This window comes from Colwellia sp. D2M02, from assembly GCF_018860755.1.
GTDB lineage: Bacteria > Pseudomonadota > Gammaproteobacteria > Enterobacterales > Alteromonadaceae > Colwellia > Colwellia asteriadis.
Genome location: NZ_JAHKPW010000040.1, coordinates 1 through 50,898 on the forward strand (window position 1 = coordinate 1; position 50,898 = coordinate 50,898).

44 protein-coding genes and 1 pseudogene are annotated in these 50,898 nt (G+C 38.0%); 19 read left to right on the top strand and 26 right to left on the bottom strand.

Annotated elements, in window-relative coordinates; translation table 11 throughout:
• The first annotated feature begins 809 nt into the window (after nt 1-809).
• Entirely contained in the window at nt 810-3,956 is a 3,147-nt protein-coding gene (locus tag KO495_RS06035; protein WP_215979500.1) for a S8 family serine peptidase, read from the top strand.
• Between the two features lie 712 nt (nt 3,957-4,668).
• Here KO495_RS06035 and KO495_RS06040 read toward each other — a convergent pair.
• The 4 genes from KO495_RS06040 to rluD form a co-directional block, all read right to left on the bottom strand.
• The gene (locus KO495_RS06040; RefSeq protein WP_215979501.1) at nt 4,669-5,208 is read right to left on the bottom strand and encodes a hypothetical protein; all 540 of its coding nucleotides are present in this window, start codon (nt 5,206-5,208) and stop codon (nt 4,669-4,671) included.
• A 429-nt stretch (nt 5,209-5,637) separates the two neighbouring features.
• A complete protein-coding gene (clpB, locus tag KO495_RS06045) occupies nt 5,638-8,208 on the bottom strand; it encodes an ATP-dependent chaperone ClpB (protein WP_215979502.1) in 2,571 nt (856 codons plus the stop codon).
• A 165-nt stretch (nt 8,209-8,373) separates the two neighbouring features.
• Nucleotides 8,374-9,171 (bottom strand): peptidoglycan editing factor PgeF, encoded by a 798-nt coding sequence (pgeF, locus tag KO495_RS06050; protein WP_215979503.1) that lies wholly within the window; start codon nt 9,169-9,171, stop codon nt 8,374-8,376.
• Nucleotides 9,152-10,126 carry a 23S rRNA pseudouridine(1911/1915/1917) synthase RluD gene (gene rluD, locus KO495_RS06055; RefSeq protein ID WP_215979504.1) on the bottom strand — a complete coding sequence of 325 codons (975 nt, stop codon included), beginning with the start codon at nt 10,124-10,126 and terminating at the stop codon, nt 9,152-9,154. Before rluD ends, pgeF begins: the two co-directional genes overlap by 20 nt.
• A 185-nt stretch (nt 10,127-10,311) precedes the next feature.
• Between rluD and KO495_RS06060 the strand changes: the two genes are divergently transcribed.
• Nucleotides 10,312-11,070 (top strand): outer membrane protein assembly factor BamD, encoded by a 759-nt coding sequence (locus KO495_RS06060; protein WP_215979505.1) that lies wholly within the window; start codon nt 10,312-10,314, stop codon nt 11,068-11,070.
• 96 nt (nt 11,071-11,166) lie between these two features.
• Here the strand turns inward: KO495_RS06060 and glnB are convergent, their stop codons facing one another.
• On the bottom strand, nt 11,167-11,505 hold the full coding sequence (glnB, locus tag KO495_RS06065; protein WP_215979506.1) for a nitrogen regulatory protein P-II: 339 nt from the start codon (nt 11,503-11,505) through the stop codon (nt 11,167-11,169).
• Between the two features lie 137 nt (nt 11,506-11,642).
• On the opposite strand from glnB, the gene nadE reads away from it, so the two are divergent.
• The 3 genes from nadE (at nt 11,643) to KO495_RS06080 (ending at nt 14,043) form a co-directional block, all read left to right on the top strand.
• The gene (gene nadE, locus KO495_RS06070; protein ID WP_215979507.1) at nt 11,643-12,479 is read left to right on the top strand and encodes an ammonia-dependent NAD(+) synthetase; all 837 of its coding nucleotides are present in this window, start codon (nt 11,643-11,645) and stop codon (nt 12,477-12,479) included.
• A 223-nt stretch (nt 12,480-12,702) separates the two neighbouring features.
• On the top strand, nt 12,703-13,176 hold the full coding sequence (locus KO495_RS06075; RefSeq protein ID WP_252738834.1) for a GspH/FimT family protein: 474 nt from the start codon (nt 12,703-12,705) through the stop codon (nt 13,174-13,176).
• 291 nt (nt 13,177-13,467) lie between these two features.
• Nucleotides 13,468-14,043 carry a GspH/FimT family pseudopilin gene (locus tag KO495_RS06080; RefSeq protein WP_215979509.1) on the top strand — a complete coding sequence of 192 codons (576 nt, stop codon included), beginning with the start codon at nt 13,468-13,470 and terminating at the stop codon, nt 14,041-14,043.
• A 59-nt stretch (nt 14,044-14,102) separates the two neighbouring features.
• Here the strand turns inward: KO495_RS06080 and KO495_RS06085 are convergent, their stop codons facing one another.
• The 12 genes from KO495_RS06085 to murJ all read right to left on the bottom strand — a co-directional run bounded on the left by KO495_RS06085 (nt 14,103) and on the right by murJ (nt 28,769).
• Nucleotides 14,103-14,438 (bottom strand): TapY2 family type IVa secretion system protein, encoded by a 336-nt coding sequence (locus tag KO495_RS06085; RefSeq protein ID WP_215979510.1) that lies wholly within the window; start codon nt 14,436-14,438, stop codon nt 14,103-14,105.
• A gap of 1 nt (nt 14,439) precedes the next feature.
• Complete coding sequence (locus tag KO495_RS06090) at nt 14,440-14,871, bottom strand: type IV pilin protein (RefSeq protein WP_289847610.1); 432 nt, start codon at nt 14,869-14,871, stop codon at nt 14,440-14,442.
• A 15-nt stretch (nt 14,872-14,886) separates the two neighbouring features.
• Nucleotides 14,887-18,426 (bottom strand): PilC/PilY family type IV pilus protein, encoded by a 3,540-nt coding sequence (locus KO495_RS06095; RefSeq protein ID WP_215979511.1) that lies wholly within the window; start codon nt 18,424-18,426, stop codon nt 14,887-14,889.
• A 100-nt stretch (nt 18,427-18,526) separates the two neighbouring features.
• The gene (locus tag KO495_RS06100) at nt 18,527-19,021 is read right to left on the bottom strand and encodes a PilX N-terminal domain-containing pilus assembly protein (RefSeq protein WP_215979512.1); all 495 of its coding nucleotides are present in this window, start codon (nt 19,019-19,021) and stop codon (nt 18,527-18,529) included.
• A 26-nt stretch (nt 19,022-19,047) separates the two neighbouring features.
• The gene (locus tag KO495_RS06105) at nt 19,048-20,046 is read right to left on the bottom strand and encodes a PilW family protein (protein WP_215979513.1); all 999 of its coding nucleotides are present in this window, start codon (nt 20,044-20,046) and stop codon (nt 19,048-19,050) included.
• 20 nt (nt 20,047-20,066) lie between these two features.
• Nucleotides 20,067-20,624 carry a type IV pilus modification protein PilV gene (gene pilV, locus KO495_RS06110; protein ID WP_215979514.1) on the bottom strand — a complete coding sequence of 186 codons (558 nt, stop codon included), beginning with the start codon at nt 20,622-20,624 and terminating at the stop codon, nt 20,067-20,069.
• Nucleotides 20,625-21,141: 517 nt separating this feature from the next.
• On the bottom strand, nt 21,142-22,071 hold the full coding sequence (ispH, locus tag KO495_RS06115) for a 4-hydroxy-3-methylbut-2-enyl diphosphate reductase (RefSeq protein WP_215979515.1): 930 nt from the start codon (nt 22,069-22,071) through the stop codon (nt 21,142-21,144).
• A gap of 52 nt (nt 22,072-22,123) precedes the next feature.
• Complete coding sequence (fkpB, locus tag KO495_RS06120) at nt 22,124-22,567, bottom strand: FKBP-type peptidyl-prolyl cis-trans isomerase (protein WP_215979516.1); 444 nt, start codon at nt 22,565-22,567, stop codon at nt 22,124-22,126.
• Between the two features lie 5 nt (nt 22,568-22,572).
• Nucleotides 22,573-23,076, bottom strand: a complete 504-nt coding sequence (lspA, locus tag KO495_RS06125; RefSeq protein WP_215979517.1) for a signal peptidase II — start codon at nt 23,074-23,076, stop codon at nt 22,573-22,575.
• Between the two features lie 85 nt (nt 23,077-23,161).
• A complete protein-coding gene (gene ileS, locus KO495_RS06130; RefSeq protein WP_215979518.1) occupies nt 23,162-25,999 on the bottom strand; it encodes an isoleucine--tRNA ligase in 2,838 nt (945 codons plus the stop codon).
• A gap of 136 nt (nt 26,000-26,135) precedes the next feature.
• Nucleotides 26,136-27,056, bottom strand: coding sequence for a bifunctional riboflavin kinase/FAD synthetase (ribF, locus tag KO495_RS06135; RefSeq protein ID WP_215979519.1), 921 nt, complete (start codon nt 27,054-27,056; stop codon nt 26,136-26,138).
• 117 nt (nt 27,057-27,173) lie between these two features.
• Nucleotides 27,174-28,769 carry a murein biosynthesis integral membrane protein MurJ gene (gene murJ / locus KO495_RS06140; RefSeq protein ID WP_215979520.1) on the bottom strand — a complete coding sequence of 532 codons (1,596 nt, stop codon included), beginning with the start codon at nt 28,767-28,769 and terminating at the stop codon, nt 27,174-27,176.
• Between the two features lie 292 nt (nt 28,770-29,061).
• Here murJ and rpsT point away from each other — a divergent pair, with 292 nt between their 5' ends.
• The 4 genes from rpsT to KO495_RS06160 all read left to right on the top strand — a co-directional run bounded on the left by rpsT (nt 29,062) and on the right by KO495_RS06160 (nt 34,470).
• Nucleotides 29,062-29,322: a 30S ribosomal protein S20 gene (gene rpsT / locus KO495_RS06145; RefSeq protein WP_215979521.1), complete on the top strand. Its 261-nt coding sequence runs from the start codon at nt 29,062-29,064 to the stop codon at nt 29,320-29,322.
• Nucleotides 29,323-29,507: 185 nt separating this feature from the next.
• Nucleotides 29,508-31,193: a Zn-dependent hydrolase gene (locus KO495_RS06150; RefSeq protein WP_215979522.1), complete on the top strand. Its 1,686-nt coding sequence runs from the start codon at nt 29,508-29,510 to the stop codon at nt 31,191-31,193.
• 438 nt (nt 31,194-31,631) lie between these two features.
• Entirely contained in the window at nt 31,632-33,926 is a 2,295-nt protein-coding gene (locus tag KO495_RS06155; protein ID WP_215979523.1) for a S8 family serine peptidase, read from the top strand.
• 7 nt (nt 33,927-33,933) lie between these two features.
• Nucleotides 33,934-34,470 carry a hypothetical protein gene (locus KO495_RS06160; protein WP_215979524.1) on the top strand — a complete coding sequence of 179 codons (537 nt, stop codon included), beginning with the start codon at nt 33,934-33,936 and terminating at the stop codon, nt 34,468-34,470.
• Nucleotides 34,471-34,593: 123 nt separating this feature from the next.
• Here KO495_RS06160 and KO495_RS06165 read toward each other — a convergent pair whose 3' ends face one another.
• Entirely contained in the window at nt 34,594-35,781 is a 1,188-nt protein-coding gene (locus KO495_RS06165) for a hypothetical protein (RefSeq protein ID WP_215979525.1), read from the bottom strand.
• A 228-nt stretch (nt 35,782-36,009) separates the two neighbouring features.
• Nucleotides 36,010-36,435 carry a DUF3010 family protein gene (locus KO495_RS06170; protein WP_215979526.1) on the bottom strand — a complete coding sequence of 142 codons (426 nt, stop codon included), beginning with the start codon at nt 36,433-36,435 and terminating at the stop codon, nt 36,010-36,012.
• 130 nt (nt 36,436-36,565) lie between these two features.
• Between KO495_RS06170 and KO495_RS06175 the strand changes: the two genes are divergently transcribed.
• Nucleotides 36,566-37,291, top strand: coding sequence for an SDR family oxidoreductase (locus KO495_RS06175; protein ID WP_215979527.1), 726 nt, complete (start codon nt 36,566-36,568; stop codon nt 37,289-37,291).
• A gap of 68 nt (nt 37,292-37,359) precedes the next feature.
• Nucleotides 37,360-38,256, top strand: coding sequence for an amidohydrolase family protein (locus KO495_RS06180; RefSeq protein WP_215979528.1), 897 nt, complete (start codon nt 37,360-37,362; stop codon nt 38,254-38,256).
• Between the two features lie 9 nt (nt 38,257-38,265).
• Here the strand turns inward: KO495_RS06180 and KO495_RS06185 are convergent, their stop codons facing one another.
• The 3 genes from KO495_RS06185 to KO495_RS06195 all read right to left on the bottom strand — a co-directional run bounded on the left by KO495_RS06185 (nt 38,266) and on the right by KO495_RS06195 (nt 40,599).
• Complete coding sequence (locus KO495_RS06185) at nt 38,266-39,441, bottom strand: mandelate racemase/muconate lactonizing enzyme family protein (protein ID WP_215979529.1); 1,176 nt, start codon at nt 39,439-39,441, stop codon at nt 38,266-38,268.
• A gap of 136 nt (nt 39,442-39,577) precedes the next feature.
• Nucleotides 39,578-40,348, bottom strand: coding sequence for a class II aldolase/adducin family protein (locus tag KO495_RS06190; protein ID WP_215979530.1), 771 nt, complete (start codon nt 40,346-40,348; stop codon nt 39,578-39,580).
• A 77-nt stretch (nt 40,349-40,425) separates the two neighbouring features.
• Nucleotides 40,426-40,599 carry a hypothetical protein gene (locus tag KO495_RS06195; protein ID WP_215979531.1) on the bottom strand — a complete coding sequence of 58 codons (174 nt, stop codon included), beginning with the start codon at nt 40,597-40,599 and terminating at the stop codon, nt 40,426-40,428.
• A 97-nt stretch (nt 40,600-40,696) separates the two neighbouring features.
• On the opposite strand from KO495_RS06195, the gene KO495_RS06200 reads away from it, so the two are divergent.
• The 3 genes from KO495_RS06200 (at nt 40,697) to KO495_RS06210 (ending at nt 43,509) form a co-directional block, all read left to right on the top strand.
• Nucleotides 40,697-41,923, top strand: a complete 1,227-nt coding sequence (locus KO495_RS06200; protein ID WP_215979532.1) for a threonine/serine exporter family protein — start codon at nt 40,697-40,699, stop codon at nt 41,921-41,923.
• Between the two features lie 194 nt (nt 41,924-42,117).
• Nucleotides 42,118-42,990, top strand: a complete 873-nt coding sequence (locus KO495_RS06205; RefSeq protein WP_252738832.1) for a hypothetical protein — start codon at nt 42,118-42,120, stop codon at nt 42,988-42,990.
• 324 nt (nt 42,991-43,314) lie between these two features.
• A complete protein-coding gene (locus KO495_RS06210; RefSeq protein ID WP_215979533.1) occupies nt 43,315-43,509 on the top strand; it encodes a (2Fe-2S)-binding protein in 195 nt (64 codons plus the stop codon).
• A 12-nt stretch (nt 43,510-43,521) separates the two neighbouring features.
• Here the strand turns inward: KO495_RS06210 and bfr (KO495_RS06215) are convergent, their stop codons facing one another.
• Together bfr (KO495_RS06215) and bfr (KO495_RS06220) are read right to left on the bottom strand one after the other, a co-directional pair.
• The gene (gene bfr / locus KO495_RS06215; RefSeq protein ID WP_215979534.1) at nt 43,522-43,995 is read right to left on the bottom strand and encodes a bacterioferritin; all 474 of its coding nucleotides are present in this window, start codon (nt 43,993-43,995) and stop codon (nt 43,522-43,524) included.
• A 12-nt stretch (nt 43,996-44,007) separates the two neighbouring features.
• On the bottom strand, nt 44,008-44,493 hold the full coding sequence (gene bfr / locus KO495_RS06220) for a bacterioferritin (RefSeq protein ID WP_215979535.1): 486 nt from the start codon (nt 44,491-44,493) through the stop codon (nt 44,008-44,010).
• Between the two features lie 207 nt (nt 44,494-44,700).
• Between bfr (KO495_RS06220) and KO495_RS17505 the strand changes: the two are divergent.
• The 5 genes and pseudogenes from KO495_RS17505 to KO495_RS06240 form a co-directional block, all read left to right on the top strand.
• A pseudogene (locus tag KO495_RS17505) lies at nt 44,701-44,897 on the top strand (hypothetical protein); the annotation flags it as partial.
• Nucleotides 44,898-45,145: 248 nt separating this feature from the next.
• The gene (locus KO495_RS06225) at nt 45,146-45,979 is read left to right on the top strand and encodes an ABC transporter ATP-binding protein (RefSeq protein ID WP_215979536.1); all 834 of its coding nucleotides are present in this window, start codon (nt 45,146-45,148) and stop codon (nt 45,977-45,979) included.
• Nucleotides 45,972-46,955, top strand: a complete 984-nt coding sequence (locus tag KO495_RS06230) for an iron ABC transporter permease (RefSeq protein ID WP_215979537.1) — start codon at nt 45,972-45,974, stop codon at nt 46,953-46,955. The genes KO495_RS06225 and KO495_RS06230 overlap by 8 nt, the downstream gene beginning before the upstream one ends.
• A gap of 47 nt (nt 46,956-47,002) precedes the next feature.
• Nucleotides 47,003-47,590, top strand: a complete 588-nt coding sequence (gene cobO, locus KO495_RS06235) for a cob(I)yrinic acid a,c-diamide adenosyltransferase (RefSeq protein WP_215979538.1) — start codon at nt 47,003-47,005, stop codon at nt 47,588-47,590.
• A 40-nt stretch (nt 47,591-47,630) separates the two neighbouring features.
• On the top strand, nt 47,631-48,479 hold the full coding sequence (locus KO495_RS06240) for a cobalamin-binding protein (protein ID WP_252738833.1): 849 nt from the start codon (nt 47,631-47,633) through the stop codon (nt 48,477-48,479).
• Nucleotides 48,480-48,567: 88 nt separating this feature from the next.
• On the opposite strand, the gene KO495_RS06245 is transcribed toward KO495_RS06240, so the two are convergent.
• Nucleotides 48,568-48,963, bottom strand: a complete 396-nt coding sequence (locus tag KO495_RS06245) for a response regulator (protein ID WP_215979539.1) — start codon at nt 48,961-48,963, stop codon at nt 48,568-48,570.
• An 83-nt stretch (nt 48,964-49,046) separates the two neighbouring features.
• Nucleotides 49,047-50,792, bottom strand: a complete 1,746-nt coding sequence (locus tag KO495_RS06250) for a pseudouridine synthase (RefSeq protein WP_215979540.1) — start codon at nt 50,790-50,792, stop codon at nt 49,047-49,049.
• Nucleotides 50,793-50,898 lie beyond the last annotated feature (106 nt).

Sequence of the window (50,898 nt, forward strand, 5' to 3'; positions counted from 1 at the left end):
TTAAAGAAGAAGATAAGAGTCACATCGCTCATTATCATAGCTACTGGTAAGTAGCGTGTTTGTTGCCGTAGCCCCGAAGCAGCATGCGTACCAGCCACCTCCGAGTTTTCATGTCAACCTTTAATTTCAAATTAATTTTAGAATCATTTAAAAGTAAACGTTAAGTGGCTTGTTTATTCGATAATACGAGTAGATAAGCTATCAAAATAGTTCTTTCAGGCTTCTTTTTGATTGAACCCCTTGGAACTGGAGCGCATTATAGAGAGCTAACTTGAATGCGCAAGGGTTATTTTCATTTTAATGACTGTTCGACTATAAATACGGCTACATGGTTAAAAGTCGAGCTCAAGCCACAGTAATATCAATCGTTACCAACAACTCACTTTTACTATTAACGTCTCCCTCTCACCTGTATCTCTGCAAGTGCTTCTGTCAACTTATTTTACACCAACAAATAAACAGTAAAAACATACTAAACCACACAAAAACCAACAAAACAACAAAATAACAAACAAAAACCAAAATAAACCATAATTACCAAACAAAAAACATAAATGGCACTTTGAGTTTTAACAGCAACCAATTACAACTGTAAATTTTATTTACAATTTATTTACACAAAGTTACATTCAAGATATATAAAGGTGAGATAGAACAACAGTTTTAACATTTTAATAACAAAGGCACTATTATTGCTTTAAATATTAATCGCTAATAGCTTCAGCCTTAAGTTTAACTTTTATTTAAACTTAAGGTGGCAATACTCAACTCAATATTTAGCGAATAAATAATAATAATTGGAGAGATAGATGCAACTGAAAAAATCCATTATAGGTAGTGTTATAACATTAACCTTAGCAACTTCAAGTTACGCCAACGAAGTATCAGTAGATAGAAGTCAATTGATACTTACGGGGGGAAACTTAGATCAAACGGTTCAGCCAACCAAAACAATTAGTTATATTGTTCAGTTAAAAGGGCAGTCTGCTATTGAAAGGGCTCAGGCTATTGGGGAGCTATTGCCAAGTAATCAACAAGTAGCAGTTGCGGGTAATAATTATAATGCTAACACCCCTGCAATGAGAGCATATCATTTAGCTTTAGAAGCAAAGCAAAAATCTGTTGCTCAAGGTATCGGTTCTATTGATATAAATTATTCATTTAAACATACCTTTAATGGCTTTAGCGCGGTTTTAACACCATCACAGAAAGCATCTTTAGAGAGTCATCCTGACGTTATTGGTATATGGGAAGATAAAGTTCAACATGTTTCAACCGCTAATACTCCTGAATTTCTTGGTTTAACCTCTGAAGCTGGACAACATACATTAGATATTAAAGGCGAAGATATAATTATTGGTATTATTGATACTGGTATATGGCCTGAAAACCCTAGCTTCTCAGATGATGGAAGTTACAGTGATCCTTCAACACTAGGTTGGTTAGGTGCTTGTGACAGTGGCTTAGATGAAGCATTTAGCTGTAATAATAAACTTATAGGCGCTAGATTCTTCAAGGATTCTTTTGAGAATACTTATGAAATTCAATATGAATTAGGCGAGATTGATTCACCTAGAGATGCTGCTGGTCACGGTAGTCATACTGCAGGTACTGCAGCAGGTAATGAAGCAGTGGCGAGTACTGTCAATATTGATGGTTATGCTGCAGATGCTGGTTTGATATCTGGCATGGCCCCAAGAGCACGTATTGCTGCTTATAAGGCTTGCTGGAATGACTCTTACAAAGACCCTATCACTGGTGACAGTCAAGCAGGCTGCATGTATGGTGATACTATGGCAGCAATTGATCAAGCTGTTGCAGATGGCGTAGATGTAATTAACTACTCAATTGGTGGTAGCCGAACAGATCTAACAACGCCGCCAACAGCAGCAATGTTACGCGCTTCAGATGCGGGTGTTTTTGTTGCTGTATCTGCAGGTAATAGCGGTAGGGATGGTGCAGAAACAATAGGAACTCCTGCTCCATGGATAACTACGGTAGGAGCATCTACTTATAGCGGAGAAGTTCCTGCGCAAGGTTTAACCTACTCTTCTCGCACTCCTCAAGAAACAGTGTTAGCACCTGAGGGGGCAATAACTAAGCCATTAAAAGATTCTGGCCCAATAATCAATAATGTCGTTGTTGCAGAGCCTTTATTGGGTTGCTTCGAGGGTGAAACTGCTACAGCTCTTGATAATGCTAACCAACTTGCTGGCAATATTGCTTTAATTAGTCGCGGTGGCTGCCCATTTTCTCAAAAAGTTGAGCGAGCTCAATTATCTGGTGCGACAGCAGTTATTGTTTATAGCACAGATGAAACACCTATTATTATGGGTGGCGAAGGTGCTTTTGATATTCCTGGTATGATGATCAGTAAAAGTGATGGCGAATCGCTAAATACAGCTATAACAAACGGAGAAGTAGTAGAAGCTACCTTAGCACGTGGTATTTTTGCTCCTAGAACTGTTACTGGTAATGTAATGGGTGATTTCTCTTCGCTTGGTCCTAATACTGCTAGCTATGATATTATCAAGCCAGATATTACTGCTCCAGGTGTTAGAGTATTAGCCGCTTATAGTGAAAACCCTGTAAGTAGTGCTTCAGGTGATTCATTTAGGTACTTACAAGGGACTTCAATGGCTGCACCTCATATAGCAGGTATTGCCGCGTTATTTAAAGAATCAAATAGCACTTGGTCACCTGCACAAATTAAATCAGCAATGATGACTAATGCATATCAGGATGTAATGAAGCCTGATGGCGTAACACCTGCTGACCCATTCAACTTTGGTGCGGGTCATGTGGCGCCAGTTGCCTCATTAAATCCTGGTTTATTGTACGATACAAATACTGCTGATTATCTTGCATTTCTTTGTGGGATTGGTAATGAGTCCTATGTGGCAAGCATGGGCATTACCTGTGAAACTTTAGCAGAAGCTGGCTTTAACTTAGACCCTAGCCAACTAAACTTGCCATCTATTGGTATTGCTCAACTGCAAGCACCTGAAACAATTATAAGAACGGTTTCAAATGCTAGCGCGAGCGCATCAAGTTATACAGCGACAATTGAAGCACCATTAGGTATTGATGTGCAATTACAAACATTTGATGCAAACGGCGCTGTTAACCCAAATAACACCTTAGATGTTGCGGTAAATGGCACAGCAAGTTATGCGTTAACCTTTACTAGAACTGAAGCAACAGAGTTTGATACTTGGAAGTTTGGCGCTATTACTTGGACTGACAACTCTGGTCATAGTGTACGTAGCCCTATTGCTGTAAAAGCTGCCGCAGACGTAAAAATTGAAGTGCCAGCACAAGTTTCAGCGCAACTAGAGCGTGGACGTTATAGGTTCCCTGTGAAATATAACTACACGGGTTCCACCTCAATAGATTATGCAGGCTTAGTTGCTCCATTTGGGTCAAGTAGAACGGTTGCCCAAGATGAAAATGCTATATTTAGCTTCAATGAACCAGGATTGGGCTTCCATGGTTTTACTATCCCAGAAGGTACTAAAGTAGCTCGTTTCAGCTTACGTGCTGGTTTAGTAGACGTAGAAGGTGCTGATTTAGACTTCTATCTATACCGCTGTGTGAAATGGAGTTGTAGTTCGGTAGATAGTGCGACATCAAGTGATTCAAATGAGGATATCATATTGACGAACCCTATTGCAGCTAATGATGGTGCAGTAGGTGATTTATATATCGCTTTTGTTCACGGTAAAGATTTAAAAGGAGCTGAAAGCACAGATTATACGATGATGGGCTGGGTTGCAGATCAAGCCTCTTCATCAACGCGTATTATATCAAGTAAAAAAGCGATAAAAGACCGATATAATTATACAACGATTACCACTCGTGGCTTAACGGCTGGTATGATTTATATGGGTGCTGTTACTTATTATAACGCTGAAGGTGAAGCTGAAGGCACTACTGTAATTGAATTAGGTAATTAATTACAACACTACTTTTACTTAGCTTCTCTGAGGTTAAGTAATACTCTATATAAAAAGCTCCGTTAAAGTATTTTAGCGGGGCTTTTTTATTATTAACTTATATATCACTAAGTAAGCGTATAAACTTAAAATACATGTCAACAGTTTAGCTATAAACCTTTTGGTATTATTCTCGGCACCTTAATTGAACTAATAACCCTGTTGCTAATAAACAGCAAGTGACGCTATGAATAATAACTTTTAATGGAATTTGAAATAACATAGATGTATTACTTAACATAGCAAAATAACCTTATACAACTTAGTCAAGTTGTATAAGGTCTAAGCTTCAATGGCAACTACGAATAAAAGTAATGAGACCTATTAAACCAAAAACCCCTCACATATCTATTTAGAAACAACTGATATGAAACGCGTTTGATTTTAATTAGTGAAGATTAAAGAAGGATTAATAGAAGCTATACACATTATGATTTAAGGAGTTTCTATAAGTTAATTGCCAAGGAGCTAAATATAGACAACCTACCTCTTAACGGTATATTTATAGAAAATAGGATGGTCAGTGAGAACACCTTTATAACATGCCCAATTGAAAGGTTATAAATAAAATATAATAACTAAAAAGCAATAAAGGGGGTTACTTGAGTAACCCCCTTTATTGCTATAAACGAGCTAAAGTAAATGATACCGCCAAGGGCGACACCTTAAACTATTAACCATTTTTACGACGTGAAGCTAAACCTACAATAGCAGTTAAAAACAACACTAATGTCGCTGGTGTAGGTACTACAGTTGTAGCACCAAAAGAAAACTCAGGGATATAAGCCACTAACGGTGGGTTTACAGCACCAAGCCTATTAATAGCTACTCCATAACTATCAACTGTTCCATCGTAATCAATGAAGGTTGCACCTATCCACTGATATTGCCCATAGATATCGGTTAAATCAAAGTTAATATCAAAAATACCTGCAAATATATCGGTTGGATCTACAGAAGCATAAAATTGCTCACCAAACTGATTATCTATAGTATCAGGCGCCAACATATCAAAGCCTAAAAACTGAAAAGACTCCCACTCATAAACGCTATCAAACTCATCTAAATTATCAATATTAATTGAAATAAAGCCAACTTGCGCTCCGCTTCCATCAATAATAGTTTGATTGATTAAAGTGGCGTTTGCAGCACCTGTAAATGTCAACGCTAAAGATATTGACAAAAAAGCGCGTAAAATTAATTTATTTAACATGTTACTTCCTATTAATAGAGTGACTATTTATTATAATTATTCACATTGGCTAATGATGCTTATGCAACCATTAAACCAACAGTAACGCGTTAACTGCAAAAAACAGACCTAATTATCACCTTTCTAAATATTAAAAAAAAACAATTTAAAACCAATAAGATAACACCATAAAAACAATTACTTTACTCTTAATTAACAACAACAACCAAATATGTAAAAAATACTGACACTTATATTGAGCAGGCTAATATCGAACACTGGGCTGCTGATAAAGTATCAGCATGAAAGTAACATCATTAGTTATATTTAAGATAATAAATAAACCGTCACTCGAGCGTTAGATATGACGAGGACAATAGCTAGCACTATTATTTACCCTTAAATAATAGTGCTATAAAGGTAAGAGCTTACAAAATAGGCTTTTATAGGTTAATTAAAAACAAGTGTTGTACCGGTAGTACTCAATTTAATTTGCGCACCTTTAGCATACTCACCCGACAAGATTTTCTGTGCTAATGGGTTTTCAACTTGCTGCTGAATAGCCCTTTTCAATGGTCTAGCACCAAAAATAGGATCAAAGCCTGCTTCTGCAATTAAAGAGAGTGCTTCTTCGCTAACCGACAACGTTAGCTCTTGTGTAAGTAAACGCTCAGATAAGCCTTTGAGCTGAATACCTGCAATCTGTTTTATTTGTTCAGCAAGTAACGGATGAAATACAACCGACTCATCAACACGGTTGATAAATTCAGGTTTAAAATGCTGACTTAACTCGGCCATCACTTGAGCCTTCATTTCCTGATAACGGCTATCATCACCAAAAGCTTGAATAATATCTGAGCCTATATTAGAGGTCATAATAATAACGGTATTTTTAAAATCAACGGTGCGACCTTGCCCGTCAGTTAAACGTCCATCATCAAGTACTTGTAATAAAATATTGAAAACATCAGGGTGTGCCTTTTCTACTTCATCGAGTAATATCACCGAGTATGGTTTTCTGCGTACTGCCTCAGTTAAGTAACCACCTTCTTCATATCCTACATAACCTGGAGGAGCTCCCACTAAACGAGCAACAGAGTGCTTCTCCATAAATTCTGACATATCGATTCTAATCAACGCATCTTCAGTATCGAAAAGAAAACTGGCTAATGCTTTAGTTAGCTCGGTTTTACCAACACCCGTAGGTCCTAAAAATAAAAAAGATCCTATCGGTTGGTTAGGATCACTTAATCCTGCACGCGAACGTCTAATAGCATTAGCCACGGAAGTTACCGCTTCATGTTGTCCAATAACGCTTTTATGTAATGTAGTTTCCATTTCAAGCAATTTATCACGCTCTTGCTCAAGCATTTTCGATACGGGAATACCGGTAGCACGGCTCAATACATCAGCAATTTCAACATCTGTCACTTTATTCGCCAACAAACTCATTTCTTGCATTTCAGCTTGGCTTGCTAAATCGAGCTGCTTTTCCAGCTCAGGTAATTTCCCGTATTGTAATTCAGACATACGATTTAAATCACCACTACGTCTTGCAGCTTCAAGCTCTATACGGGCATGCTCTAACTCTTCTTTTATTGCTTGTGTACCATGCAATGCCGCTTTTTCAGTCGTCCAAATTTCATCTAACTCATCATAACGCTGTTGATGAGCATTAATTTGTTCAGATATGGTGGCTAACCTTTTAATTGAGGCTTCGTCTTCATCTTTTTCTAACGCCTTTTGCTCAAGCTTTAATTGTATAAGTTTACGCTCTAGTCGGTCTAAATCTTCAGGCTTTGAGTCCATTTGTAAACGAATACTTGAAGCAGCTTCATCAATTAAATCAATCGCTTTATCTGGTAGTTGACGATCGCTGATATAACGATGAGATAAGCTCGCCGCGGCAACAATAGCAGGATCGGTAATATTCACCGAATGATGCAACTCGTAACGTTCTTTCAAGCCACGTAAAATGGCAATAGTATCTTCAACCGAGGGCTCTTCCACTAAGACTTTTTGAAAGCGTCGTTCTAAAGCCGCATCTTTTTCAATATATTGGCGATATTCATCAAGTGTGGTTGCGCCAACACAATGAAGATCACCTCGTGCTAATGCGGGCTTTAACATGTTGCCCGCATCCATAGCACCATCGCCTTTACCAGCGCCAACCATAGTGTGCAGCTCATCTATAAATAAAATAACCTGCCCTTCTTCTTGCGACAGCTCATTTAACACCGCTTTTAAACGCTCTTCAAACTCACCTCGATATTTAGCCCCTGCAATCAACGCTCCCATATCTAATGATAAAACCCGTTTGTTTTTTAGCCCTTCGGGTACTTCGTGATCAACAATTCGCTGTGCTAGGCCTTCAACAATGGCGGTTTTACCAACACCTGGTTGACCAATAAGTACAGGATTGTTTTTAGTGCGTCGCTGAAGCACTTGTAAGGTTCGGCGTATTTCATCATCTCGACCAATAACGGGGTCTAATTTCCCTTGCTCAGCGCGTTCCGTTAAATCTACCGTGTATTTTTGTAATGCCTGTCGTACATCTTCTGCATTTTGATTATCGACTTTTTGCCCGCCACGAACATGCTCAATAGCCGCTTTAATGCGTTGCTCATTTGCACCTAACTCGAGTAGTATTTTTCCTAGTGCGCCTTTATCTTCTAAGGCGGCTAAAATAAAAATTTCAGAAGAAATAAACTTGTCTGACATTTTTTGCGCATATTTATCACATAAATTAAATAAGCGTCCTGAGGCTGCAGATAACTGAACATCACCACTGTTGCCTTCAACTTGCGCTAACGACTGGAGCGCTTCTTCAATTTTTATGCGTAGCGTACGAACATCAACGCCAGCACTTTTTAATAAAGGAATGATTGAATTGCCATTTTGATTAAGCAAGGACATCATTAAATGAATAGGCTCAATAAACTGATGATCTTTACCCAAAGCTAATGATTGTGCATCGGCAATAGATTCTTGAAACGATTGTGTGAAACGATCTAAACGCATAAATATTCTCCTACTCTGTATACCCAGAGCGATACCCAAAGGTAATCAAGCTTATTAAATCACTGAGGATTTATCTGATAACGATATTAATACTAAATATTAGGTCTGTTTGAAACGTTTTCAATAGCAGAAGTCGATTAGAGAAATATAATAAGAGAGGGAAATTTATGGCATGTGAGCAATAATAGATGCCATTCTGCCGGTAACTGAGCGACGGCGATAAGAATAATATTTTTGAGGTAAACTGTAGCTACACTCGGCTAGCGAATATATTGCAGTAACTCCTAAGTTCATCAGCTGAATCTTTGCCAGAGTATGTAAGCTAGCAAGATACTTATCATGATTTTTTATTTTAAAAGCTGATGAATATTGTGGGTTTATATTAACGAAAGCCGCTTTGACTTCACTACCGACTTCAAAAGCACTGTCACCAATACAAGGACCTAACCACACCTGAATATCAGTAGTGTTTAATGCCATTTTTTTTATGGTTATTTCAATAATATTGGCAGCTAAAGAGCGCCAACCACCATGAATTGCTGCTATTTTTTCGCCATTATGGCTTGCCAATAAAATAGGTAAACAATCGGCGGTCATAATAGCTAAAGCAATATCTTTATTTTCAGTAATACAAGCATCTGCGGTTAACGGTTCACTACTTACTTGCTCAATAAAGGCAACATCATTTCCGTGCACTTGATTGAGCCATTGAATTTTTTTTCCTTGAAGCAGGTATTGCTCAATATAGCAGCGGTTATGGTTAACTTGCTGTTCATCATCATTAACGTGTAAACCTAAATTAAAGTTACCGTAAGAGCTTTGAATATCAAAAAGATTGTTATTAGTGATATTAGGATGATGACGCGTGGTCTGAAAGGCCTGCACATTACGTACAGACCAGTTAACCCGTTCAATTGCGGGGTTGCAATTATCGAGGCCGAGCTTAGTATTCTTCTTTTGCATTTAATTTTGTGTCGTTTTGCAACAACTCAATTAGCTCAACAAAATCTTCAGGCAAGTCAGCATGCCATGTCATCAACTCACCCGTAATAGGATGATATAAAGAAAGCATTGCCGCATGAAGTGCTTGACGTTTAAAGTTGCGTAACTTGTCAAGTAGCTCAGGTGTTGCATTTTTTGGTGGACGAGGGCGTCCGCCATAAACAGGGTCACCAATTAACGGGTGAGTGATATGTGCCATATGTACACGAATTTGATGCGTTCGACCTGTTTCTAAGCGTAATCTAAGTCGTGTATGTAAACGGTATTTTTCCATCACACGATAATGAGTTACTGAAGGTCGCCCTGTAAATGAAACCGCCATATGGGTACGTTTAGTTGAATGACGCCCTATGGGTTCATCTACTACGCCACCTGCGGTCATTATTCCATTACATACCGCCTCATATTCACGTGTAATTTCACGTAGTTGTAATGCTTCAACAAGATTAGTTTGTGCGGCAATAGTTTTTGCAACAACCATTAAACCTGTCGTGTCTTTATCTAAACGATGCACAATACCTGCACGTGGAACAACATCAAGTTCAGGACAATGATGTAATAGCGCATTAAGCACTGTACCGTCAGGATTACCTGCACCTGGATGAACAACTAAACCCGCAGGTTTATTAATCACCAAAATATCGTCATCTTCATAAACAATGTTTAAAGCGATATTTTGCGCTTCGAAACGTAACTCTGACTCAACTTCAGCATCAATAGTAATGACTTCACCGCCATACATTTTCTCGCGTGCACGTGTTAGTACATCACCATTTACGGTAACATTGCCAGCTAAAATCCAATCTTTTAAGCGTGAACGTGAATAATCAGGAAACATTTGCGCTAATGTTTGGTCAAACCGTTTACCTAAACATGAATCAGGAACAGTATCTGTGTGTTGAATAATTTCAGCCATTAAACTCTCTTTAAATCGTTTTGAGCCCTAGTAAATAATCAAATCACAATTTGCACAGTATTAGCACTGTGCAAGGTAAGATTGCTAGGGTAGAATGCATATTCTTAAATATAGAAACATTTTACCCGTTTACGAGAGGGTTTGATATTTATTTTAATTAAAACAAAGTAGCGATCATAAATTTCATGGATAAATTAACAATAAAAATTATTTTAGCGGTTCTCATTTTAACATTAACAGCTTGTTCATCTTCAGAGCCTGAACTAGAAAAAGTACCGGATAAATCAGCACAGGCGCTATTTGTTGATGCAAGAGCGGCACTCGATAGTGGCTTATATCAAAAGGCTATTCAAATTCTTGGAGCAATTGATTCACGCTTTCCATTTGGACCTATTTCTCATCAAGTACAGCTCGATTTAATTTATGCATACTATAAAAGTGGCGATGCCGCTCAAGGTATTGCATTAACCGACCGTTTTTTACGCTTAAATCCAAATAACTCTAACGTTGATTATGTTTATTACATGCGCGCCTTAATTAATATCTCAACGGAAGAGAATTTATTCCAAGATATGGCTGGTATTGATAGATCTGATAGAGATCCTACGGCATCTAAAAGTGCTTTTGAAGACTTCAAACGCATAGTCACTGATTTCCCAGAAAGTAAATATGCAGCAGACTCTCGCAAGCGCATGATCTCTATTAAATCTCGACTTGCTCAGTATGAGTTAGCAGTAGCTGAGTTTTATTACAAACGTGAAGCTTATGCATCAGCAGCCAACCGTGGACGTTATATTGTTGAGTATTTCTCACCGAGCCCTGAAGTAGAACAAGCACTTGAAATGATGGTAAAGTGTTACGAAAAGTTAGAGCTTGATGACTTAAAGACTAATACGCTGCAAGTATTAGCTGCTAATTACCCTAATAATAAACTGATTAACTAAGTTCACTTACACAAACCAAAAAAGCTGAATGATTAACTATTCAGCTTTTTTTATTATGGTTTATTGTTGAGTAAAGCTTAATTAGGCTAAGCACAACTATATTGCATCATGGTTCTCTTCGCCGGTACGAATACGAATAATACGCTCAACATCGGTGATAAATATTTTACCGTCGCCTATTTTACCTGTTTGCGCGGTTTCTAATATGGTATTAACGCAACGTTCAACATCTTCTTTAGCAATAACTATTTCTAGTTTTACCTTAGGTAAAAAGTCCACCATATATTCGGCACCACGATATAACTCTGTGTGCCCTTTTTGACGTCCAAAGCCTTTTACCTCAGAGACTGTCATACCTGTAACACCTATTTCGCCTAAAGCCTCCCTTACATCATCCATTTTGAAGGGCTTAATAATAGCTTCAATTTTTTTCATACTTGTTCTCTACGTTAGCGTAATATTAATAATAATTGTATTACAGCTTGTTTATCGCCAGATATCAATATCCAATTCCGTTTTAATTTTGTTAAACTATCGACAATGACTCCTAAAAATAAGCACTAGGATACCCTATGGACCAGCAAACAATTATTAAACAGATGAAAGTATTACCCACTATCGACGTAAATTTTGAGATAAGCCGTCGTGTTGACTTTATTAAAGCGCAGCTAAAGCAGTCAGGTCTAGCTAATTTAGTACTAGGGATTAGCGGTGGTGTAGACTCTTCAACCTGTGGTCGCCTTGCTCAACTTGCCGTAAACCAACTTAACGAAGAATGTAGCGAAGAGACAGTATACCGATTTATTGCGGTACGACTGCCTTATGGTGTTCAAGCTGATGAAGAAGATGCTCAACATGCACTGGCTTTTATACAGCCAAGCCATTGTATTACCACTAACATACTATCTGGCGTTAATGAACTACACCAGGACGTTTTACAATCAATGAACTCAGCTAGTTTATTATCCGCGTCAGATACAACAATAGACTTTTCTAAAGGTAACTTAAAAGCTAGAGCAAGAATGGCAACCCAATATCATATTGCTGGCATATTAGGCGCTTTAGTACTAGGAACAGATCATAGCGCAGAAAATATTACGGGTTTTTTCACTAAATGGGGCGACGGAGCTTGTGATTTAGCGCCATTGTTCGGGCTTTCAAAACGACAAGTAAGAGCCATAGCTGACGCATTAGGCGCAAGCAGCATTATATCCAATAAAGTGCCTACCGCTGATTTAGAGGACTTAGAACCAGGAAAAACAGATGAAGATGCTTTAGGGATTAGCTATCAAGACCTAGATGACTTTTTAGAAGGTAAAACAATTTCGGCAAATGTCAGCCAACATATCATTAATATTTATACTAAGACGCAACACAAAAGAAAAGCAATACCAACCATTTACGATTAATTTTAATTTCAAACTTATTATTTAATAGCAAAATCCATTTTTATTAACTATAACTGATTGTCAGGACAGTTTATAAAATGGATTTTATATGTTGAACTTTCAGTCATCCCTTTCTCATAGAAGCTCTCAGACCTCAATATCTAGATCTCGCGGATTAACTTTACTTGAGTTGATGTCATCCATTTCAATTACAGCAATTCTAGCCGTAACGGTATTACCGAACATGAATAACTTTATTGTTAAAATGCGTGTCGATGACGAGATATCAATGCTACAGCGTTTGCTATTAATAACTCGAAACTCAGCAATAAACCATAATAGTAATGCTGTATTATGTCCACTTAATCAAGCAGGTCAGTGCTCCACACAGTGGCATAAAGATCTCACTGTATTTATCGATAGTAATAACAACAATCAACTTGATTCGTCAGAAAATGAAGTCGTACTAAGAACTAAGTCAGCAATCAAAGACGGTGACACCTTAATTTACGGTATTGGCCGTAAGAGCGTTATTTACCAACCTTCAGGGCACTTAAGTGGTTTAAGCAATGGTACATTTCGGTATTGCCCTTACCAACATGAGGATAAATCAAGAGGAGTTGTGGTAGCTCGTTCTGGCAGAACTTATACAACCTCTGATACTGATAACGACGCCAAAGATGAAACGAGAATGAACCAAGAAATCACTTGTGATTAACACTTATAAGTATTGACTATTCATACCACAAAAAGATTATTTAGATTAGCGTTAAGAACTGCTCTTATTGATAAATCCACCTCATACTAGGTGATTTACGTACTTCAAATAAACAACACTCATTAGCCTTATTGGTAACTATAAGGTGAGCTATGATAGCTGAGAGCATCGAAATAGCTTGTTAAGTGATTTTACCCATCTCATGTTCAGGTTAACTATATATTTAGGTACTAGCGTCCAATAAACTAAGGTGTTATAACTACCTAATCAACTAATTACAATGATGTAGCTATGACTTCTTATAAAAAAAACAAACCGTTGAGCAATTTAGCCCCCCAAGAGAATACAACAAAGCATAAAGGCTTTAGCCTGATTGAAGTAATGGTCACTATAGCTATTGTTGCTATTCTTAGTGCAATAGCATTACCAAGTTTGAATGACTTTCTTGTAAAAATGCGCACTGATAATGAAGTAAGTGAAATACAGCGTTTAGTACTCACCGCTAGAAATACCGCGATTAACGAAGGACGAAATATATCACTTTGCCCTATAGCTGGTAATGGCTGCTCTGGCGCTAACGATTGGACCGTTAACATAGGTGTTGTATCTCCTGATGGAGTAGTAAAACAAAAAGATGCGATTAAAGACGGTGATAAATTACAATTCCCTTTTAGCAGTATAACTTACAATGCCAGTGGTCAACTCGATAATAATAACGTGGGTACTTTTAGTTATTGCCCAAAAAACTATGCTGATTATTCCCGAGGTGTTGAAGTTGCACTTTCAGGAAGAAGTTATGTAAGCACAGATCAAAATGGAGATGGTAGAGATGAGACAAGAAATAGCAACAATATTGTTTGCAATTAGTTGCTACTTCTTAAAGGCTTTTATTTATACAGATAATTAATAAGGGGAGCTTTACAGCTCTAGCGATACAAATTTTTATCTAGTTGTCGTGCTTGAGGGCTAGTAAACTGCTCGTCTTCTGGCACGCACTGATATACCTTATCTATAGCAGCCTTATCTTTATTAACACTTTTCTTGACATATACTTTAACCCCAACAATAGTGCTTTCGAAACCTTTTAAGTCTTTAAAATTTTCGTAGGGTATTGTCCATAAACTGATGGCTTCAGTGCTATTTGCTAAAGTGACATGACATTTAACTTCATTTCTATTATTTTCCACTTTATCGTTAGCAAACACAGTATAGTGATTTAGTAACAGATAAAACCCTAAGATATATTTGATGTAATGATTCATCTTATTTGTCCCAACATATTGAAGGTGCTTTAGTACCAGTATCGGTAACTGTAATAGCTGTGCATCCAGTATCATGAACTTGATTATACTGCGCTGTTGCGGTTAACGTAAAAGTATTGTTATTCACCACGGAGGATATTAAATAATTACCTGTAGGTGTTTCATAAGTAGCGCCAGCACCAAGCCCAAGCTGACTTAGGTTGGCTGTATATTGCCGGTTATCAATAAAAAACTGCTCTTGTAGGTTAGCTAACCGTAGTAGCTCACTTAACCCTTCAGCTCTATCAGAGCGTATAACATAGGCGCTATATGAAGGGTAAGCAATCGCGGCTAAAATCCCCACAATTGCAACAACAATCATCAACTCTATCAGAGTAAAACCTAAAGTGTGTTTACCATTATTGCAAGTACTGTTCATTTTGAGTTTTTTCATTACATCTGTTCCTTATTATTGCTCATCAATGTAAAGGTAATTACGTAATGTTCTAGGGAGTAAAGGAGCATCAATAGTTTTTCTCCCAACGATAATTTGGCCTGTAGAGTCATCAGTCGTTGGGTCACCATCATCAATATCGGTAACAATTAAAGTAGGTGCCCCTAAGAATTGTTCATTAACAAAGGAAATATGATCGCTTCTATTTCTAGAGTCTTCCGCCGCCCAATTATATTTTTTAGTGCCTAAAGCTAAATCAATCGCGTATAGCCAACCTTGACCATTTGGTAAATTACAACTTATTGCATTAACTCCAAGCTCAGGTGGGGTATAAGAAGTAAAATAAGCAACATTATTAATAACTAGGCCTGATGCAGAGCTCTTTTCCCCTGTTTGTGTGAAACTCATATACCAACCATCGTGATTACTTACGTCTAATGATAAAGCCTCTAATGCTTGAGTGCTTAACGAGCCTCCAAAGGGATCATTAGTATAATCATATAAGTCACTCAGTAGAATAGTAGTTGGCACTGGTGTAATGGGTGTTACTGTTCCAGGAAATTGCTGGGTACGAATATTAATATCTTTTATCATAAAAAATTTATCATCAGTATCAGTACCTAAAGGGTTAACTCTATCACCGCTACCGATCAAAATAGCATCATAAGGCGTTTCTTGCTGAACAATAATGTCATCGCCATTTTGATCATTTTCACCGGTATCAAGAGTTTCAGTTATAATGGCTCTAGCAATTGCCGGCTCATTAAAAAAGCGTCTATCAACCGTATTAGCACTAGATCCTCCCAAACTCGCTAACTTAAAAACTGAGAACTTGCTTTTATCACTTCCTGGCATATCTATACGCCAAACATTACCGCCAGTATCACCTGTGTAAAGCCTATCTGTTAAACCATCACCATCACTATCTAATGTAGCAATACTAGATGGAATGCTATCAGTTCCTGTAAAGGTTGTATCCCCTGTTGGAGCTAAGCTCCATAATAAATTTCCTTGCTCAGCATCAATCATATAAATAGCTTTACCTACATTATCATTACCACCAACCCCGTTAGCATCTTTAGTGGTATCGTAGCCACCACCAAAAATTAGCACAGGCTTAGCATTAGTTCCTGTAGTATTTAATGTTGAATAGGCAACTTTAGGTTGAGACCATGTCTGTCCTAAATCATCAAAACCAGCATCACCTGCTTTAATATGCCACATTAACTGGGGTGATTCTGGGTTTGTCACATTAAGAGCATAATATGAGTTTCCTCCTCGACGTAAGCCAAAGAATATCCACACTTCATCACTACCGTTAACAATACCATCGCCATCATGATCAACAATATGTGATGTGATTTGGCCATCTACACCGTACACTTTATTCGTTGATGTATAGTTTTCACGAAGCGGTTTAATATTAGGGAATAAACCTTTAGGCATAAACGCCCATGACTCACTGACTTGATCATTAACGCTATCATCTTTAAACATATGTAAAGCACCTTGATTAGTGCCCACAACAACATAAATCTTGTCATTGCCATAATTTATAACAATAGGTTTAGAGTGTAATGGATCACCAAATACATCGGGCCGCATGAATGGAATACTTTCATCTTCGGCTTTCACATCATCAGTATTTAACCCCTTAGCCCAGTCTAAATAATCATCAATAACATCATCATCATCTGCTACATCTAATGCTACAGCTAAATCGGCTCTAGATCCGAAGGCTGTAATAGCATGTGAACGATTCAAATCTTTAAGTGCTCCTCCCGTTCCTAAGTCACTATAAACTGTTCGAGCACTAGTTAAGCCTCTTAACATTTCTGCAACGCCGCCCTTAGAGACTAAATCGCCATCTTTGCTAGGCGACCAGTAGCTGGTAGCATCCTCAGAAAAAATTCCATCACTATTAACGGCGTCTTCTCCTAATTTACCTTTTTGTACCCCGTTAACCACTTTATATTTTTTCATATTACCTTGCCAACGAGGACCTTGCTCTGGCTGGAACATAGCATAATAAACATAATCAAGAGTTTCAGTACGGTCAAAGTTGTTCGAAGCCACTGAAGCTGACGTTAAAGAGTCATTACTGGTATCTAAATTAACCAAAACATTAATCAGTGCCGCGGTTAAGGAGATTGAGTCTTTAGCGGGGAAGTATTTCCCGCCTCCAAGCGTAGCCGCTTCTGCTAGAATTGGCGCAGCAGTAGCTACACTACTACCAAAACCGATAGTATAGAGTGAAGATGTTTGCTTACCATCTAATGAGGTATTAATATCGTTATTGTTTAACCACTGCGCCAGAGCGGGTAAATAATTATTACTTACATTAGTATCGTTATATGCTGGCCCCATAGGATCCTGTCCTGCTTGTGGCATACTTGTGATCAAATTGTTAGCACTAGTATCTGCAGTAGGCTGACCATCAGAAATCAAAATGACATAAACTTTATCGGCACATGATGTAAGAGGAGAAATATATGATCCCGACTGCTCTATACTTTGATCTCTTTTAGGGTTGATATCATAATCATTGCCATAATAAACCCCCTTACCAGCAAAATAGCGAGATGCCTCATATAAGGTTTCACATAGAGGGGTGTTACCATCAGGGAATAAGCTATCCACTTTATTCAATAACGTAGTTCTATAGCTTGATGTATGCTCTTTAATTCCTGCAATGATACGTCCGCCACTTCGACTTGAGCTATTATTTCGATTAAATACTTGTAGCCCAAAATCCACATAAGGTGCTGAGCGAATTAAATCACTAACACTCTTTTGAGCAATATCCATCCGGCTTCTCCACTCTTTTGGTAGAGAAGCATTATGGTACCAACGTAAATAGTTATCCGAATATAAAGTAACAGATCGCCCTGTCCATGAAACATTTGAATCGGTGGCATTGCTGGTGTGGTATTGAGGCGACAATAAGGTACCTTGACCATCTACCGGATAACCATTGCCTAAGTTATTAACATTACCTGAGCCATCAGAAGCCCCTGCATTGTTGTGATTTAGCGCTATTACGTCTTCCTCACAATCGATAACTCGAACGTTACTTGCGTTATTATCGGGTAATTGCTTCCAACTACCTGAGTTGCCACTAAAAGAATACTCACGTATACGACCATTATAAAACCCTAATGTATTTAAGGCTGTCTGTGCAGACTGACAACCATTAACGGCCGTTAATATTCTGCGCCCTTCATCGGGATCATCAACTACAGGAATGACCCCTTCACTCCCTTTATTATAATAAACATAATCACTTGTAAGAGCGCTAAAGCCATTGGTTGCGGGGTAATTAATATTGGGGTCATACTCAACCTTTACTTTTTCCGTGTTACCCATACTCCCCGAATTATCAAAAATAATGAGTACTTGAGGCCTTTCAGTGTTCTGTTTAGCGGCATCACTAATATATAATTCTATATCTTCAGCAAAAGTATTCGCTGACGTTATCAAAAGAAGTGAAACTAAGACTCTTAGCGATAATTTTTTAGCATTTTGCAAAACTAGCTTTGTTGTTGAACCACCCATTACCCACTCCCTAAACTAACTTACTTTCATTGTAAACTAGTTGAAATTTTCATTAATATATCGTTCCAATTAGCGCTTAACTTAATTAACAATAATTGAATTATTTTAATAGTTGCTGTGTTATGCCTGAGCTCGCACTCATATTACTGGTACCATTACGACCATAAATACGAGTGACATTTACTCTCAATGAGCTACAATTAAAGACCCCTGTTGATGATGCGCTCTTTGAATGCGCACAATCTACCTCTAGCTCTAGATCATTATTCACGACGTTAACTACTGCTGTTGCTTCAGTGTTAGTTCCGGGCAATAACGCATTCTGATCGTTAATCGGAAAATTTCCTTTAAGCGGCCTTGCAAATAAATTATCTTGCCCTGGAGCGACTTGATTAAAAATCACTTCATCGACCGCACTTACCGTAGCTTGTACCGCTTCTTCTTTAACCTCACTTGCACCAGCCATTTTCATATCTGTAGTACTATTTTGCATTAAAGCGGCGGCTACGGCAGTAAGCGCTACTAAAAAAATGAGCGCGACAATTAACACCACACCATGCTGCCTTGCCTGTAAATTAACGGTTAATTTAGTCATAACAACCTCATTATCTATTTTTTTATTTACCATGAATCAACCCCTGCATTAAACAAGGTAACGGTTGAGCTAAATAATAACCGCCTATAATTGTCATTTACAGCAACGGCTAAATTGCCTAACTGATAGGTATTAGTATTGGTGTATTTTGCGTCCGGCATTATATTTCTCGCCAAAACATAAACTTTAACCGCTAAAATACGCGTGCCCCCAGCGTTATTCCATAAAGCTTCAGTCATATTATCCGCAGAAATATAAGCATCGATAGTGCCATAGCCCAGTAATGTTGGATCTGTTGTCGTATCAACACCATACATAAAACGGATCATTTCTATACCGTCAACCACAGGTGCAAAAGCCATTTGATTAGTTAGTTGCCCTTGCATTAATACAGGTACCGTATTACCTGAAGCGCCTTGTGCTTCATCTCGAACATAATAAACATGATGCTGATACTGCCAAACTCTGCCATTATTAATCGCAGGAACAACACCTGAAGTGAAAAGTACACCTTCTGACATATTACTAACTAGATGAAAGTTTCCTGCTGGCGCTATTGCTAGAGGGGTTGAGACAACGCGTTTGATCTGAATAACATCCGAGCCAATACGGGCATCATTAAAGCAGCCCATAGGTGAAGCATCAGCAACGACCTCTCCCCAAAGCGTACGAAATGGGCCAACTCCCGTTGGAAAAGTTCCATTATTGAGTCCACCACCATTACATTCATTTCCAGGTGCCGCTAACCCTGGTGCTAAGGCTATTGCTGGAGTATTAAAAACACCATCGAAGTCACCCCAAAAATTCTGCCTTAATAAATCTTCAGTCAATAAACTGATGGCAAAACGGCCATTTTCTTGTAATTCGCCATAACTTGAAGTTTCAGCAGAAGTGCTTCTCATACCAACAAAGATACTCATTACCCCAGCGAACAACACTAAGCCAATAACTAGTGCTACAAAAAGTTCAACTAAAGTAAAGCCTCGTTGTAATAAACTTCCTTTATTTCTTATTACCTTAACCATATAGTTTCTTTACCTAGCATCTAAATAATGAAAGCTTGTACTACAACTTGGCGCCTTTTAGCACCGGCAGTACCGCAGCCAGCCACTTTTGCTGCATCTGAAATATCTTTTCTTGCCTGCCAACTTACCACCACAGTGATAGCGCTTCCAACTTGTGCGATACAACCTGTAGCGCCAAGTAAGCCACCGGCGCTGCCAAGCGCTGATGTAACATCTCCACCCATTAGAGCTAATTCCCACTCATATCTATCGTTGGTAACAAGCTCTGCAGCAGTACACGCAGCAGTGCAACGATTACCCGGAACGGCATCTAAGTCATCACCATAATCGTCAGCAATATAGGCATTTATCGTGGTAGGGTTATTCGCTCTTATTCTTGCAATGATATCTTGTGCTAAGCTTGAAGCAAGAGAGCGTTGCATTGCATCAAAGCTTCCTTGTTTCGCTGTTGCTTGCAGTGCAACCGCTCCTAAAATGCCTGTTGAAAGAATAACTAAAGCGACTAACACTTCAATAAACGTCATACCTACAGAGCGCTTTATAGAACAAATGTACTTAAAATTATTTGATTTCATCATACTTAACTTCCTTGACTATGCTCTGATAATGACAGACTAATAAACGAAAAGCGATTGAATTTTTTAATTTTAAAGTGGGAAAGTGTAAAAAAAAAGGAACATAAAAAGCTATATATGAAAAGGACTTAACAATACATAACGTTCTAGCAGAAGGAAATGGGTAATAAGAAGGGGTCAAGCCAAAACAGAGTATAGACTGAGAAGTGAGTGGTGCTACCTCATTTTCTCTTCTCATATAGCACATACTAAACCTCTGAAATCATGATTGTACTAAAGCACAAATTACATCAGATAGTTTTTCAATTTAGCATAGTATTTTAGGGTATCGTTAATTTGATAAGGTAGCTCAATCAGGTAACTTAACGAGTTTAGCGTTACTCAATACTACATTGTAAATAATGACTAGAACTAGCCCATCATTTACTTTTTCTGATTTACTCTATGCCAACTTCTTTTATTGGTGAAAAATCCAGCTAATCACTTAGCTGGTTAGTTATTAACACATTATATAATTAGATTAGCGTAGTTCTACTGGGACTGCAAATACGATGTTTTCTTTTCGACCAGGATATTCTATCACTTCATGGCCGCCATTATCTTTTAGCGCATCGACAACTTGCTGAATTAAAATCGCAGGGGCTGATGCGCCAGCAGTAACACCTACCTTGCCTATATTATTTAGCCAAGAAAGCTCTATATCGTCAGCAGAGTCAATCAGGTAAGAAGTCGTTCCCATTTTCTCAGAAACTTCTCTGAGTCGATTAGAGTTAGAGCTATTTTTAGCGCCAACAACAAGTAATAAGTCCACTTGATCAGCAATGGCTCTAACGGCATCTTGCCTATTTTGTGTTGCATAGCAAATATCATCTTTACGTGGCCCATTAATCAATGGATATTTAGCACGTAACGCATCAATAACATCAGAAGTATCATCAACAGATAATGTTGTTTGACTACAAAAGTATAACTTTTCTGGATTTTTTACTGTTAATTTAGCGACATCATCTGCCGACTCAACTAAATAAATCCCAGCAGTATCACTATCATACTGTCCCATCGTACCTTCTACTTCAGGGTGCCCTGCATGACCAATCAAAATACACTCAATATTTTTTCGACTGACGCGAGAAACTTCCATATGAACTTTAGTCACCAAAGGACAAGTTGCATCAAACACCTTGAGCGCTCTATTTTTAGCTTCTTGGCGCACCGCTTTAGATACGCCATGAGCACTAAAAATTACTGTGCTATCATCAGGCACTTCAACCAGCTCATCAACAAAAATAGCGCCTCTATTTTTTAAACCGTCAACTACGAATTTGTTGTGAACCACTTCATGTCGAACATAAATTGGCGCACCAAAAATATCTAAAGCGCGATCAACAATACTAATGGCTCTATCTACACCAGCACAAAATCCGCGAGGGTTAGCTAAAATAATTTCCATGGTACTTCCAAATTTTTTCTAAAAGGTTTGGATTTATTAATAAACTAACAGTTTATAATATATCGACTAAATCAATCACAAAAGTGACTGCTTGCCCTGCTAATGGGTGATTAAAATCAATCGTTACTGAATTACCAGAAACCTCTTTAATCATACCTGGCAACTCTCCACCAGGCTGTGTAAAGGTAATAATATTCCCAACTACAGCTGGGGCATCAGCAGTAAATTTATCAATATCCATATAGTGAATATTGTCCGGGTTAGACTCACCAAAAGCATCACTTGCCGCCAAGGTAAACTCTTTTGACTCACCAACTTTCATACCAATAAGTTCGTGCTCAAATGCTGGAGAAATACTATTATCACCCATGATGATTTTAGCGGGTTTATTATTAACTTTAGTACTATCTGCTGCTGAGCCATCTTCTAGTTTCATGGTGATATGTACTAAAATACTTGAATCTGCAACTACTTTCGTTTCATTTAATGTGGTCATAATTTTTACTTCTCGACATCTTTGTTGATAGGTTCTTGTTTAAATGAGTCTAAGATCATTAATGCTGCGCCGATGAAAATCATTGAATCGGCAATATTAAACGCAGCAAAATGATAACCAGCCCAGTGAAAGTCAAGAAAATCTATAACATAACCAAATAACACGCGATCAATTAAATTACCGATAGCGCCACTTAAAATACAAGCAAACGCAATACTCAATAATTTTTGTTGTTTAGGCGTTTTCGCCATCCAGACAATAAAAACGGCACTAGCAATAGCAGCAATAGCGGTAAAAAACCAACGTTGCCAACCGCCTTGATCAGCTAAAAAACTAAATGCAGCTCCTGGGTTATGCACATAGGTTAAATTAAAAAAAGGTAATACTGGGAGTATTTCACGATAATCAAAGCTTGCTGCAACCCATTGTTTAGTGATTTGATCTATTGCTAATAAAATAATCGTCAACCACAGCCAACGTAGCCCTGTTTCCGTAAATAACTTATTCAAAGTAAATATTCTCTTAGTAATAATTTAGTGACTTAATAACAATAAAGCCACGACAATACTGTCGTGGCTTTTATTTAGCAGTAAATTAAGCGAATTGACGTACTTCGCCTTCGCCATCAACATTAGTGATACAACGACCACATAGCTCTGGGTGCTTCTCGTTAGCGCCAATATCAGCGGTAACGTGCCAACAACGATCACATTTATCGCCTTCAGCTGCTGAAACACTAACCCATAACCCTTCAACTTCAGTGGCAGTAGCACCTTCTGGTGCTTGTGACACTTCTTCAATAGTCGCACTAGAAGTAATAAGCACAAAACGAAGTTCGTCACCTAACAAAGTTAATTTTTTAGCTAGTGCTGAAGTTGCAAATAAGATCACTTGCGCTTCTAGTGCTTTACCTACAACTTTTTCTTTACGAGCTAGCTCTAGTGTTCGGTTTACTTCACTACGCACTTGCAACAATTCAGTCCAATATTCATTACCTAATTCACTACCTTCAGGCATAGTCACTAAACCATCAAACCAAACACCCGTAAATACAAACTCATCTCGCTCACCTTCTGCTGGCGCTGGTAATGCTTGCCAAATTTCTTGCGCGGTAAATGACAAAATAGGAGCCATCCAAGCTGTCATAGCTTCCGCAATTAAGTACATAGCCGTTTGACATGAGCGACGCGCGTTTGAATCGCTTTTAGCGGTATATTGTCTGTCTTTAATAATATCTAAGTAAAAACCACCAAGCTCGTTTGTACAGAAGTTCATAAGCTTATGCACTACAACATGGAACTCATACTCATCGTAAGCGCTAATAATTTCTTCTTGTAAACGTGCCGCTTTATCAACAACCCAACGGTCAAGTGCTACCATATCATCAAAAGCTACGGTGTGATTAGCTGGCTCAAAACCATTTAAGTTAGATAGTAAGAAACGTGAGGTATTACGGATACGGCGGTACGCATCAGCTTGGCGTTTAAATATTTCATCTGACACGGTAATTTCTTGCGTATAGTTAACCGATGCAGTCCAAAGGCGTAAAATATCAGCACCTAAGGTTTTAGTAATACTTGATGGCTCTACCACATTGCCTAATGACTTAGACATTTTGTGACCTTTAACATCAACAGTAAAACCATGAGTAAGTACTTGCTTATACGGCGCCTTACCATTCATAGCGACTGATGAAATCATAGATGACATGAACCAACCACGATGTTGATCTGAGCCCTCAAGGTATAAATCAGCAATACCGTCAAACTCTTCACGTGCATTAATAACAGACTCATGGGTAGTGCCCGAATCAAACCATACATCTAAGGTGTCAGGTACTTTTATATATTCTTTAGCGTCATCACCGATAAGTTCACTCGGCTCTAAATCGAACCATGCTTGAATGCCTTCTTTTTCTACGCGCTGAGCAACTTCTTCAATCAGTTCAATACTACGTGGGTGTAATGCGCCTGTATCTTGATGAATGAATAATGCCATAGGCACGCCCCAGGTACGTTGACGTGAAATACACCAATCGGGACGACCTTCAACCATAGACTCTATTCGGCGTTGCCCCCAATCAGGAATCCACTGTGTTTTTTCAATTTCATTTAACGAGTCTTGACGTAAGCCTTTATTATCCATGCTGATAAACCACTGCGGTGTAGCACGGAAAATCAATGGTGTTTTATGACGCCAGCAATGTGGATAAGAATGCTCTAAAGCGTGATGATGTACTAAAGCACCTTTTTCTTTCAATAACTCAACAATACTAGCATTAGCTTTGAAAACATGTTGCCCGGCAACTAATGGAGTATCTTCAAGATATACACCGTTTGCGCCTACAGGGTTCGCCACTTCAAGGTTATATAATTTACCAACCACGAAATCTTCTACACCATGTCCAGGTGCCGTATGTACACAACCAGTACCTGAATCAGTAGTTACATGATCACCTAAAATAACAGGCACTGTGAAGTCATAAAGTGGATGCTGGCATTGTACTAGTTCAAGTTCATTACCTTTACATAAGCCCAGTGTTTGAAAGTTCTCAAAACCAAAACGTTCCATACAAGAGCTAACTAAATCTGTAGCAAAAATTAAACGTTGTTTTTGGCCATCAATTTCACACTGAACTAAGCTATATTCAACATCTGGGTGTACTGAAATCGCACGGTTAGCAGGCAATGTCCAAGGCGTAGTTGTCCAAATAACAATGCCAATATCACCTTCACCCGCTTGAGTATCAAGTAAAGAGAACTTATCAGCAACCGCTGGGTCATTAATAGTAAATTTGACATCGATCGCAGGAGATTGCTTATCTTTGTATTCAACCTCAGCTTCCGCCAAAGACGAACCACAATCTGTACACCAATGCACGGGTTTAAAGCCCTGATGCAAGTGACCATTTTCAGCAATTTTACCTAATGAACGAATAATATTAGCTTCAGTATCAAAATCCATCGTTAAGTAAGGTTTTTCCCAGTCAGCAAAAATACCTAAACGCTTAAAATCTTCACGTTGACCATTAACTTGCTTAGCGGCATATTCACGACACTTTTTGCGAAAATCGCTAGCACTAATTTTATGACCTGGCTTACCAACTTTTTTCTCGACCATAAGTTCAATGGGTAAACCATGACAATCCCAACCAGGTACAAAAGGTGAGTTAAAGTCAGACAAGGTCTTTGACTTAACAATAATATCTTTTAAAATTTTATTTACAGCATGACCTAAATGAATATTACCATTTGCATACGGAGGACCATCATGCAAAATAAAAGATTTTTTACCTTTTTTAGCAGCACGAATTTTTGCATAAAGATCTTTTGACGCCCAGTCTTTAAGCATATTGGGTTCACGGTTTGCCATGTTCCCTTTCATCGCGAAAGAAGTATCTGGCAAGTTAAGAGTATGTTTGTAATCGCTCATCTAAATCATTATCCGTTTAATATTGGTTGATAGTTATAATGTATAGTTATAAATACCAACCGAGTTTATAACTGTTTAATTTATGAATTTTGTCACGCTACGCTATTAACGTAGGCTTAAGTAAAATAATAACGTGTTAACTTAAGGCTTTTTTTGCTTGCTCACTGTCTTGGCTAATTTGCGCCGTTAATGCCTCAAGCGTATCAAACTTCATTACTGAACGAAGTTTCTTTTTAATAATTACTTCAATACATTGTCCGTATAAATCATCACTAAAATCAAACAAATGCACTTCAAGCTGTTGTCTAATACCATTAACGGTTGGTCTAGCACCAATATTGGCAACGCCGCCAAATAATCCTTTTTCGGTATTTACATTAACCGCATAAACACCATTTAAAGGCGATACTCGTCTTTTGAGTAAAACATTTGCCGTTGGAAAGCCTAATTGACGCCCACGCTTATCGCCATGAAAAACACGTCCAATAATCGCATACTCTCGACCAAGCATGTAACGGACATCGTCCAGTTTATTTTGCTCTAAGGCACTGCGAATAGCGGTAGAACTGATACGGCAATCGGCCATTTTATAGCTTTGGGTGTCACTTACATCAAAACCAAATTGCTTCCCAGCCTGTCGCAACATATCAAAATTGCCAACGCGATTTTTACCAAAGTGAAAGTCATCACCAACAATTAAATGTCTAATACCTAACTTATTTACTAATAACTGCTCAATAAAGTGTTCTGCAGTTTGGCTTGCAAAAGCTCTAGTAAAATTAACACATATCAGACGCTCTACGCCCAACTTAGCAAGCAAAGTATATTTATCTCTTAATCGGCACAACCTAGCAGGCGCATTTTTAGGTGAAAATAGCTCTTGTGGTTGTGGCTCAAAAACTAATACTGCGGCCACACAGTTCAATGCACGCGCTTTTTCAACTAATGCTTTAATAACCTGCTGATGCCCTAAATGCACACCATCAAAGTTACCAATAGTTAACACACAGCCGTGATGCTCTGCTTGAATATTATGTATACCGCGAACTAGCTGCATCGAGTAATCAAACCTGACTTCAATAGAAGATAAATTAATACTTAAAATTAAATCGACGAATTATATACCAGCGAGTTTGAATAATCAGTACCTTGAGTGTTTTATTTCAACATAATTTTACTGGTTACTCACCTTGAAATCATTCATTCGCACTCCAAGTAATGTAATAGCAGCAAGATAACTTAACGCTCCAGCAACAATACATAAGGTAACCTGTTGAAGTCGTTCAGCAAATGTCATAGCAACCCACACATCAAAATCACCAGAAAGCTGAGCAACCACTAAGGCCATAACTCCAGCACTGAGTACTAATTTACCAATAAATACTAATGTTTTATTTGATAGCTGATAAACCCCTTGCGCCTTTAACCCGCGATACAGTAAATAAGCATTTAAAGTTGCCGATAACGTAGTTGCTAACGCTAAACCAACAAAACCTAAAAATGGCGCTAACATCAAATTAAAAAACATATTAGCGACCATAGCAATAATCCCTATTTTAACGGGTGTTTTTGTATCTTGTCTTGCGTAAAACCCCGGTGCTAAAATTTTAATAAACATAAAACTAAGCAAGCCTGAAAGGTAAGCAAAAAGTGCCATAGAGACTTGTAAAACATCAGTTTGCGTGAATTCTCCGCGCATAAACAGTAGCATAATAATAGGCTGAGCCAATATCATAAGCCCTGCAAAGGCTGGCCAGCCAAATAGGCAAATAATTTTAATTCCCCAATCGAGCGTGGCGGTAAATTCTTTCGGGCTATTATTACTATGTAATTTAGCTAAACTCGGCAAAATTACCGTTGCAATACCAATTCCAAAAAGCCCTAAAGGAAACTCCAACATCCGATCAGCATAATAAAGCCAACTAATAGAGCCAAAGGCTAAAAAACTGGCAATCAATGTATCAAACAATAAATTAATCTGTGTTACCGACACTCCAAATAAGGCAGGAATAATTAGCTTGCGAATTTTTTGTACGCCTTCACTTTGCCAAGCCCATTTAGGTTTAACCAACATCCCCGCTTTATAGAGAAATGGCAGTTGAAATAAAAACTGTATCAAACCACCTAAAAAAACGCCCCACGCTAAAGCGTGTGCAGGACTTTGTGTATATGGCGAACCATAGATGGCCATAAGAATAATGGCTATATTGAGCAATACTGGCGTAAAAGCGGCAACAGCAAACTTGCCCATTGTATTTAGTACCGCGCCGGCAAGTGCGGTAAAACTAATAAACCAAAGATAAGGAAAAGTAATCTTTAATAAGCTTGCCGCAAGGTCAAATCGCTCGCCACCGGGGGCATCATTAAACCACTCGATAAACCAGCCAAAGCCAAATAACATCACAATAAGTGGCGATGCCAACATACCAAATAAAGTCACCCAAGTAACAATAACGCCTAAAGTGCCTGATACTTGCGCAATCAATAAGCGGGTTTTTTCATGCTGATTTTCCGTTCCAGTGAGCTTAGCATTTTCTTCATCTTTTACTTGATATTCACTTAATACCGGGACAAATGCTTGGGCAAAAGCTCCTTCGGCAAAAAGTCGGCGTAAAAAGTTTGGGATTTTATTGGCGAATAAAAAAACATCAGATACCGCACCTGCCCCCATAAAATTTGCAATAACAACATCACGAACAAGACCAAGTACACGCGATATCAATGTCATCAGACTTACAATTAGCCCTGATCTGATCAGCTTTTTACTCAAAAAACACCCCGAGAAATGAAACAACGTAAAATATGTGCCCTAACACGCTAAGCGCTGCCAAGCACAATTAAAAATAATCACTATTATGTGATGATTTTACCTATTTAAACAATGTATACTTACGACTGTTCACAACAATGTACCCTGAATAATTTTCAGGCATAATTAATATTATTTTTTTAATTGCCCATTTTTTTATAAGAGCGTAATTAAAAATTTGACAATCGGCTCAAAAACAGGCATATTCTCTCGCCTTAAATTTAAGCTTATAATCATTCTTTAGGAGTTCACCTTGGCTAACTCAAAGCAAGCTAAGAAGCGCGCAACACAATCTGAAAAGCGCCGTCAACATAATGCAAGTCGTCGTTCAATGATGCGTACTTTAGTTAAAAAAGTAATCGCTGCAATTGAAGCTGGTGACAAAGAAGTAGCAACAAAAGAACTTGCTGCTGCAACACCAATTTTAGATCGTTACGCATCTAAAGGTCTTATCCATAAAAACAAAGCTGCTCGTAGTAAGAGCCGTTTAAACGCAGCAATTAAAGCACTTTAATTACTGTTGTTTTTAGGAAACCTTTAAAAAGCCGGCTTATGCCGGTTTTTTTATATCTCAAAATTAGTTCTCCGACTTTTATTACGCTTACAATAAGTTTACAGCCTACTTTCTCTTATTAGGTAGTTGCACTTAAATACATTTTTTCTTAACCTCACTACAAACGTTTATTACTGGACTTTGCTATGAAAACCAACTCTTTCTCTAAAATTGCTACGGCTATATTTATAAGCTGTATTGCATTAACTGCTTGTAACTCTGATGATTCAGCAGCTGAAAACTCATTAACACAACAAAATACAGCTTCAGTTACCTTATTAGCTGGCTTTAAAAATCGTCTCGATATTTATAAAGAAGTTACTTTAACTGCTGACTTAGAACATTTATCAAGCAACCAAAAGAAAATGCTGTCGTTATTAATAGATGCTTCTAAAATAATGGATGATTTATTTTGGCAACAAGCCTTTACGCAAGATAAAGCCACATTTCTTGCTAGTATCAATGATGAAAAAGTAAGACGTTTTGCCGAAATAAATTATGGCCCTTGGGATAGACTTGATGGTGATAAAGTATTTCTTAGCCAATACACTCCCAAAAATCATGGTGCAGAGTTTTATCCTGCCGATATCACTAAGGCTGAGTTTGAACAAGCCGCAATAGAAGATAAAAAAGGACTCTATTCTATTATCCATAGAGACGAACAAGGAGCATTAAGTACTATCGCCTACTCTGAGGTTTATCATGAACAGCTAACCCGTGCTGCAGTGATACTAAAGGAAGCAGCAAAATATGCTGACGATAAAGAGTTTGCTAATTACTTAACATTACGCGCACAAGCCCTACTTAGTGATGAATACCAAGTATCAGATTTTGCTTGGATGGATATGAAAAATAACTTAATTGATGTAGTTATTGGCCCAATAGAAAGTTATGAAGATCAACTTTATGGCTATCGTGCAGCTTTTGAGTCATATGTATTAATTAAAGATACGGCTTGGAGTAAAAAGCTCGAGAAATATGCGGAGTATTTACCTGAATTACAAAAAGGTTTACCTGTAGCTCAAAAATACAAAGCCGAAGTACCAGGCTCAGATGCTGACCTTAATGCTTACGATGTTGTTTATTATGCTGGCCACTCAAACGCTGGTGGTAAAACCATTGCAATTAACTTACCTAATGATGAGGAAGTACAGTTAAAAAAAGGTACACGACGTCTACAGTTAAAAAACGCTATGCAAGCAAAGTTTGACGCTATTATGCTGCCTATAGCACAAACGCTTATTGTGCCCGAGCAGCGCAACAATGTTACTTTTACGGGCTTTTTCGCCAACACCATGTTTCACGAAGTTGCCCATGGTTTAGGCATTAAAAACACCATTAATGATAAAGGCCCTGTAAGACAAGCACTGCAAGAGCACGCTTCAGCACTTGAAGAAGGCAAAGCTGATATTCTTGGTTTATATATGATTAAGCAGCTGTTAGAGAAAGGCGTAATTACTGAAGGTAAGTTAGAAGAATATTACACGACCTTTATGGCGGGGATCTTCCGTTCAATTCGTTTTGGCGCAACCTCCGCTCACGGTAAAGCAAACATGGTGCGCTTTAATTATTTTCAAGAGCAAGGCGCATTTAGCCGAAATGAGCAAGGCTTATATAGTGTCAATATGGACAAAATGACAAGCGCGATCAACTCGTTATCTGAGCTTATTTTGACGTTACAAGGTAATGGCGATTATCAAGGTGTTGACGCATTAGTTAAAAAAAGTGGCAATATTGGTGAAGTGTTAGCTGCTGATTTAGCGCGTTTAGAAACGGGTAACATACCTGTAGACATTACCTTCAAGCAAGGCAAAGACGTTTTAGGGTTATAATTACGCTGTTTATTCTATCAAAGCACTTACTCTGTAAAAAAATCATAGATAAGTGCTTTATTCTTATTTTAATAGCCCGCCTTACACTAACTTCTCTGATTTACCTTTCCCCTTTATTGTGTTTTTTTTAAACTATTGGCTTTTTAAGTGAATAATTTGGAGATATACCTAAAGCGATTTTCCTTTAAAAACGTGGAGGTAATTAAATAAATATTTTGCCTAAATTAGCAGCACACTAAATTTCCATACAAACAGATCCTACCCTAATACATTGAAAAAAAAGGCTATTTAAATATATTTTTCATCTGACGTTTCCCGTAAAACCTGTAGGTGTAAATATTATGTTGCACAAATGAAATGTAGATGTAAGACCAGTGTTGTCTATGTTTTACAATTCACTTATATTCAATCCAAGCAAACATAAGCAACAGGAAGAATATGAATAAGAATAATCTCAAGTTATCACTATTATCGACCGCGATATTATTAACATTAGCGGGTTGTGGCGGTAGCGATTCAAAAACAGTTAATAAATCACCGATCGCTAAAAGCATCACTATAGAAAATGCAAAACAATGGCTGCCGGTTACTGGTACCATAAAAGTTGCCAATGCTGATGTAAGTTCATTAAAAATTACCATTATGGATAATGGACAAAAAGTTACAGGGGATAATGGCGTATACCATCTAAGTCACGGCATTCTAGAGTTAACTGGCTTAAAATTTAGCTATATATCGCTCACTGGCGAAGATAAAAAAATTAGCTATACCGCTTCTGCAAATGGTAAGTCTAGCTCAGCAAGTATTGATATTACAGGTGTTACCGGTGACCCTCTTATTAATCAACAATGGCACTTAAGAAATACTGGTCAAAAAGCCTATGCATTAAGTGATGAAATGAAAGCAGGCTTGATTTCATTATATGTAAACAATTTTGGTTGGCCAGAAGAAGCCGCTAATGAGCGTATTAGTGAGATATTCGCTATTGAAGAAGCTAAGCTAATTGCTGGTGAAGATATCAATGTTGTTGGCGCTTACAGTCAAGGGGTTACTGGTGAAGGTGTTGTTGCAGTAGTTGTAGACTCAGGTTTAGAAATTCGCCATGAAGATTTAGAGCCTAATGTTTTGCCAAATCGTTCTCTTAACTTAAACCTTGTCGCTGCTGATAAGACAGATCCAACTCCCACAGCAATTACTGGTGATCACGGTACAAGTGTTGCTGGGTTAATCGCTGCAAAAGGCTGGAATGACTTAGGTGGACAAGGCGTATCACCAGATACTAATCTAATTGGTATGAACTATTTAGGCACAGATAAAGTTCCTCAAAAAGACTATTTAATTCATGGTTTTCCAGGTAGTGGTATCTCTAAAAGCGAACCTATCGCAGTATTTAACCGTAGCTATGGTTTAGGCGAGGTCTCGACGCATTTTGGCTACTCTGAGTTAGATGAAGCTATTGAGTCTTACCCTAGCTTAGTTTTACGTAATGCTAAAGGGGCGCTAAATATTAAATCAAGCGGCAACTCTTTTGAAGGAGGTGGCTGGGATGGCTCATTATGTGCTGATAACGGTGCCCATGAGTTAGGCTTAACTTGTTACAACGCTGCATATGAGTCAAGTCAAGTACATCCATATTATTTAAGTGTCGGCGCAGTCAACACAGATGGTAAGCACACGAGTTATTCAACGGCTGGAGCAAACCTTTTTGTTGCCGCTCCTGCAGGTGAGTATGGACGTAATGCACCAGCAATGGTTACCACAGACCAAATGACTTGTTTGAGTGGTTACTCTGGTTTTACCGGCCGCGGGATTACAGGATGGGCTGAAGCCTATGGGGAAGATTTTGCTAAATCTCAATTCCCATTTAACTTCCCAGGTCATGATGACAATGTATCTTGTAACTACACTTCAACATTTAATGGTACCTCATCTGCAGCACCTAATGCATCTGGCGTTATATCATTGATATTATCAGCTAATCCAGAGCTTACATGGCGTGATGTCCGTCATATTTTAGCTTCAACAAGTACTAAAAATGATCCTGATAATGCAGCAGTTACTTTCAAAGTTGGCGATACAGACTTTGTCGCTCACCAAGGTTGGATAGAAAACGCTGCTGGTTTTAACTTCAACAACTTATACGGGTTTGGCCGTGTCAACGCTGGTGAAGCGGTGAAAATGGCTAAAGCTTACACTCAAGATTTAGGCGAACAAGTTATTACTGATTGGCTTGGTGCAGGCTCTACAGCTGGTGAACCAGCATTAATGAGTGAAATCCCTGATAATAACGCAGAAGGTTTAACTTATACTGTTGAAGTCAGTGAAGATCTAAACTTAGAAGCTATGCAATTTAAGTTTAATGTCAGCAATATCGAAATGGGCTTTGGTTTTGAAGATGGTACTCAAACTACCGCTGGCACCGATTTAGCCATTGAAGTAACTTCGCCTTCGGGTACAAAGAGTATGTTATTGTCTTCTAAACAAGCACTCACTGTACCTGCTAATGCCGACGGTTGGCAAGTAGGTTACATTTTAAAAGACGGCGTATTCCTATCTAATGCATTTTACGGAGAATCAAGTAAAGGCCAGTGGAGTATTCGCTTAATTGACACTAGTGGTGCAAGCTATGCCACAACAGATGGCGGTATTCTTGAACTTACTGGCTATACTAACAACGCTGTAAACAGTGTTTTAGAAGGTGTTTCTCTTAGAGCATTTGGACACGAGAAGTAGGAAAATTATGATGAAATTAAATAAAATAGTAGTTCTTGCTACCAGTGTATTATTATCAACCAACGTAATGGCTCAACAAAGTCAGCTAGTTGAATTACCTAAAGCAGAGAAAGTTTCCACGAAATTTTCTCTCGATAAAACCGATTTTGGTACTTATATTATCGAAAGAGATTTAGCGTATTTACCCACTGCGATTGCTGATGTTGATGCGGTTATTGGCACAAAAGGCGCGATGTCACTGGTTAAAACTAACCAACCTATTAAGCACATCACTAAAGGAACATTAGTTAGAAATACTTTAACAAACGAGCTGGCCGCGTTATCTGGCAATATATCAGTGTTACTTAAAGAAGGAGTTTCAGCTGAACAACTAAGTGCTGAAACAGGCTTAGCAGTAGTTTCGGTTTACGAGGGTACTAAAATAGCGGTATTCAAAGTAACTGGTCAGCAAGACATAATCGCTGCCCGTAAACAACTCGAAGAGTCAGGCTTTACCAAAGTTGTTAAAATTGAAGTATTAGACTCAATACATGTAGCTCACTAACTCAGTTGCTATAATGTAATGACTAACAATAAAATGGCGCATTAATATGCGCCATTTTTATATCTACTGAACCGTTCATTAAGTCAAGCTGTTAATTTTATTATCTAGTTACATTAATTTCGATTAGTGTTCGCTCATACTAAGATTTAAGTTAAGGCTGTAAAGTTTGTATTTATATTGCTTTCTCTGGGCTATTTCGTAGGTCCACTCAAGCGCATTAATCAGCATTTTTTTGGCTAATCTTACCTGTCCATTTTCTTTATAAATTTTATACAATTCAATATAAGGCTCATTCAAATAGGGGGCTTTTTCGATAACTTTTTGATAATAACGACTCGCCTTAGGAATTTCATTATTCATTTGGGCAACATACGCTTGCTCGAGCCATATGTAAGGGTTGGGGTCATCTACAAAGTCTAATTTGTCTTCTAACACTTTCGCTTCACTATGCCTCTGCTCAGTTTGCAGCAATACAACATAATTACTCATGAGAGCTAAACTTGAAGGCTCTATTTCTAAACCCGCTTTATAGATTCCCTCGGCTGAGGTTACATCACCAGAACGACGGTGTATAACAGCTAATAAGTTGATCACCGATGCATTGCTTTTATCAAACTGATAAGCTTTTTCAGCTAAATAAAAAGCCTTATTAAAGTCATCTTCAATAAGTGCATTACTAGCAAGGTTTTTATAATACATAGCGCTGAAGGAGTCTCTAGAAACTTTTTTTCCTCGACGATTATCACTACTTGGAAAGTAGTCAATAATTATGCCCGGAGTGCCAAAATAAAACCTGTCTGCATCAGGAGTAAAGTCTTCTTCATGTAGTAAAGTTTGGACGTGAGAGGATGATAACAGTAAATTATTCTGCTTATCAAAAACAGGTAATGTATTTACTTCCCTATATGAAAACTCTAACCCAACAACTTGCGCAAAAGCACCGGTTAACACAGCCAAGCTCATGCAGTTCCCCTTATTTAATCGCATCGCTGCCTCTGCGGGGTAAGTATCACCATAATACGTAAAGTTTGCTAGTTTAGAGGTTAGTAAATCATTTAAGGCAATATGCTTAGGTGTACCTTTAGCAACGGCTTTATTAATTAACACCTGCACTTCTTGCTGTTGTACTGGGGTTAAATAAAATATGTCTTCTTCAAGCTTGTCTTTATATATTTCTGAGTTAAACAAAGCATAATTTAAAGGAAGATTAATAATTTTAAGCTTAGCATGTCCTTTATCCGTTATACTCGAACAAGCAAAAAGCTGAGTAATCAAAGCTAGCAGCCATATCCCTTTTAATAGCTTTTTCATGAAAATCCTTCTATTGCTTTCTATCTTTTGATTTAAGTCGAAGTTATCCTAAAAACACCTTAGCTCAAATAGCTTTCGATTTCATCTACTAATTTAAAGTACAACCTTGAAGTATGCTTGTAAATACGCTTGATTAACGCATGAAAAACGAAAAGCGGAGTCAGCATAAACAAAAAAGCCGAAAGTAAATACTTCCGGCTTTTAAAGAGTGGCGCACTTGTTAAAAAGCTATTTGCTTTCTAAATAAGAAAAAACCGTTTCAAATGCTTGTTCTTGATACTGCTTTAAACCGGTATCACGAAAATCAATATCAATTTGGCTTTTCGTTAACTCTTTTTTAATAAATGATGCCGACAAAATGTTTACTTGTAACTCACTAATCAGTTGGATTGCCGCTTCAAGTTTAAAACCAACAGGCCCACCGGAAAATTTTCCTTTTAATGCACGCCCTTTAATAAGTACATCAGTTACCTGGTAATCTTCCATCAACTTTGCAAACGTGAATTGAAACTTCTGCATTTGCTCAGCATCACCAGCATCATCAAGGTGAATTTTTTGTACGCGCGTATGAGGAATATCATACAAATTATTTTCTTTTGTCATAATACAAATAACTGCATCATTACCCTTTAATTCAACACCACATGCTCTCATGAAAAAACCTCTTTAAACTAATTACCACTATTATACACGCAAACCTAGAAAAGAAGACAATGGAAGTTAATTAGTCTTGCGCGTATCATAGGCAATGATAAGAATTGATAAAATAATTAAGTGAAGAATAATGACCAAAGTATGTGTAATTACAGGCGGTAGCTCAGGTATTGGCTTGAGCATAGTAAAATTATTTATTGAAAATAATTACCGCGTATTTAACTTAGACCTGACCCCGTCGTCAACTGGCGACTTTTGCCAATGCGATGTCACTGATGTCACGCAAGTACGCAACATAATTGCTCATATTGCCAGTGAGCATACCATTGATGTATTAGTTTCTAATGCTGGTATTCACTTTTCAGCTAATATAGAAAATACCTCAGAAGAAGCATTAGAAAAAGTATTTAACATAAATGTTAAGGGCGCTTATGCAGCAATAAAGTCTGTATTACCTCATATGAAAACACAGCACAGTGGCAGTATTATTTTAATGGCCTCAGATCAAGCACTTATTGCTAAACACAACTCTTTTGCTTATAACCTATCAAAAGCAGCGCTAGCTTCAATAGCTAAAACAACAGCCCTTGATTACGCAGGCTTTAACATTCGCGCCAATGCTGTATGCCCAGGCACCATTGAAACCCCTTTATATCATAATGCCATTAATAACTATTGCGATAAATCTGGAGCAGACAAAACCCAAGTACATGCCGAAGAAGCGGCACTACAACCACTGAACCGTTTAGGGCAACCTGAAGAAGTAGCAGAGCTCGTATTATTTTTAGCCTCTGATAACGCTAAATTTATTACCGGTAGTTTGCAGGTAATTGACGGTGGTTATACCGCTCAGTAACCCCGAACTAATATGAAGTGCGTTATAAATAACTTAATACGTGAGAAGCTAGGTAATTTCCTCTAACAATGAAAATATTCGACCCACATATACATTTATTTGACTTAACTCAAGGTGATTACCATTGGCTGAAAAGCCAAAACCCTCCATTTTGGTCCGACAAAGCGCTTATCAACAATAGCTTTTCAGAACAAAGTTTAGTGCTGCAGCCGCCCTTAACGTTAGCTGGCTTTGTGCATATTGAAGCTGGCTTTAATAATGATGAGCCTTGGCAAGAAATCAATTACTTAGAGCAAAGCTGTAATAAACCGTTTGCCAGTGTCGCTAACATTGATTTACTAGCAACATCAGAGCGCTTCATCGAAACATTAAATAAGCTTATCTCTTATCAATCGCTCGTTGGAGTTCGACATATTTTAGACGAGCAAGCTCATGCTATTTTGACCAATGAACAGGCGTTAATAAATTTTAAAAACTTAAATAAATACGCACTGATTTTTGAAGTGCAGTTACCGCTCGCCGATACAAACAAGGCAACACGCGAAGCACTAGTAAAGGTTATTCACGATAATCCAAATACCCAGTTCGTTATTAATCATAGTGGCTTTCCGCCCATGGATATATCATCAAAGCATTGGCAACAGTGGCTTGAAAATCTAGCCTCGCTAGCTGAATTGACGAACACAGTAATAAAATGTTCAGGTTGGGAGATGTGTAGTAGAAATTACAATGAGCAATGGCTTAGTCAATGTTTAGAAGGTGTAGTTGATATATTTGGCATTAAGCGCGTAATGTTAGCCAGTAATTTTCCGCTATGTTTATTTAGTCAGCAAAGTTATCACGATTATTGGCACACTATAGCCAACAGTACTTTTATCAGTCTTTGCAGCACACAACAAAAAAACGCATTGCTTTGTGGCAATGCGCTTAAATGGTATAAAGTAAAAAATAATGAATGCTGTTAACGTATTAGCTTACTTAATAGTAACGTGCGGCGAACGCTTAACTACGTCATCATTTAATTCAATACCAATCCCAGGTACTTCAGTAACTTGGAAAAATCCATCAACCGGTTGTGGATCTTGTATACATAACTCTCGGTTCCAGTCTTTAATTGCATAAGTATGATGTTCATGAATTAAGAAGTTAGGGATCGCAGTTTCTAAATGAAGCGAGGCTGCGGTTGCTACAGGCCCACCACAGACATGGGCTTGAATACGAATATCATATACATCAGCATAATCGCATACTTTTTTGGCTTCGGTAAAACCACCACATAAACCAACATCAGGTTGTAATACATCAATACTTTGATCTTCAAAATAAGGACGTACATCCCAGCGGTGATATAATCGTTCACCGCCAGCAATAGGTACATTAACGTTATCTGATACTTTCTTATGTACTGCTGGGTTTAAGTAATTAACTGGCTCTTCATACATCATACAGTCAACTTCTTCGACTATTTTGCCCATTTGTATTGCTGAGGCTGCGCCCATTAATGAATGTGATTCAAAAATAATATCAACATCACTACCAACAGCATCGCGAATAGCACGTAGTCGGTCACCAAATAAACGTAATTGTGGACGGGTAAATAACTTAGTTCTGTCGAACGATGAACTACCGTCTAGGTTATAAACAATAGGGTCTACTTTCACCGCATCATAACCTTGAGCCACGGCTTTTAATGCTGCCTCGGCATATTCTGCAGGCTCAATAAGTTTTTTAATGTCGCTGTCCCAGTCAAACTGTAACTGACTTGCATAAGTGCGTAGTTTATCATTCACTTTACCGCCAAGTAATTGGTAAACAGGTACGCCTAACGCTTTACCTTTAATATCCCAAAGGGCGGTATCAATAGCGCTCATGGCTGAGTACAGTACAGGACCGCCACCTAGACCCCAAAAGCTCTCACGTAACATACGTGACCATAACAGTTCGGTATTAAAAGGGTTAAAACCAATAAGTACCGCTTCAGCGATTTCTTTAATCATTGCCGCAGCGGCACTGTGACCCCAGTCGTACGCTAGCCCAGCCTCACCCACACCGCTAATACCTTCATCGGTATGAATACGAATAAAAACAGGGTTCCAAGCGGTACGCTTAGGGCAATGAATATCAAATACTTCAACATGGGTAATTTTCATTTTATTCTCGGTCGTTATGTACATTATTAAGTTATCAGGCAGAGACTAACCAACGCTCTGCATAACCATTAATGTCGGTGTAAAAGTGAATATAAAAGCATAGTAATACTAATTAAAAATTATGACTTACTGTGCTTTACGTGGCAAAGTTAGGATCATTTCGATAAACGCGACGCACCATGGCTGGCCATGCCTTTTGTCCGCCAGTTTCACCGCTATGAACAATATTGGCTTGCGCTTTAATCCCATCAATAATGCTTTGTGGCGCATAAATAGGCTTCATACCCGTTGCCATAACTTGTAACTGAACTTGGCAAGCACGGGTTAAGTCGTACATATGCATAAATGCATCACCAATAGTTTTCCCCATGGTAAGTGCGCCATGGTTACGCAGTAACATAAAGTTTTTATCGCCTAGGTCTTGTTGCAAGCGTAACCTTTCGTCATCGTTTACTGCTAACCCTTCGTAATCGTGATAACTCATTGAGGCCAATGCAAACATTGAATATTGGCTTAAAGGTAATAAACCTTCAGCTAAACTGGCAACAGCAATGGTTTCATTGGTATGTACGTGTAAAGCACAAATATCATCATGACGCACTTCATGCACGGCACTATGAATAGTGAAGCCCGCAGGGTTGATGGTAAACGGCGAGTCTTTATCGATCACATTACCTGCCATATCAATTTTGACTAAATTGGAGGCGGTGATTTCCTCAAATGCCATACCAAAAGCATTAATCAATACATGCTCAGTATTAGGTATACGCACAGAAATATGGGTATGAATAAGATCGTCCCACCCATGCATTTGCAATAAACGGTAGCATGCAGCTAAATCAACACGTAACTGCCATTCTTGTTCTGATACTTTATTTTTTAAGTTTACTATTGGCAAATCATGCACGGTATCAAGCCTTTAAATTATATAAGCGTCGTTATTTTCTAATTTTACCTGATTGCTATAAATCAATAAAGTTGACTTTAGAACATCGCCTTAATTAACCCAGCAGTTAACGAAATAAAGACTAAAATCACTAAAATTTTTCCGTATTTACTTTGTTGCTTTTCATCAATAGGACTACCGAAACGCTCACCTAAAATCACCATTAGCGCCACAGCCCCAAAGACACAAGCTAGTATTATTAATAACGTCATTTATATTTCCTTTTCATCATAAAATAAGTTTTTTATATCGTGATTTTGTAAAATCGATTACCATAGCACACAGTACCAGCAATTGCTCTTTACTCCTATGTCACAAATAGATGATTTCCACCAAAAACGCCGTTTTATCATTCGCTTAGGGAAAGCGTTACATAAGTTAGGCTCCACCGCCTACCGTTTAGAAGATAACCTATTATCGATAGCACACTTTCTTGATATTCGTGCGTCGTTTATTATCACCCCGACGGCATTGACCTTTATTTTATCTGATGAGGAAGATGTTCAGCAGTATAATCACTTAATACGCGTTAAACCTGGCGATGTAGATTTAGGTTCATTAGCACGTATTGATGAACTCGTTGATGAACTCGTCAATGGTGAACGAACTTTAGATGAAGCAATTGAACGATTAGATGAAATAAAAGATAAACCTGCTCCTTATGGTACGTTATTAACCTTTGTTGCTTTTGGCGCTTCTAGTGGCGCTTTTGCTATGCTAATGCATACTAGCTGGCACGATGTTTTTTGGGCTACGTTGCTCGGTTGGCTTATTTTTGGGTTTGTATTGTGGGCCGAACGTTCACGTAGAATGACCGAATTACTTGAGCCACTATCAGCATTAGTCGCGGCACTGTTAGCCTCGCTCATTTCTATTTATGATCCTACGATAAATATCCCTATGGTTATTCTATCAACCATTATTGTTTTTATCCCTGGGCTATCACTTACTGTTGGACTCTCTGAATTAGCAGCTCGGCACTTAATGTCGGGTACTGCACGTATAATGGATGGCGCGATGATGCTATTCAAACTTTATTTTGGCGCAGTCTTAGGTATGGCATTAGGTAAAGTACTATGGGGAGAAGCTGTTTTTGTTCAGCCAGAAACACTACCTGTTTGGACTTCGTGGTTAGCGGTAACAACATTGTGTAGCTGCTTAGTTATTTTATTTAGAGTGCGAATAAAAGATGCGCCTTGGGGGATTATCTCAGGTTATATTGCCTTTGGTGGGAGTATATGGGCCAGTGAATATTTAGGTGTCGCTTTAGGGGCTTTTGTTGGTGCTTTTGCTTTAGGTTTATACAGTAATTTGTTTTCACGTATTATGAACTTACCATCAAGTATAGTACGCCTACTTGGCTTGGTTGTACTGGTACCGGGCTCTAAAGTTTACATTGGTTTAAATAGCGCTGTTTCTGGTCAACACATGCTTAATGTGCCGGATTTAGGCTCGCAAACATTTTTAATCTTTATGTCATTAGTTGCTGGAATTATTTTTTCTAACGCGGTTATTCCCCACAGAAAAACTTTATAACCGTTCAAAACGTCAGCAATTACTTAGTGTTTGTTATTAATATTATAAATAACAAACACTAACAAATACTCCTCTATTACCCCTTCGGCTCAGTAAGATGTCCCCCTTTTTCTTTCTAAATACAATTCGAGTTAAACTAAAAATATTTAACCTTTAGGCTATACTTGATACAGAGTCCTCTGAAAGATAGCCGTATGTCTACTAAAATGTTGTTACTGCTAGTCTCATTTAACTTCTATGCTTATGCTACTAGCCCTCCCATTATTAATATCACCATTGAAGCTGATATATACGACTATACACAGGAAATATTAGCGGGTAAGTCCCCTTTAGAAATAGATGACTTTTCTGGCGAGCATGCACAACGTGATGTAATTGAAGTTATTTTAGTGCAACAAGCTTTGGCGTTAGGTGGAATTGAGCTTAACTTCCAGTTTACCACTGGCCATTATGATTCAAGAAACATAAGACTATTGCAACAAGGGTTGCTATTAATTAACTTTGATTCTATGTGGCTTTCTTCTGTTGAAAGGCTTCAAGAAGATATATATATCTCCGATCCCTTAATACGTAAAGGGGAGTACTGGGCAGGGTTATATACGTCAGTAGAAAAAGTAAACACCTTAAAAATAAACTCATTAGCTGACTTACAACAGTTAACTATAACGTCAAATAAACATTGGCCCGTAGATTGGGAAACGCTATCAAAAATAAAACCTAAAAAGCTTATTCACCAAGAAGAGTGGGTCTCTATGGCAAAACTGGTAAGTTTAGGCTGGATTGATATCATGCTAGCCCCTTTTACTCATAGTAAACCTTTTAGCTATCAGGGTGAGCAGTACAAAATAATGGCAATAGAAGGAGTGAAAATAGCTTTAAATGACAGTAGACATATTATTGTTTCTAAAAAGCACCCTTATGGAGAAAGAACGTTTAATGCCCTACAGAAAGGTTTAAAAATCTTACGAAAACGCGGCACAATAACCAAAGCTTATCAACAATCAGGCTTTTTTAATGAGCAGGTTAAAAATTGGCATATCATTAATGCTGAGATGCTAAATGACTGAATAAAGATCTAACGAGTAAAATTAACTTATGTGTAATCCATAAAATATAACGTTCAGCCAATGCCTCCTGTTAAGACTTCCTGTTAATTCTTGGTTATTACTCACTCATTAATTAATTAAATTTTTTAATTGAATCTAAAAACTAGATTTTAATAAAAAACGATTTAATACAACAATTTGAAATAAAAACATTCCCAGTACAGCAAAGACGCAATACCTCAACATAGTAACACCAACAAAAACCTTATTGATAACAATTACCATTAAGGTTATTATGTAGTTCTATTAATTACACAATTGTAAGCAATCAACGACCTATAAATTATGTATATCTGTATTTGTCATGGTGTTACTGATACACAAATAGAAGCAGCCATTGAGAATGGCTCTACAACCTTACAACAGCTCAATAAAGAGCTAAAGGTTGGATCTCAATGCGGAAAATGCTGTCAGTGCACAAAACGCGTATTGAATAAAAAGTTAAACCAAATAGCAGTGCAAGAATTGCAAGTGGCGTAAGTCAGCTAATGTTTAATCAGCCTTCATCATTGACTGTAAATAGTTTTCTATACCCGCATTATCAATAATATATTGCTGTGCCTCAATCCAGTCGATTTGCTCTTCAACCTTTTCTAATAAGTCCTCCCCTAAATCACGACTAATATAGTCTTGGGCTTTTTCACTTTCGCTAATAAGCAGTTGCAATGATTCCCTAGAAACATATTCTAAATCCATATTAGCTTGCAACATTTCACTGGTGTGCTCACCAATACGTAAGCGACCTAAATCTTGTAAATTAGGTAACCCTTCTAGAAATAATATTCTTTCAATCAAATCATCTGCTTGTTTCATTTTTTCAATAGAGATTTTATAGTCTGCTTTATTAAGCCCGTTAAGCCCCCAATTTTTATACATTCTAGCGTGTAAAAAATATTGATTAATGGCTATTAATTCAATGCCTAACGCCTTATTGAGTAAGGCTATAATACGAGTATTACCTTTCATATTTTAACTCCTTTAACCTGGTAAGTGACTACCCATATAAGATTGAATATAATTTTGTAAGCCAATTTTATCGATTAAGCCAAGTTGCTTCTCTAACCAATAAACATGGTCCTCTTCGGTATCTACCAGTAACTTTTCTAGCATTTCCCGACTTTGATAATCTCCTTCACTTTCACATAAACTAATACAATCTTTTAGCGCTGAAACCACTTCCATTTCTAAGATTAAATCGTTCTTCAGCATTGAAGGTACGTCATTACCAATAATTAAATCGCGTCTGTCTTTTAGATTAGGCGTGCCTTCTAAAAATAATATGCGTTTTATTAGCGCATCCGCATGGGTAATTTCTTCTTGCATTTCATGATCTAACTGATCAAATAGCTTATCTAAGCCCCAGTCTTGATACATACGTGAATGAATAAAATATTGATCTATTGCTGCTAACTCATTATGTAACAGCGCATTCAAGCTCGAAATCACTTTGCTATTGCCTTTCATGTCCCTCTCCAAAAATTTAAAAGTAAACACTTTAAGGCTAGTTGATAAACAATTATTTTTCGAATAAAAAAACAACAAAAACTTAATTAACCTTCTATTTTATAAGTGAAAATTATTACTATTAAGATTATTAATATACTCGGGCTGTTGATCTTTCACGGTTAAATTTTGTTCGTTCTAAAAGGACTTTAATCGCGGCGAGTAGCGTGTAGCCTAGTCACTCTAAGCAAATACTGCTCAACAAAGCGTAAAACGCTTTTAGCCGACCCCTTCGGCAGCGTTTGTTAGTCATTTTTACAGCGTTATCGCCTTTTTAGTTAACGCTACATGACAAAGGCTCTGCTTTGTATAAATACCTAACAATTCGCTGCAAAAATAATCTCGAAAGAGCAACAGCCCCTAATAAAATAAAACTATTTCACTTCAATCGACATAAGCCTGTAAGTCGCTACTTACCAGTCAAAGATTGTCAGTATCTAACATTAAGGATACAATTGACGTGAATATACCCTTGCTCTTAGCGAAGATGGGCGAAGCCATCACTGTACCCGCAACTGTGAATGATTTTTGAGCGAAGAAGCTTCATGATCAAAGTCAGATAGCTAAGCAAACAACATTATCATTATTACCGTGCGGGAAAACACGAGCGCCTATGTCAGCACTACTCAATGTCAGCCAATTAAACTGGCGCACTAGCCATACTTGTATTTTGCAAGATATTTCCTTAACGATTACCAAAGGCGAAGTCATTGGTATTATTGGTCCAAATGGTGCTGGCAAAACAAGTTTATTACGCTGTTTAATCAACCAGAATAATATACTCACAAAAAGTGGCTTGTCAGGCTCCGTACACTTAAAGAATAAAAATATTATTAACTACTCCACTAAAGAGTTAGCGCAACACTTTGCTTTGGTGATGCAAAAACCTGACCCTATCTTTGCCTTATCTGTACAAGATGTATTAAAAATGGGTTTGTTACCTCATAAATCGATTTTTTCATTAGAGAGCGATCACGACCGCGGAAAAATTAATAACGCGTTAAGCAAAGTTGGTTTACTCCATATGCTAAACAACAATTTTGCAACGCTATCAGGGGGGGAGCAACAAAGAGTATTAATAGCCCGCGCCTTAGTGCAATCGCCACAAATTCTGATATTAGATGAGCCAACTAACCATTTAGATGCATTCTATCAACATCAGTTATTACATCTGATCAGCAAACTTAATATCACAGTCATTATGACAGTACACGACCTTAATTTGGCCAGTAGCTATTGTCAGCGATTATTACTCCTTAACAAAGGGAAACTCATTAGTGATGGCACACCCGAGCAAGTTTTAACCGAGACACAATTGCACAATGCCTTTGGCTTACCATGCCAGCAAAAAGTCAATGAAATTACCGGCTCTACTCAGGTTTCTTTTTACTTACCTGAAACTCAACATGCCAACAATACCAGTACGGTGAATACTCACCATGAATAAAGTTATTTTATTAGTCACACTATTTTTTTTGATGTTAATTTCTGGTTTTATCGCGCTTTCTTTTGGGCCTGCAAATATTACGTCAGCACAGCTGATGAGTTGCTTTATTGATACATGCCACAACAAGGTTATTGATGTTGTTGTTTGGCAGGTACGTACGCCTAGAATATTAGTGGCTATGGCCGCTGGTATGGGATTAGCTATTGCGGGGGCTATTTTACAAAACACCACCCGAAACCCGCTCGCCGACCCATACCTTTTTGGTATTGTTTCAGGAGCTGGACTTGGTGCAACCATCGCTAATATCACTTTGGCTGACAACCTAACAGTTGCCCTGCCCTTAGCAGCATTTTTAGGCGCCCTGTTCTCCGTCGTGATTGTGTTATTTATTGCTAAGTTACTACAGCGTATGGAGCAACTTTTACTTGCTGGCGTGGCAGTTTCATTTATGCTTGCCTCTATTACACAATTCATTCTTTACTTTGGTGAGCCTTACGCCACCAATCGCGTTATATTCTGGATGATGGGCAGTTTATCGCGTGTTGAGATGAGTAATTTTTACGTGATTTCCAGCATATTACTCATCGCCTTATTTACGATTTTAATATTACATAGACAAATAGATGCACTATTACTTGGCGATGAAAGTGCGGCAAGCTTAGGGGTTAATGTTGATAAATTACGACTATTAATGCTTGGCATTTGCGCTGCTCTTACCGCTACTATTGTCGCTTATTGTGGCGGCATTGGCTTTGTTGGCCTGATGATTCCTCACATTGTGCGGCAAATAGTTGGCGTCACCACCCTTAAACTCATTTTAGGCAGTGCATTAATTGGCGCTATATTTTTAATATGGGTTGATGTTATCGCGCGCTCAGCATTAGCCAACGCAGAAATTCCTATTGGTATTATTACCTCAGCCTTAGGTAGTATATTTTTCTTATTTATTATGTACCGCACCCGTATCGCTACTTAATATAGGAATTAGGTAACTATAAACATAACTTATTAAAGAGATGAAAAATGACAGATAACCATAAACAACGCATGCAAAAATTAAAAGATAAAGTTGATGAGCGTATAGAAAGTGCCACTGAAGAGCGCGGCTTACTAATTGTTATAACTGGCAACGGTAAAGGAAAAAGCACCTCCGGGTTTGGCACAGTAGCGCGCGCTGTTGGGCACGGATTAAATGCTGCAGTAGTACAGTTTATTAAAGGAACTTGGGCCTGCGGCGAACGACAGTTACTCGAAAATGCGGGCGTTACATTTGAAGTAATGGGAACGGGTTTTACATGGAATACGCAAGATAAAGAAAAAGACACTATAGCTGCACAAAAATCATGGAGTAAAACCAAAGACTTATTACAAGATAAGAGTATTGACGTAGTACTACTTGACGAGCTGACTTATATGGTTGCTTATAAGTATATTGAATTAACTGATGTAATCAGTGCACTAAAGAACAGACCTATAAATCAACATGTTATTATTACAGGTCGTGGTTGTCATCGCGAATTGATTGAATTAGCCGATACCGTAAGTGAAGTGCAATCAGTTAAACATGCCTTTGATAATGGTGTCAAAGCGCAAAAAGGGATTGATTGGTAATGCAAGTATCTCTGCAATACATTCTTATTGAGAAAATAATATGAACATAAAACCTATCCGATTGCTTACCGCTTTATTACTGAGTGTTTTATTATCCTTAAACAGCTACGCGAACGATAACACTAAAAAACCTAGCATCATTGCCCTTTCACCACACATTGTTGAAATGCTCTATGATGTTGGTGCTGGCGAGCAAATTATAGGTACCACCGCACATGCAGACTACCCCGAACAAGCAAAAAAGATTCCTCGTATTGGTAATTACATTCGTTTGCAAATAGAGCGAGTAATTGAGCTACAACCCGACTTAATCATAGCTTGGAAAAGTGGTAACCCGAGTGATGATTTAGCTCGATTAGAGCAACTTGGCTTTACTATTGTTTACTCTCAACCTCACTCTTTTCAAGATATAGCGACAGAAATGCGCTATTTTGCCGAAATTACTGGCCATAAAGCGCAAGGTGAACGCATTACTGCTGCATTTGAAGATAAATTGACGAACATCATTAGTAGCTATAAAAATAAAACACCAATTATTGGCTTTTATGAGCTCTGGTCAAGACCTCTAACAACCGTTGCCCAAAATAGCTGGCCACAGCAGTTTATGGATATTTGTAAAGTAGAAAATCCCTTTAAGCAGGTTACAACACCTTACCCACAAGTAAATATTGAACAAGTTATCCCAATGTCAGTACAACTCATTATTCAACCACGCTCGGCTAGTCAAAGTGACTTAGAAGGCTTTAATTGGCCCAATTGGCAGGTAATACCTGCGGTAGCCAATAATAAAATAATTAAACCTGATGCCGACGGTTTACATAGAATGACTTTAAGAAGCTTAACTGCACTACAGAGCTTATGTGCTGAAGTCGATTTAATAAGGCAGTAATGCCGTTGCTTGAAATACGCTTTACTACCGGTACATCAGTCTTATCTAATAAGTCCTGATTTGTTTAATTGTTTAATTGTTTAATTAATCACTCAACATTATCTACGATACCCGAGAGATAACTTTTACTGATCATTTTAAGTTGTCTCTCTAATGTTTTTAAGTTGAATGGTTTCATCATAAAACCTGTCACCTTCAGTGCAATAAGCTTCATAATAACCTCTTTATCATCTTCACAAGAAACCATTAAAACCGGCAAGCTTTTCAAGGAGTCATCCCCTCTTATTTTCTTAAGAAGCTGCTGACCATTAGGGTTGGGCATATGTAAATCTGTAATTAATAAGTCATAATTTTTCTCTCGAAGCATTTTGAGTGCTAATGCTCCCCCGCCAGCCTCGTCATTATCATGATACCCTAAGTTTTTGAGCATATGTATTAACACCATACGCATAGACGGCGTATCATCAACAATTAAAATTTTCATCGGTAAAGTCCTTTACATACTTGAACTAATTAATTGTAGTGTAAAACGATTATTTAGCCTAAAAACTTACCTTTCAATACAACTTAAAACTCCGCATTAACTTGAAACGTTAGCCTTACATCCGTTTTAGGGTGATTCAGTATTAAAGTATCTGCATGTAAATGAAGACGGCTTGCCTTATGACCATATAAATCATCACCAAGAATTGGCATATTCAATCCTAATTTATGCGCACAATGTACTCTAAGCTGATGAGTTCGTCCTGTTTTAGGGTGTAAATATACACGCGTATACTCAGCCTGTTCTGTTGCCAAATGCCAAGTAGTTTCAGCATTTTTTCCGTTATCGAAACAAACAATTTGTTTTGGGCGATCATCAAAGTCCCCTGCTAACGGCAAAGTAATTATACCGCCTACTTTCGCTTGCTTAAGCTCTAATTCAGCAAATCCCCCTTCCAACAAGGCGACGTAACGCTTTTCTACTGTGCGCTTAATAAACTGTTGTTGCAAGTTTTTATGAGCGTCTTTTGTTAACGCTATTACCATTAAGCCCGAGGTGGACATATCAAGACGATGAACAATTAACGGGCCTGTTGCGCTAGGAAACAGCGCCTGCATACGATGAAAAACACTGTCTTGTATTGTTTTACCTGGCACTGATAAAAACTCACTCGGTTTGTTGATAATAGCCATAGTTTCATCTTGATAAACAATATCAACCACCTTATCTTCGCCTACATTATTTAGTAAGGGATTTTCATCAACATCCATACCACTTAACATGTGCGTTAAAATAGGCTGGCATTTACCAATACACGCAGTGTAAAAGTTTTTATGCTGTTTCATTTCAGACTTTGGTGACTCGCCCCACCAAAACTCAGCCATTGCCAACGGTTTCATCCCTTGTTTAAATGCATATTGCAATAACTTAGGTGCGGCACAATCGCCAGAGCCTGCTGGAGGCACACCATATTTATCGTGAAATGCCGTATTTTCAAAAATATCAATTAAGTTTTTTTCAATACCTGCAATATTTAAAAAACGATACTGCTGAAAAAGCTGCTGCTGCAATGCAGCCGAGAGCATTTTTCGTTTACTTTTACGTGATGAAATTGCATTAAGCAGTGCGTTAAGTTCGTTTTGTAAAGTGCTATTTTTTTGCTGCCAAGCTAGCTTCAAGTACTTTAACTGGTTTTTATAATCAACACTTTCCTTAGCTAACTTATCTTGCAGCCTAGCTAATTCTGTCGCGGTTATTTCATTATTTGCTAAAGCCACCTGCGCTGATTTTCGCTGTGTTTTACGTATTTTACGCTGTTGTGTCATTAACTGTTGTAATTCACCAACTTCTTGCTCTTCTGCCTGATAATTTTCAGCTAACGTACTCTGATATTTTGCAATATTAGGGTTAGCCGCCAAGGTAGTTATTTCATCATTAAGCCGATTGATAACCTCTTGTTCTCGTAAAAAATGACTTTCGCCTTCAGGTACTGAAAATTCTAGTTCTGCGTCCCAAGTTGCCGCACTATCAAACACTGGTGGCACAAAGCCAGGTAACACACTACTATCAGCTAACTTGCCAGAGAAAGCCGATAAATAACCTAACTCGCCTTGTGGGCTTTTAACTAATAACACGCCAAACATTTTCCCGCTTTGTTTAAAGCTGTGCTGCCAGTCAGTCTGGTTTTGAATATGTTGTTGCAGCTGCTCACAGGCAACTAAACATAAAGGGTGCGGCTGATAATAAAAAGGAAATGTAAAGCGCTCAGGGAGCGTATATTCATCAACTGACTGAGTAAAAGGTGTAAAGCAATGATCTTGAGGCTGCATAAGGTAATCTATTTCAACTATAAACCGCGTTTGATGTTAATTTTACCTTTTCAATACAAAGATAGCACTAGGGGCTGTTGATCTTTTGCGGTTAAATTTTGTTCGA

What these genes read in the sequence shown, in the direction of transcription:
- KO495_RS06035 (WP_215979500.1), top strand. Translation starts at nt 810, where the DNA reads ATGCAACTGAAAAAATCCATTATAGGTAGTGTTATAACATTAACCTTA.
- KO495_RS06040 (WP_215979501.1), bottom strand. Translation starts at nt 5,208, where the DNA reads ATGTTAAATAAATTAATTTTACGCGCTTTTTTGTCAATATCTTTAGCG.
- clpB (WP_215979502.1), bottom strand. Translation starts at nt 8,208, where the DNA reads ATGCGTTTAGATCGTTTCACACAATCGTTTCAAGAATCTATTGCCGAT.
- pgeF (WP_215979503.1), bottom strand. Translation starts at nt 9,171, where the DNA reads ATGCAAAAGAAGAATACTAAGCTCGGCCTCGATAATTGCAACCCCGCA.
- rluD (WP_215979504.1), bottom strand. Translation starts at nt 10,126, where the DNA reads ATGGCTGAAATTATTCAACACACAGATACTGTTCCTGATTCATGTTTA.
- KO495_RS06060 (WP_215979505.1), top strand. Translation starts at nt 10,312, where the DNA reads ATGGATAAATTAACAATAAAAATTATTTTAGCGGTTCTCATTTTAACA.
- glnB (WP_215979506.1), bottom strand. Translation starts at nt 11,505, where the DNA reads ATGAAAAAAATTGAAGCTATTATTAAGCCCTTCAAAATGGATGATGTA.
- nadE (WP_215979507.1), top strand. Translation starts at nt 11,643, where the DNA reads ATGGACCAGCAAACAATTATTAAACAGATGAAAGTATTACCCACTATC.
- KO495_RS06075 (WP_252738834.1), top strand. Translation starts at nt 12,703, where the DNA reads ATGAATAACTTTATTGTTAAAATGCGTGTCGATGACGAGATATCAATG.
- KO495_RS06080 (WP_215979509.1), top strand. Translation starts at nt 13,468, where the DNA reads ATGACTTCTTATAAAAAAAACAAACCGTTGAGCAATTTAGCCCCCCAA.
- KO495_RS06085 (WP_215979510.1), bottom strand. Translation starts at nt 14,438, where the DNA reads ATGAATCATTACATCAAATATATCTTAGGGTTTTATCTGTTACTAAAT.
- KO495_RS06090 (WP_289847610.1), bottom strand. Translation starts at nt 14,871, where the DNA reads ATGAAAAAACTCAAAATGAACAGTACTTGCAATAATGGTAAACACACT.
- KO495_RS06095 (WP_215979511.1), bottom strand. Translation starts at nt 18,426, where the DNA reads ATGGGTGGTTCAACAACAAAGCTAGTTTTGCAAAATGCTAAAAAATTA.
- KO495_RS06100 (WP_215979512.1), bottom strand. Translation starts at nt 19,021, where the DNA reads ATGACTAAATTAACCGTTAATTTACAGGCAAGGCAGCATGGTGTGGTG.
- KO495_RS06105 (WP_215979513.1), bottom strand. Translation starts at nt 20,046, where the DNA reads ATGGTTAAGGTAATAAGAAATAAAGGAAGTTTATTACAACGAGGCTTT.
- pilV (WP_215979514.1), bottom strand. Translation starts at nt 20,624, where the DNA reads ATGATGAAATCAAATAATTTTAAGTACATTTGTTCTATAAAGCGCTCT.
- ispH (WP_215979515.1), bottom strand. Translation starts at nt 22,071, where the DNA reads ATGGAAATTATTTTAGCTAACCCTCGCGGATTTTGTGCTGGTGTAGAT.
- fkpB (WP_215979516.1), bottom strand. Translation starts at nt 22,567, where the DNA reads ATGACCACATTAAATGAAACGAAAGTAGTTGCAGATTCAAGTATTTTA.
- ileS (WP_215979518.1), bottom strand. Translation starts at nt 25,999, where the DNA reads ATGAGCGATTACAAACATACTCTTAACTTGCCAGATACTTCTTTCGCG.
- ribF (WP_215979519.1), bottom strand. Translation starts at nt 27,056, where the DNA reads ATGCAGCTAGTTCGCGGTATACATAATATTCAAGCAGAGCATCACGGC.
- KO495_RS06150 (WP_215979522.1), top strand. Translation starts at nt 29,508, where the DNA reads ATGAAAACCAACTCTTTCTCTAAAATTGCTACGGCTATATTTATAAGC.
- KO495_RS06155 (WP_215979523.1), top strand. Translation starts at nt 31,632, where the DNA reads ATGAATAAGAATAATCTCAAGTTATCACTATTATCGACCGCGATATTA.
- KO495_RS06160 (WP_215979524.1), top strand. Translation starts at nt 33,934, where the DNA reads ATGATGAAATTAAATAAAATAGTAGTTCTTGCTACCAGTGTATTATTA.
- KO495_RS06165 (WP_215979525.1), bottom strand. Translation starts at nt 35,781, where the DNA reads ATGAAAAAGCTATTAAAAGGGATATGGCTGCTAGCTTTGATTACTCAG.
- KO495_RS06170 (WP_215979526.1), bottom strand. Translation starts at nt 36,435, where the DNA reads ATGAGAGCATGTGGTGTTGAATTAAAGGGTAATGATGCAGTTATTTGT.
- KO495_RS06175 (WP_215979527.1), top strand. Translation starts at nt 36,566, where the DNA reads ATGACCAAAGTATGTGTAATTACAGGCGGTAGCTCAGGTATTGGCTTG.
- KO495_RS06180 (WP_215979528.1), top strand. Translation starts at nt 37,360, where the DNA reads ATGAAAATATTCGACCCACATATACATTTATTTGACTTAACTCAAGGT.
- KO495_RS06185 (WP_215979529.1), bottom strand. Translation starts at nt 39,441, where the DNA reads ATGAAAATTACCCATGTTGAAGTATTTGATATTCATTGCCCTAAGCGT.
- KO495_RS06195 (WP_215979531.1), bottom strand. Translation starts at nt 40,599, where the DNA reads ATGACGTTATTAATAATACTAGCTTGTGTCTTTGGGGCTGTGGCGCTA.
- KO495_RS06200 (WP_215979532.1), top strand. Translation starts at nt 40,697, where the DNA reads ATGTCACAAATAGATGATTTCCACCAAAAACGCCGTTTTATCATTCGC.
- KO495_RS06205 (WP_252738832.1), top strand. Translation starts at nt 42,118, where the DNA reads ATGTCTACTAAAATGTTGTTACTGCTAGTCTCATTTAACTTCTATGCT.
- KO495_RS06210 (WP_215979533.1), top strand. Translation starts at nt 43,315, where the DNA reads ATGTATATCTGTATTTGTCATGGTGTTACTGATACACAAATAGAAGCA.
- bfr (WP_215979534.1), bottom strand. Translation starts at nt 43,995, where the DNA reads ATGAAAGGTAATACTCGTATTATAGCCTTACTCAATAAGGCGTTAGGC.
- bfr (WP_215979535.1), bottom strand. Translation starts at nt 44,493, where the DNA reads ATGAAAGGCAATAGCAAAGTGATTTCGAGCTTGAATGCGCTGTTACAT.
- KO495_RS06225 (WP_215979536.1), top strand. Translation starts at nt 45,146, where the DNA reads ATGTCAGCACTACTCAATGTCAGCCAATTAAACTGGCGCACTAGCCAT.
- KO495_RS06230 (WP_215979537.1), top strand. Translation starts at nt 45,972, where the DNA reads ATGAATAAAGTTATTTTATTAGTCACACTATTTTTTTTGATGTTAATT.
- cobO (WP_215979538.1), top strand. Translation starts at nt 47,003, where the DNA reads ATGACAGATAACCATAAACAACGCATGCAAAAATTAAAAGATAAAGTT.
- KO495_RS06240 (WP_252738833.1), top strand. Translation starts at nt 47,631, where the DNA reads ATGAACATAAAACCTATCCGATTGCTTACCGCTTTATTACTGAGTGTT.
- KO495_RS06245 (WP_215979539.1), bottom strand. Translation starts at nt 48,963, where the DNA reads ATGAAAATTTTAATTGTTGATGATACGCCGTCTATGCGTATGGTGTTA.
- KO495_RS06250 (WP_215979540.1), bottom strand. Translation starts at nt 50,792, where the DNA reads ATGCAGCCTCAAGATCATTGCTTTACACCTTTTACTCAGTCAGTTGAT.